Source organism: Clostridium sp. YIM B02506, from assembly GCF_022324845.1.
Taxonomy (GTDB): domain Bacteria; phylum Bacillota; class Clostridia; order Clostridiales; family Clostridiaceae; genus Clostridium_T; species Clostridium_T intestinale.
This window is the reverse complement of the sequence record NZ_JAKGTG010000027.1, coordinates 1-57,413: the sequence shown is the minus strand read 5'-3', so window position 1 is coordinate 57,413 and position 57,413 is coordinate 1. Positions and strand designations below refer to the sequence as shown.

Sequence of the window (57,413 nt, the reverse complement as noted above, 5' to 3'; positions counted from 1 at the left end):
GATATTTAAAGGAACCGAATACAATTGTTCTATGGAATTGACGCTTGATATTATAGGCGGAAAGTGGAAACCTATTATTATTTGGAATCTTGGTAAAGAAACCATGAGATTTAATGAGCTTAAGAGAAAGTTACCAAATATCACTCATAAGATGTTATCTCAACAGCTTAAAGCCCTAGAGGAAAATAATTTAATAGCCAGAAAAGTTTATTCAGAAGTGCCTCCTAAGGTAGAATATTCCTTAACTGATCAAGGGGAAAGTTTATTGCCTCTATTGATTACTTTATGTGAATGGGCAACAAATCATGTTGCTTCAATACAGGTTGAGGAAAGTGAAGATTGATATGAAAATATATATAATAGGCTCAGTAGCCAGTGGAAAGACAACCTTAGCAAAGAAGCTTTCAAAAAAGCTAGATATTTCATGGTACGAACTAGACAACATTGTACATATGAAAACAGCTGATGGCGAAGCTAGAAGAACACCAGAGCAAATAGATGAAGAGTTTAATAAAATTTTAGCTACTGAAAAATGGATAATTGAAGGAGTAGCTAGAAGATATTTTGATAAAGGTTTTAAGGAAGCGGACAAGATCATATTAGTTGATACACCTCCATTAAAAAGAAAATACAGGATATTAAAAAGATGGGTGCATCAAAATATGAAACTAGAAGAATGTCAGTACAAGCCAACCATCAAAATGCTCTTTTCAATGTACGGTTGGAGTAATGATTTCGAGAAATCTAAAGAAGATCTGATGGACAGACTTCATGGACATGAAGATAAGCTTATGATAGTACGTGATGGGAATGTTGATATTTGATAGAACAACTGAAATGAAACAAGTGAATATTAAGTTCAATTTACATTTTACAGAAAGGAGTTAAATACCTTGATAGTCTACAAAGAAATAGAAGTAAAACATGAAAAAGGACTTCATGCAAGAGTCTTAGCCATGGTAGTATATAAAGTTAGTGAGCTGCAAAAGAAATACAAGGTAGAGATTTTCATAAAGTATAAAGAAAAAAAGAAGGTATCAGCAGCAAGCCTTATGCCACTTGTTTTACTTAAGGTAAAGCAAAATGAAAAGATAATTGTAGAGGCCCAAGGGGAAGCCCCGCAAGAGGCCCTAGATAAAATATGTAGTTTTTTAGAAAGTGATTTTGATTTAGAGGACAAGAGTACAATAAATCAGGTTGATACTATTATAAATAACAACACAATGACCTTAGAGCAAGTGTTTAGCAACATTCCTAATGGAATTATTGCAACAGATGAGAACGATATAATAACTATATTTAATGAAGAAGCAGAGAGAATACTTGGGTTATCTTCAGGAGAAGTAATTGGAAAAGATGTAGATAAGGTTATATATCAAAGCAAGCTTAAGGAGATAAACAAATCTGGAAAATCAGAGCTTATGATAAGGGAAGTTATAAATGACAGGATACTTCTCATAAATAGAACGCCAATAATGATAGATAAGATATCAAAAGGTGCATTAGCTGTCTTTAGTGATATATCAAATTTAGAAAAAGTAAAAAATGAATTAAAAACAGTTAAGGAACTTAAGGAAAGATTGCAGCTTATATTAGAAACTGTACAAGATGGTATATGTGTTATGAGTTCAGATGGGGTCATCACCTATGTGAATAGGGCCTATCTAAGAATTTTAAGCGAAAAAGAAGAAAACATACTTAATAAAAACATCAGAGATATCTCTCCAGATGGAGTAAGAAGAAGGGTTTTAGAGACAGGAAAAAGTGTTGTAGGTGCATTAAGTTATAAGGAAAATGATGTTACTATTGTATGCAATGTTAATCCAATAATAGTTGATGGCGAGATAACAGGTGTTGTTTCTGTAATCAAAAACATCACAGAAGTTAAGCAGTTATCAGAGAAGTTAAAGAAGGCATCTGCAAAGGCTGAGTATTTAGAGGAAGAGTTGTTTAGAACTAAGAAACCAGATTTAGCCTTTTCAAAGTATATAGGTTACAGTGGAAAGGTACTAGATGCATTAGCTACAGCTTCAAAGGCTGCAAAAACTAATACCACAGTTTTAATAAGAGGTGAAAGTGGAACTGGTAAGGAACTTATTGCAGAAGGAATTCACTATGGAAGTAAAAATGCTAAAGGGCCATTTGTGAGGGTCAACTGTGCAGCAATTCCTCAGAATCTTTTAGAAAGTGAACTTTTTGGACATGAAAAAGGTTCTTTCACTGGTGCCATCAAAAGAAAGCTTGGAAAGTTTGAGTTAGCCCAAAGTGGAACCATATTTTTAGATGAAATTGGAGAAATGGATAAGAGCATGCAGGCAAAGATTCTAAGAGTAATTCAAGAAAAAGAGTTCCAAAGAGTTGGTGGAGAAGAAACCATCAAGGTTAATGTAAGAATAATAGGTGCAACCCATAGAAACTTAGAAGAGATGGTAAGGACAATGGAATTTAGAGAAGACCTATACTATAGACTTAATGTTATACCTATCTTTTTACCTCCGCTTAGAGAAAGAAGACAAGACATAGCACCACTACTTGAGCATTTTATTAATAAGATAAGTAAGAACATAGGCAAAAATATAAGTTTAGTCAAAAATGACGCTATGGAGGCCCTTCTTAATTATTCTTGGCCAGGAAATGTACGAGAGTTAGAAAACCTAGTTGAAAGATTAGTTGCTTTAAATGAAAATCAGGTGATAGACCTTGATGATTTACCTTCTTATATGAGACAAGAGAGGCCCATGAAACAAGAAAAGGCCCATGTAACATCAATAATTGAAGATGATATACTTCCTTTAAAAGAATATGAAAAAATTATAATTGAAAAAGCTCTAAAAAGGTATGGAAGTTACAATGCAGCGGGAAAAGTATTAGGATTAACTCACAAAACAGTGGCGGCTAAAGCAAGACAGTATGGAATAGAAAAAAAGATAAGTTGGGAATAAGTATCAGGGTAAAAAGGAGCAACTTGATATTTATTCCCAACCATAACTTAAACATATCTGTAAACATTTACTGAATAATAAGGATTTGTAGTTTTGGTTAATATTGGCTTGAGTTTTGCTATATATTATTTGGGCAATTAATTTATATATTTAAGGGAGGAAGAGGTTTATGAAAAAGATAATAAATAATCCAGAATTAGTAGTTGAGGATATGCTAGCAGGAATGGTAGCTGCTCATCCGGATTATGTGAGAAAGTTAGAGAATGCAACAGTATTAGTTAGAGCAAATTCACCAGTTCAAGGAAAAGTAGCTTTAGTTAGTGGTGGAGGAAGTGGACATGAACCATCTCATGGTGGATATGTTGGAAAAGGAATGCTTGATGGAGCAGTTGCAGGAGCAGTATTTACATCGCCAACTCCAGACCAAGTATATGAAGCTATAAAAGCTGTTGATTCAGGGAATGGTGTGCTTTTAGTTATCAAAAACTATACTGGAGATGTAATGAATTTTGAAATGGCAAAAGATATGGCTGAGATGGAAGGAATACAAGTAAGCACTGTAGTTGTAAATGATGATGTTGCAGTAGAAAATAGTACTTACACAGCAGGAAGAAGAGGAATTGCAGGCACAGTATTTATACACAAATTAGCAGGAGCAAAGGCTGAAACTGGAGCAAGTTTAGATGAAGTTACAAGAGTTGCTGAAAAGGTAATTGATAATGTAAGAAGTATGGGTATGTCTATATCCTCTTGTATAGTTCCAGCAGCAGGAAAACCAAACTTTACTTTAGCTGAAAATGAAATGGAAATAGGTATGGGTATTCACGGTGAACCAGGTACTCATAGAGAAGAAATAAAAACATCAGATGAAATCACAGAACATCTAGTTAATAAGATTTTAGATGACATGCACCTAGAAGAAGGTACAGAAGTTGCAGTAATGGTAAATGGACTATGCTCAACTCCTCTTATGGAACTTTATATAGTAAATAAAAAGGTTAATGAAATGCTAACTGAAAAAGGAATCAAGATTCATAAAACATTTGTAGGTGAATTTATGACTTCTCTTGAAATGGCAGGTTTCTCTGTAACCTTATTAAAACTTGATGATGAGTTAAAAGAATTATTAGATGCACCTGCTGATACTCCAGCTTTAAGGGTACTTTAATTACAATACAATCTATGGGGGAGATAACATGAGTATAAACGGCAAAAAAGTTATAGAAATATTAACACAAATAGCAGTAAAAATAGATGAAAATAAAGGGTATCTTTCAGAACTAGATGCAACCATAGGGGATGGAGATCATGGTATAAACATGAGCAAGGGCTTCAAGGCTGTAACAGAAAAATTAAAGGAGGATGATGGCGTAGATATAGCAGGAATCCTTAAGAAAACAGGTATGGCTTTAGTATCCACTGTTGGAGGTGCATCAGGCCCTTTATATGGAACAGCCTTTATGAAATCATCCATGAGTATAAATGGAAAAACAGAAATAGATATCAAAGATTTTTCAAATATGCTAAAGGATGCTCTTGACGGAATTAAGATGAGAGGTAAGGCTACGGCAGGGGAAAAGACAATGATGGATGCTCTAGAACCAGCGCTAGAAGCTATAAATAAAGGAATAGAGCAAGGATTAGGATCTAAAGAAATATTAAAACTTGCTAAAGAAGCTGCCTATAATGGAGTAGAATATACTAAAACTATAATAGCTACAAAAGGAAGAGCAAGCTATTTAGGAGAAAGAAGTATAGGACATCAAGATGCAGGAGCAACTTCATCTGCAATAATACTAGAAACAATATATGAAGCTATTGAATAATAAGGAGAGTAGTCATGGTAGGAATAGTAATAACTTCACACAGTAAAAACATAGCAGAAGGCGTAAAAGAACTAGCTCAGCAAATGGCACCAGAAGTTCCTATATCTGCATCTGGAGGAACTTCTGATGGAAGAATAGGCACAGATGTTATGAAAATAATGAATGCAATAGAAAGTGTTTACTCAGAAGATGGAGTAGTTCTCATATTTGATTTGGGAAGTGCCTTTATGAATGCAGAAATGGCAATCGAGATGATGGATGAAGAAAAAGCAAAGAAAATAAAAATAGTAGATTGCCCAATAGTTGAAGGAGCTGTAACTTCAGCTGTAGAAAGTAGTATAGGAAAGTCAATAGAAGAAATAGAAGAGGCATTAAAACCTATGAACCTAGGGAAAATGCCATAAAATAAACCGCAAATAGTTTAATACTGTTTGCGGTTTTATCTATTGAAGTTATTGCTTGTCAACTTTTATTAATAATTTCTTTATGTTTCTTAAGATTTATTTAGAAGCCTCTTAAGAATTTCCTGATAAGATTATCTACAGACAGTTAAATATTTAGGAGGAAAAATAATGGAAATTAGTAATAGAAAAGCTGGTATAAAGTTAACTAAGATATTGTTTATAATTTATTTAATTGCATTATTTTGGATTATAGTATTTAAATTTAATATACAATTACCTTCTTTGAGAAATATGAGAAGTATAAATTTAATTCCCTTCAGTGAACCTTTAATCTTAAATGGTAGACTTGCCTTTGGTGAAATGATTATGAATGTAGTAATTTTTATGCCACTTGGTGTATATGCAGGAATCCTATTTAAAAGATGGACTATTTGGAAAAGAATTATCTTATTTTTCTTAATTAGCTTAGTATGTGAAATATCCCAATATATTTTGAATATAGGGGCTTCTGACATTACTGATATAATTAATAATACTCTAGGCGGAATACTTGGATTAATCATATATATAATCATTGAAAAACTATTTAAAAATGGTGTTAAAGTTGAAAAATTTATAAATATAATTGCATCAATAGGAACTATTTTAATGATTTTATTTTTATCATTGTTAAAGATAAACAACATATGGCTATTTAGGCATTAGTGCAATACATACTTTTAGTGAACTATTTGTTTTATATATTTGGAATTTATGTTATTTTTAGGTATAATTATATAAGAAAATGAATTAGGAGAATAAATATGAATACAGAACAAAGACATAAAAAGATTATAGAAATAGTTAAAGATAAATTAACCTGTTCAGCGCATAACTTAGATCACGTATTTAGGGTTTATAACCTTTGTTTACTTATAGCTAAACATGAGGAAAATGTTGATTTAGAAGTACTGATTCCAGCTGCATTGTTACATGATATTGCTAGAGTTGAGGAAAGTAATGATAAAACAGGAACAGTAGATCATGCAGTTTTAGGTAGTGAACAAGCAGAGGAAATATTAAAACAATTAAGCTATGATGAAGAAAGAATTCAAAAGATAAAACATTGTATTAAGACTCATAGATTTAGAACAGGTAATGTACCTGAAACTATAGAGGCAAAGATATTATTTGATTCAGATAAATTAGATGCAATAGGAGCTACTGGAATTGCTAGAAGCTTTATGTTATCGGGACAGTTTGGACAAAGGTTAGCATTTGATAGTTCACTTGATAATTATTTAAAAGAAAATACAGCTGAAAATGGAAGAGTGAAGGACATGTCTAAGCATTCTCCACTAATTGAATATGAAGTAAAGCTTAAAAAGATTCCAAACAAACTATATACAGATAAAGCTATAGAAATAGGAAAAGAAAGAATTAAAATTATGGAAGCTTATTTTGATAATCTGAAATTAGAGTTAAAGGGACTTAAGTAGTATGATAGAATTTAAACTTAAATTTAAGGAAATAACTTTAGATGATATTGATGATTTAGCTAAAATGTATGTAGAAACATTTAATTCACCTCCTTGGAATGATAATTGGACATTAGAAACCTCGGCTAAAAGACTTAAACAGTTTATTAACTGTGAAGATTCTTATGGAATTACAGCATATCAAGAAGATAAACTATGTGGAATGATATTAGGAAGTCAGGAGCAATTTTATGATGGCATAATGTTTAATATTAAAGAGTTTTGTGTTAAAAATGATATACGTAATAATGGAATTGGAACCTTAATATTAAAAGAGTTTGAAAAATTATTAAAAATAAAAGGAGTTAAGGAGATTGTTCTTTTTACTTCGAGAGAAGATGGTACAGAAGGATTTTATAGTAAAAGAGGATTGAAGTCCTATAATAGTATGATTATGATGGGCAAAGAGTTATAGATTATAGGAGGAAATATGAATAAGGTTTATTTTGTGAGACATGCTAAACCAGATTTTTCAGTGAAAGATGATCTAATAAGACCACTTACGGAAGAGGGTATTAAAGATTCTAAAAAAGTAACTGAGTTTTTGATGGATAAGAATATAACAAAAATATATTCAAGTCCTTATAAAAGAGCAATTGATACAATAAAGGACTTTTCAGGAAAATTTAGTTTAGATATTAATATTATTGATGATTTTAGAGAACGAAAAATAGATAGTGTGTGGATTGAAGACTTTGTAAGTTTTTCTAAAAATCAATGGAAAGACTTTGATTATAAACTTGATAATGGCGAAAGTTTAGGAGAAACGCAAATAAGAAATATAAAAGCACTTATAAACATACTAAAAGAAAATCAAGAAGGAAATATTGTAGTAGGGTCCCACGGAACTGCATTAAGTACTGTAATAAACTACTTTAAAAAAGATTTTGGATACTACGAGTTTGAAAGAATAAGAGATATAATGCCTCTTATAGTTTGTTTCACCTTTGAGGGACAAGAGGTTGTTAGTATAGAAGAAATTATTTTATAAAAGAAGTCTTGAAAAATATGAGAGTTGAGAAATTAAAGTAAAAGTTTCTCAACTCTCAATAGCCAATTCACTAGTCCAATCAATTTCATCAACAATCATTTCAATACTAGTTAAATCTCCGCTTATAGGACTTGAACTTATGAGATAGTCGTAATTTACATTGTAAAGTTGACTTAATAGTTTAGCTTTAATAAGTTCAGGAACTGTTTAATCAGTTTCCCACTTGCTTACTGTTTGTCTAGATATGCCTAATTTTTCTCCCACTTCTTCTTGGGATAAACCAGCTTTTTTACGTAAAGATAATAGCTTTTCACCTAAGGACATGATTTCACCAACCTTTTATTTATTTCAAGTTAACTTATAAATACAGTATACTAGAGAAAAATAGACATTTCTATCAAGGAAAGCTGGAAGTTTGTCAACTGAACTTAACATTTTAAAGATATTTTACTGATAGATTATTTAATTCTGAGATTAGTTTTTCATTTTTTAACTTTGAGGCTATTGGTAAAAAGGTATCCAAAGTTTCCTTTGCTTTTTCTAGCCAGCGGGGTTTATCAATAAACTCAATAGTTCTCATATTATGAAGCCTGTCTGCAAGTTTGACCATTATCACATCTTCATCTTCAATACTATTGTTGAAGTTTGCAATCTTTTGAGCAATATCCGAAATCCTTTCAGAAAACTCTAGTTTTATTTGTTCAAAAGAAAAGGAAGTAATATCGTGGAGTAGCCCAGAGATAATAGCATCCTCACTTCCATTCATTTCTGATAATAAGATTGCGACATTCAAAGGGTGAGTCACATAATCATCACCAGAATATCTTTTTTCATCTTTATGAGCAATACAAGCAAAATCATAGGCTTTCTTTAAGAGTTTTAAATTATATTTTACCTTATTGTTATTCAAACTCTTTATTAATAAATCATAGAGTTCTTCCTTAGTAGAATGAAGTTCAGTGGTCTGCATAAATAATTGATTCATACAATAATTGCCTCCTTTTGAATAATTAATTTGAAAACTAAAAGCTCTTAAAAGAGAAGGTGAGAAGCCAAATCTTTTTTTGAATGCTTTAGCGAATCCATTGTGAGAATTATAGCCATAGTCTAATGAAACTTGAAGTATTTTGCAGCCATTTATTATTTCTTCTGAGGCTTTGATAAGCCTACGTTCAGTTACATATTCCATAACAGATAAACCTACATGGGCTTTAAAAAGTCTTGAGAAGTAATATAAAGAATATCCAGCATTTTTTGCTATATTCTCAGAAGATAGGGATTCAGTTAGATTTTCTTCAATGTATTTTAGACTACTAATTATATGATTGCTAGGTTTCATAGAAGCACCTCCTCAATTTCATGTGATAATTATACTATATATTCTTTACTTGGAAATTTCTGTTCCAATATTGCCTAAATTTAAAAAGTTAATAATACTGCGAAAATATGGGAAATGTTGTATAATAATATAAATTAGTTAAGTTTCAGGAGGCGATTTTAATGAGATTACTTGGTAGTTTGTTTTTTATATGTGGCGGGGTAGTACTTCTTATAATTAGTTTTAATACCTACAAAAACAGAAGAGAACATAATAAAAGCACAATTGAGTTAGATAAGAGAGAGAAATTTAGATTATTATTGTCTGTAGTTGAGGGGATGATAGTTATAATGATAGGATTAATTTCATTAGTAGTTAATATTAATTTTCAGTTAATTCTTCTAGTTTTTTGTGTAACTGGGCTTGTTGATACTATAATAAGTCGTAAGTTGGAAAAGAAGATAAGTGAAGAATAGATATAAACCAGCTTATATTTTGGTAATTATAATTATCTCAATTTCATGTATTTATAACTTCTATCAACATAGAAGAATAGAGAACTACAAAAAAGAATTGACTAATATAGTAAGAAAAAATATACAGAAGTTTGCTGGTATTTCAAATAATATAGGTGATGAGGACATCTATGCAGAAAAGTATGCAAGTATAGCTACAGCACAGGAAGCTTATATTGCTTTAAATAATAAGGGAATTCCTTCAGAAGAATGGGGTAATAGTCTTTCGTATTTATTTATTAATATAAAAAGAACTATGATTAATGATAAAGATAAGTTTAAAGAAGTATTTAAAGGAGCAGAGGCATCTAGATTAATGTTTAAAATATCAGATGACTTTGAAGACAAAGAATCTATTAGTAAGCTTCAAGAGTTATTAAATGAATAGATTATATTATATGTAAATGTTAAATTTATGTAGTATAATATAATTGAATAATAATATCATAAGGAGGTAGAGTTATGGTCAAAGAAAGTATTGAAAATCAATTAGAAAAAGCTGTTAAAATATTGAAGTTAGAAATAAACCCCTTTATTATCTACCTTCTAGGTTCAGCAAGCAGAAATGAATTAAGAGAAGATAGTGACATAGATATAGCATTTCTAAGTGAGAAATCCATTAGTGCTTATGAAGTGTTCATGTTAGCACAACGGTTATATGATGTTTTTAAGAGAGATGTAGATTTGATTGATTTAAAGGAATCATCCACAGTATTTAAGGCACAGGTTGTAGGAACTGGGAAAGTAATATTTTGTAGCGACGATTTAAAAAGACAGTATTTTGAGATGAGAGCTTTTAAAGAATATGCATTACTTAATGAAGAGAGAGCAGAGATACTTAAGAATATAAAAGAAAGAGGTAATGTTTATGGCTAAAGATGTACTTTTCAATAAAATACAAACGATAGAGAGATGTATTAGTAGAATAAGCGAAGTGTACGACGATAATCCGGATAATTTGAAGGATTATACTAAACAAGACTCTATTATACTAAATATTCAGAGAGCCTGTGAAGCAGCAATAGATTTAGCTATGCATATAGTATCTGAAAAAAAATTAGGAATACCTCAAAATAGTAGGGATGCATTTGAGGTTTTATATGCTAATAATCTAATTAATGAGAGTTTGATGTCAGATTTAAAGGCTATGGTTGGTTTTAGAAATATAGCTGTACATGATTATCAAAGTATAAATTTGAATATTGTAGAAATGATAATAAAAAATCACTTAGATGACTTTAAAAAGTTTACCTATGAAGTTAATAAATTAGTTTAATAATTTCTAAGATTCGAACACTATTACTTAAGTAACGGTGTTTTTTATTTCATCTATCTTAAAAGACACACAATCTAGGTGCCCTTTAAGATAGATATACTTCACCATTACCAACGATTACAAGCCTATATTCAGGGGTTAAAGGAGCTAAATTATATTTATCTGATCTTGGAGGTAGCTGAAAAGCCTGAATTCCAACTTGATTTTCATTAAAAACTATAACGTAGATATTTTCATTTGATATATTTTGGATAAAATACTTATTCTCAGGAGCTGGATTAAAGTCAGATAATTTATAAACCCCTTCCTTAAATGTATTAGGAGAGGCGTTAGATATAATAAAGTTTAAATTCATAAATATAAATAAAGTTATTAAAAATGAATAGATAAATTTTTTCATATGAGTGCACTCCTTTCAAGCTTAGTGTGATTAAATGAATAGTTAAATATACCTTTTAAAGCATTAAATAATTTAAAGGGAAGTTTTATGGATAATTACTGTTTTATTGCTTAAAATTAACAGGTAAATTGTGTATAATGTTTATAGGATAAAAAAAATATGCAAAAATAAGGAGATGATATATAGTGATAAATATATTATTAAGTGGCTATAATTTTGGGGAAGAATGGGCAAAAGACTCGATCAAAAAGTACATAGGCTCAGAAGATAAAATTGTAGTTATTCCTTTTGCATTTAGTGAAGCGTGGATAAATAATTCTAATGAATGGGACAAGGCTTATAGTAGAGAGTATGGTAAGTATTATAGAGAACTAATTAAACCATTTGGAGAGCTTGGAGTAAGTGAAGATAATATTACATGGATTAATTTTTTTAAAGATAAAAACGAGGATATGAAAAAAGCTATAGAGGAGAGTGATGTTGTATTTTTTACAGGAGGACTGCCTGATAGAGCTGTTGAGCGTGTATTAGATAAGGGACTACTTAATTATATTTCTAAAGCTAAAATAGTAATGGGTGCAAGTGCAGGCGCTTTAATGCAGCTAAAGGATTATCATATATCACCTGATGAAGATTATTCAGAATTTAGTTATCAATCTGGATTAGGTTTAATAAAGAGGAATTTTTATATTGAGGTGCATTATGAAGATACAGAAGTTCAATATAGTTGCATCAAGAAGGTTTTAAAAGAAAAGACTGACACAGTTTATGCTATTAAAGAACAAGGTGGAATTATTTTAGATGATGACAAGCTTATATTACTGGGAGATGTAACTACCTATCAAAACAATTAGGAGGTTAATTATGATTAAAGCAAAAAAAGTTATTATCACTTTTATTATTTCATTTATAGTTTCTTATTTGATAGTAGGATATGCTGCAAATAGTATGTTTGTAGGTATAAAGTGGGTAGAAAATATCACTATTTGGGGGAAGCTTAAAGAATATTATGTGAGAACTGCTTCTTTTAATATATTACCTACATTAATATTGTCTATAATAGCTACTTGTATTATTAATTATCCCTACAATAAAATTAACGAGAATATAATTTAAAACTGGATTTTGAATAACCTTTGAGGAAGAAAAGGAGTTAACTATGGAGTTAGATATTTTTACAAAGTTAGATGGGATTTCAGTAACTAAAGAAAATAAAACTAATGTAGACTATTTTATTTTTGATGAATTTGAGGTTCACTTGAATAAAATTCCTCCAAATACAAAACAAGAATGGCATAAACATAAGACCATAGAGGAAGTATTAGTTGTAACTAAGGGTGAACTTATAGTTAGATGGAAAGAAAATGAGTCAATAGAGACGACAACTGTATTTAAAGATAATATAGTAAGGGTAAAAAAATCTATTCATACTATTGAAAATCATACTGATGAATGGGCTGAGTTTACTGTATTTAGAATGGTACTATCAGGTGAAGACAAGAGAGAGATAATAAAGAGAGATAAAGTAATCATAGATATTTAGATTAAGGAGAAAGATAGTTGAAAAATCCTTGGGAAAAAATAGATTTAGAAGTTTATGAAAAGCATATGTCTCATGACAATGTGTATCAACTGCAAAAATTAAATGAAATTATGAAAGAGCAGTTTCAAGATAATAAACATGAAAATGTTGGAGTTCTTGGAGTAGCAGGGGGAAATGGACTTAATAATATAGATATTTCCAATGTCAGAAAAGTTTTCGCCATAGATGTTAATAGAGAATATCTTAATGTTTGCAGAGAAAGATATGATTATATGGGAGAGATACTGGAAACTATTTGTAGAGACATAAATGACAAAGGATTTAGCTTTCCAAAAACAGATTTGATTGTGTGTAATCTTATTATTGAATATATTGGGGAAGAACAGTTTGTAGCTACAGTTTACAGAAATAAGGAAAATATAAAATTGATATCTTGTGTCATACAAGATAATGAGAAAAATTCTTTTGTAAGCGACTCAGAATATTCTTCACATTTTACACCTATAACATCAATAAATCATGACATAAATGATAATAAACTTAAAAATTTGTTTTCTAAGATAGGTTTTAATTGTATTAAGACTAAAACCTACAATCTTCCTAATAATAAAAGTTTCATTAGATTGGATTTTAAGAAAGTATAGTGTTATACATTATTTTAGATATTAAACACCTCCCCTGTATAGATGTATTTAATAATACACAGTATACATGAGAGGTGTTTTTTATGAAAATTAATAATAAGAGGTAAGGTATTAAAAGGGTATTAAAGATGTTATAATTAAAAGGATTATAAGTAGATTTATAGTAATAATTCCATTTCGTGAGAGAGGTAGGAAAAGCAGTATGAAGAAAATGTCTATAAGATTTAAGCTTATGATATTAACATTAATACCATTAATACCCTTCACCATTCTTCAAACAATAGGGATAAAAAATAACTTCAATAGAAGCATAGAGCAGAAATTTGAAGAAAGTGAAGAGTTAGGCAGATCTATATCTAAATCATTTATTAATTACATAGAAGAATTATGGTTTCAAGAATTGATTATAAGTAATCATATAGTTGAATATGAAGATAACATAGATGATATCCAAGCCTATTTAGATAAAGTATTAGATACTGATGAAACTACTATGGAAAGATTATCTTTTATAAATACTAATGGGATTATAATTGCAAGTACTACTAAAGAGCTTATAGGAAAATCAGTAGTTAATCAAGATCACTATGAAAGAATAAAAGCTGGGGAAGATAGAATTTTAACTAATCTTGTTAAAGAATATAATGGTGTATCAGTTGTATTTCCTGTATCTAGAGCAGTTAAAAAGGATGGACAACTTATGGGGGTAATAGCAGGTGTTATAGATGTTAATAAATTTGTATCAAAAATGCCTGATTTCAAGAAAAATGAGGGTGATATTTTTTCATTGATTGATGGAAATGGCTATAGAGTGTATTATAGTGCAAATTTAAATATGTCTTTTGAGGAAAGATTAAGTCCAAAGGATGCTCCTACATGGGAGGCACTAAAGGGAGAGGAAGTAAGAATTTACAAAAGAAAATCTTCTTTTGATGGTAGTTATAGAATGGGCATAGATTATCCTATTAAAGAATTTGGATGGGATATTATGATAAATTCAAAACGTAGTGTAGTTTTGAAAGACGCCTATATACAAGTTATAGAATCTATAATTACTCTTATAATTATAATAATAACAGCACTAATAGCTTCTTATATATTTGGCAAAAGAATTGTTGATCCTTTAATGTTGTTAAAGAGAAAAACAGATGAATTAAAAAATGGTGATTATAGTGTTAGAACTAATATTAAGGGTGAAGATGAGATTTCATCTATGGCTGAAGCTTTTGATCACATGGCACAAAGCATACAAGAGTATGACAATATGAAAGGGCAGTTTTTTGCTAATCTGTCCCATGAACTTAAAACACCTATAAATGTTATATATTCAAGTACCCAGTTAATAGATAGTATCAAGAACTCAAATGATTTAAATAAATTTAAAGAAAAAACTATAAAATATATGATAGGAATAAAGCAAAATAGTTTTAGGCTTATGAAACTAGTAGATAATATGATTGATGCAACAAGATTTGAAAATGGATATATAAAAATGTCTTGTAGGAGTACAAATATAATAGGCGTAATAGAAGATATAAGTTTATCTGTTGTTAGATATGCAGAACAAAAAGGAATAAAGATTATTTTTGATACTGATATAGAGGAAAAAGAAACTTTCTGTGACCCATATATGATAGAGAGAATAATATTAAATATCATATCTAATGCTCTTAAGTTTACTGATGAGGGTGGATACATATATATAAATGTTGAGGACCATGAAAACAAGATAATAGTATCAATAAGAGATACAGGTATAGGTATACCAAAAGATAAGCTAGAAGTGATATTTGATAGATTTAGACAAGTAGATACATCTTTAAATAGAAATCATGAGGGTAGTGGATTAGGGTTATCAATAGTAAAATCATTAGTTGAAGCCCATGGCGGAAATATAAATGTAAAAAGTCAGTTAGATGTTGGTACAGAATTTATAATAGAATTACCAATAGTTAATGCTCCCAAAGATTATATTAAAAATAAACAAGAGGTTTTAAATAGTGAAAGCAACACAATTCATAAGATAGAAATTGAGTTTTCAGATATTTATTCAATACAATTTGATGATTTTAAAGATGATAATTGATGGTACATCAAATGAAAAAGATTAGGTCACATAATAATGATGGGCCTAATCTTTTTTTTGTTACTCAGTTTTATGAACAGGTAATAAAAGTGCTGGGAATAATGCAATAATTGCGAAACCTACAGACCATAAAAATGCTACGTGATAGGCATCTAATAAACCTTGAATACTTGTTGCATTATTCACTAAAATTTGATGTTGAACAATTGTTGCAAGAACAGCTGAACCAAAGGCTCCACCTATGGTTTGAAGTATTCTTGTAGCAATACTAGCATCAGATATTTTGCTTCTATCTAGCCCTTCATAAGCAGAAGCCAATATAGGTATTGTTACGCCTCCTAAACCAGCACCGCGTATAAGTAAGGCAATGAATAAAGTAAAACTTTTTGTATCTTGATTAGCAAAAGCAAAAGGCACAGTCCCTAATATAGTTACAACTAAGCTAACAAGTACTATTACCCTAGAGCCTATTTTATCAGTTAATTTACCAACTTGACTTCGGGTTAATAGCATACCTACCCCTTGAGGGATAAGAGCTACTCCAGTTAAAAAAACACTTTGACCTCGAACTTGCTGATAATATAAAGGTAAAAGCAGCATTGCTCCATTTACAGCTATTCCTGATAAAAATAACAAAAAGGAGGAGGCAGAAAAGTTAACTATCTTAAATAGACGAATATCTATTAAAGCTTTTTCTTTATTTAGTGAATACACTGTAAATATAATAAGGAGAATTAAGCCAATTATAGAGGGGAAGATAACTTCTTTATTATTAAAGCCTCCATTAGAACTTACCTTTGATATTCCGTAAATAAGTACAGCAAAGCCAGAAGATAATAGAGAGATACCTATAACATCTAGCTTTTGTTTTAATTCTTTGCTTTTATCTTTAGGTAATCCAAACCATGATAGAAAAAGTGAGATAACGGTTATAGGGATATTAACATAGAAAATCCATCTCCAGTTTAAACTATCTACAATTATTCCTCCAAGCATAGGACCAAGTATAGGTCCAAGAACTGCTGGAATACCAACTAGAGACATTAAACTTCCAAGGCTTTTTCCACCAGAAGCTTGTACAAGAAGTGTTTGAAGAGTTGGTATTAATAGACCAGCTCCAGCTCCTTGAATGATTCTAAAAGCTATAAGGCTTTCTATGTTCCAAGAAACAGCTGATAAAACTGAACCTACTAGAAATAAAAAAAAGTGAAAACATATAAACATACTTTCCGCTAAATCTTTGTATAGCCCATCCTGATATAGGAACAACAACTGCCATAGCAAGTACATATCCAGTTGTTACCCACTGAATAACTGATACAGTACTGTTTAAATCAACAGCAATTGTTTTAATTGCTATATTTACCATGGTGGAGTCAAGTAGTGGAGCTAAAGAGCCAAATATCATTATTAGTGAGATTTTAACTAATAAAGGATCAAGTTTTTCTTTTTCCTGAGATGAAATTTTTTCTGCATTATTTTCCATGATTAAACTTCCTTTCGTAAAATAAGATACGATTAGTTTCTTATTTTATGTTATAATAAATTTATAAGTAATGCAATGTAAAAAAGTTTTTGAGGTAATTTAGGCATGGATAAAAATGATATAGATAAAAAAATACTAACAAGGCGTCGTGGAGATGAACTTGTTGATGCAATACTTAAGGCTGCTTGGGATGAACTTTCAGAGATGGGATATACCAGCTTAACCATAGAAGGAGTTGCAGCAAGAGCAAAAACTAATAAGGCCGTAATATATAGACGATGGGAAAATAAAAGTAGGCTTGTCATTGAAACATTAAAAAAATATATCCCTAGATCTGAAAAAGTAACTCCTAATACAGGAAATCTAAGAGATGATGTATTTCAACTATTAAAAAGAATTGCAGTGCCGCTACAGATGATAGGGGGAGAAACTATTCATGGACTTATGGTGGAATATTTCAGTAAACATATAATGAATTCATTTCCTCAGATTATGAGCGGAATTGAAGGTAGATTTGAGAATTATATGAGAGATATTTTAAAAAATGCTGAATTAAGAGGAGAGGTTGACTTAGAAAAAATAACTTCGAGGATTATTTCCTTGCCTTTAGATTTAGTAAGATATGAAATTCTTACTACTCATAAACCAATAACAGATAATGTACTTAATGAAATTGTGGATGATATTTTTATGCCATTAATTAAATAAGTGGCTTTTTATTAGTTTGTAAACAATTTCTGCACCATATTAAAGTATACTGGTCTTAAATTGTTGACATAAATTATTAAAATATAGGGGGAGAATTAGTATGTTAGAAGAATTAAAGAAAGAAGTTGTAAAAATAGCTAAGGAAGCAGATCAATCAGGGTTATGTAAGCATAAGTCAGGAAATTTTAGTATAAGGGATAAAGAAACAGGATATGTTGTAGTTACACCAGCTGCTGTAGATAGAGCAGAATTAACTTATCATGATATTTGTGTAGTAGATTTAGATGCAAACGTTATAGAAGCAGTAACTGATTTGAAGCCTACAAGTGAACTTTTAATGCATTTAGAAATTTATAAAACAAGAGAAGATGTAGGGGCTGTTGTACATACACACTCACGTATTGCAACCTCATTTGCTGTAGTAAATAAACCAATACCTGCAATAATATATGAATGTGCAACTTTAGGACTTAAAGATGCCATGATTCCTGTTGCACCTTATGGAAGACCAGGTACAAGAGAACTATCAAACAGTGTTATAGAACCTATAAAAAGATCTGATTGTATTCTTTTAGAGGCCCATGGTACAGTAGCTGTAGATAGTGTACCTAAAAATGCATTATTAAAAGCTCATTATATAGAGGAGTTAGCTGAGGTGTATTATAGAGCTTTGGTTATAGGTGGAGGAAAAGAACCTAGAGCTTTTGCTCCTGAGGAACTTGAGAGATGGGAATATCCTACAGAGATAAAATTAAAATAAATAATATCAAAATATCAGCATTAATTTTTAAATTGATGATGATATTTTTGTTTAAGAAAGCTTATATAGTTGTAGATAATCATTTGGAAATAATTGTCTAAAGGTGTTGATATTAGTCAAAATATTTTTTGTTTTGTGGAACAAGTATAAACATAAAAGCGTATTATAAACAGAGTGCACTCACATCAAATCATTTTAGAGGAGTGGTATTTTGTGAAAAATGTAGATTTTAATAAGATCAGAGAAGAAGTTTTAGAAACACTAGGAACTAAAAATGGATCAAGCTGGGATTATAATGATTTTGCATTAGCTTTTTCAGCTGCATTTGCATTAGCTTTTGCAAAAGCTGAAGCAGAAGCAAAGGCAGAGGCAGAAGCTAAGGCAGCTGCTGAGAACAAGGTCTTTGATTATGAAAAGGAAATAGAAGAAGAATATCATAAACAAAAACAATACAACAAACAAATTAACTATAACTATATCTCACAGAAGCAATATCAAGGGCAAAAAGCTGAGAGCGATGCAGATAATGATGCAGATAACTATGCAGGAAGTTATTCAGACAGTGATGCCAAAGCAGAAGCAGAAGCAGAAATCAAAATCGAAGAAGAAGAAGGCAAAAAGAAGTGCTAAAAAGTAATTTATATTAAAAAGAGTATAGTGGAGATTTTCTCCGCTATACTTTTAAGCTAAGAACACCTTAATTTTAGGAGGTGCAAAATGTATACAAGCAATAGAGGAAATGAAAAAGTTCCTATGGTAAAGGTTCCTCAAAATAGAGAAGTAGATAATAATATTCAAAAAAGTTCACAAGAGAACATCCAAGATCTTGATCAAGAGCAAACTGTAAATCCAGTTCAATTTAGTTCACAAAATATACAATTTGTTGTTGGAGATAATAAAATTAATTATTCAGCAAAAATCTCAGGAACAACTTATATAGAGAAATATAATAAAATAGTTGAAAATGTAATTATATGGCTGTTTTTTGGTAATGACACTAAAGTTCCAGTATATAAAACTAGATCTGATAAGAATGGAAAATTTTATATAGATGATATTCCGCCTGGATACTATACTATAAAGGCATATCTTGAAGAAGATTATATATACTCATCTCACTATATTAGGGTTTTGCCATGTGAAAGTATAGATCACTCTATATTCTTGAAACTTGCTAGAAAAAGAAGAGACTACGAGTAATAATAAGTAAGGGATTAAGCGTATTTAAAGATAACTTCTAAAAAATATATAGGAGTTATCTTTTTATTTTTGTAATAAAATATGAATAATTGGGAAAAATACCAAAGTCGCGTTAATTATGGATAGGAGGTGCATTATGATAGGTGTATCTAAACTGCTATGTGGGACAGAAAGTTTTGGAGATAAACTTAGATATACTCATGGTGCAAATGAAGCAAAACATGGAGTTAATTTAGATAGAGGGCCAGTAGTTGTTTGGAACTGTACTAGAACCTGTAATTTAAAGTGTAAGCACTGTTATGCAGACTCAGATAACAAGAAATATGAAGGTGAACTTACTACTTATGAAGGGAAAAAACTAATAGAGGATTTATACCATTTTAATGTACCTGTAATACTGTTTTCAGGAGGGGAACCTCTTATTAGAGAAGATATTTTGGATTTAGTTGATTATGCTGGGAGCTACAATATAAGAAGTACCATATCAACTAATGGAACACTTATTGATAAGGAAATGGCAAGAAAACTTAAAGAAAGAAAAGTTGGGTATGTTGGAGTCAGCTTAGATGGAATAGGAAAAAGACATGATGATTTTAGAGGAAGTAGAGGGGCCTTTGATAGTGCGCTTCTAGGTATAAGAAACTGTCAGGAGGCCCATCAAAAAGTTGGATTAAGATTTACTATTAACAGTAATAATTATGATGAACTTGAAGAGATTTTTTACCTCGTTAAAGAAGAGAAGATTAAGAGAGTATGTTTTTATCATTTAGTTTATTCAGGCAGAGGTAGTGAGATGATGAAAGAAGATATATCTCATGAAGAAACAAGAAGAGCTATGAATATAATAATTAATAATGCAATGAAACTAGGAAGTGAAGTTGAGATTTTAACGGTAGATAATCATGCTGATACAGTATATCTATATCTAGAGGCAGAGAAAAAATACCCTCATCTATCTCAAAATATATTAAACTTAATGAAAATGAATGGGGGAAATCGCTCAGGGATAGCGATAGCTAATATAGATTATAAAGGTGATGTACATAGTGATCAATTCACTACGCAGTATACATTTGGAAATGTTAAAGAAAGAAATTTTAAGGATATATGGACAGATATATCAAATCCAATTTTAGCAGGATTAAAAGATAGAAAGAGGCTTCTTAAGGGAAGGTGCAGTAAATGTAACTGGCTTAATGTGTGTAATGGCAATTTTAGATCTAGAGCAGAGGCTGTGACAGGAGATTTTTGGGCATCTGATCCTGCATGTTATTTGACTGATGAAGAAATAGGGGTAGGGGAGAAACTTGGATTAGTTTAGGAGGATATCAATGATTATATCATGGAACACAACTAATAAGTGTAATATGCATTGCAAACATTGCTACAGAAACTCTGGAATTAAAGCTGAGAAAGAATTAAACACCTTAGAAGGAAAAAAACTTATAGATGAAGTTAAAAAAGCTGGCTTTAAAATAATGATTTTTTCAGGTGGGGAACCTTTAATACGTGAAGATATTTATGAGCTTATTGAGTATGCTTCAAATAGTGGACTTAGGCCTGTTATTGGAAGTAATGGAACACTTATAACTGAAGAAATCGCAAAAAAATTAAAAGATTCAGGTGCCATGGGAATAGGAATAAGTTTAGACAGTCTTAATTCCAAAAAACATGATGAGTTTAGAGGATTTAAAAGTGCTTGGGTGGAAGCTGTTAAAGGTATGAAAAACTGCAAAGCCGTAGGATTACCTTTTCAAATACATTCAACTGTGATGAAGTGGAATAAGGATGAGATACTTAATATAACTAATTTTGGTATGGGACTTGGGGCTGTTGCTCATCATATCTTCTTCTTAGTTCCTACAGGAAGAGGAGAAAATATAGAAGATCAATCTTTAACCCCATTTCAATATGAAAAACTTCTTAAAGATATTATGATAAAGCAAAAACAAGTAGACATAGAATTAAAACCAACCTGTGCACCACAATTCATGAGGATTGCAAATGAACTTAATATGAGACCAAGGTTTAGAAGAGGATGTTTAGCAGGGGTTAGTTATTGCATTGTAAGTCCAGTTGGTGATGTGCAGCCTTGTGCATATCTGGATAAACCTATAGGAAATGTGAGAGAGGTTCCTTTCAGTGAATTATGGAGAGATAGTCCTGTATTTAAGGAACTTAGGACTTTAGAATATGAAGGAAAATGTGGAGAATGTGAATATAAAAAGAGCTGTGGAGGGTGTCGTGCTCGTGCAGCCTTTTATAATGATGGAGATTATATGTCATCAGATGAGGTCTGTCTATACTCAGCTAATGAAGAAGTTGAGGTTATTAATGGATAAGATATGTGTTGATTTACTTAATTTAATTCAAAATGAATTTCCATTAGAATCAAGACCTTATTTAAAGATATCAGAGAAACTAGGAGTAAGTGAAAATCAGGTTATAGAACTTCTAAAAGATCTTAAAAAAGATGGTTATATAAGGCGGTTAGGAGGAATAGTTAATTCTAAAAAGGTAGGTTATTATAGCACTTTATGTGCAGCTAAAGTTCCAAAGGAAAAAATTAAAGAAGTTTCAAAAATCATAAATAGCTATGAGGGAGTCACCCACAATTATATTAGAGAGCATAGCTTTAACATGTGGTTTACTTTAACAGCATCATCTAGAGAAAGTGTTAAAAGAATACTTGAGGAAATTAAAAGTAATACAGGAATAGAAGAGATAATGGAGTTACCTTCTATAAATTTATTTAAGATAAATGTGAGTTTTAATCTTAAGGAGAAAAGCTATGTTTAGTTATTTGGATAAAGCTATAATTAGAAAACTTCAAGAAGATTTACCACTAGTTCCTAAGCCATATGAAGAGATTGCCTGTGAACTTGGAATCACAGAAGAAGAACTCTTAGATAAGATAAAAGAACTTAAGGATAAAGGAGTTATAAGAAGATTTGGTGCTTCTTTAAACCACAGAAATGTTGGAATCAAAGGGAATGGAATGGTAGTATGGATTGTTCCAGAAAAAGAGCTTAAGAGAGTGAGTAGGATTATGGTTTCTTTTTCAGAAGTTACCCACTGTTATGAAAGACCAACCTATCCTAATTGGCCTTATAATGTATTTACTATGATTCATGGAGAAGATAAAAAAACTTGCGAGAAAATAGTTGAAAGAATTTCAGAAGCATCTGGGATTAAAACTTACAGCATATTATATAGCACTGAAGAACTTAAAAAAAGTAGCATGAAATATTTTGCAGAAGAACATATATAACAAAACCTACTCTAAAGTTTAATAATAAGTAAAGGATTATTGAATTGATACCGTATGTAATGTAAACTATTTATATAGGAAAAAGGAGGTAGCAAAATGGTAAGATTTGCGGTAATAGGTACTAATAAGATAACAGATGGGTTTTTGAATGCGGCTATGTTATGTGAAGATTTTAAGTTAGCAGCTGTTTATTCAAGAAGTAAAGAGAAAGCGTTAGAGTTTGGAAGTAAATATGGAGTTACCTTAGTTTATGATGATTTAGATGAACTTGCAGCAAGCAATGAAATAGATGCAGTGTATGTAGCTAGTCCTAATAGTCTACATGCTAGTCAATCAATAAAAATGTTAAATGGTAAAAAACATGTTTTATGTGAAAAAACCATAGCATCTAATATTAAGGAGTTAGAAGCTATGTTAAAAGCTGCAGATGATAATGGAGTTATTTTATTAGAAGCAATGCGTCCAGTTTTTGATCCTGGATTTAAGGCAATACAAGATAATCTTCATAAGATAGGAAAAGTAAGAAGACTTACATTCCAGTACTGCCAATACTCTTCAAGATATGATAATTTTAAAAATGGTGTTATAGAAAATGCTTTTAATCCTAAGTTTTCAAACGGAGCACTTATGGATATAGGTGTTTACTGTATCCACCCAATGGTAAAACTTTTTGGAATGCCTAAAAAGATTGTAGCAAGTGCTGTAAAATTAGAAAATGGAATTGATGGAGCAGGAACTATTTTAGTTGAATATGATGGTATGCAAGGTGAGTTATTATATTCAAAAATAACTAATTCAAAGCTACCTAGCCAAATTCAAGGGGAAAAAGGCTGTATGATAATAAAAGAAATACCAGATACAAGAGAACTTTCAATCATCTACAATAACGGAGAAACAGAAGAGATTGAAATAAGTAAACATCCTAACAACATGTATTATGAAGTTGAAGAAATAGTAAGATTAATAAATTCAAAGGAAAATGCACATAAACATAATAAGTATTCAGTTATGGAAGTAAAAATAATGGACGAGGTTAGAAGTCAGTTAGATATTAAGTTCCCTGCTGACCTTTAAAAATACTATAGAAGCTGGAGTTATGGATAAGCTATAACTCCAGCTTTATTATTATAGATTAAACCTAATTCTTCACAAGTGATAAAGAATGTTTTGGGCAAGTTCTTACACATCTTTTGCATCTAACGCAAACCTCATTGTCAATTACCCATGTACGTTCATTTGGAGTTACTTTTATAGCATTAGCTGGGCAAATTTTTTCGCATTTTCCACAATATACGCAGGAGCTTGTATCATTTTTTATATTTCCTTTTGATTTTAAAATAGAATGCATGAACTTAAACACAATGTATTTCTCCCTTCAAGTTAAGAAAATCTTATTTTTATAAGTAACTTTCCTCAATGTTTATATAGATGCTTTTATCTAGAAAATATTGAGGTGTCAATATGGTTTCCTGAGAAACTAAAACAATATTAACACAACATGGTTTCCTTGTAAACAATAAATTTCACCTTGTTGATATAAAAATATTAAAATGATATAATTACATTGTTTCTTAGGAAAGTATATATTTAGGAGAAGAATTATGGATAATAATAAAGTTCAAGATATAACAAAAAAGATGAGTATGTTGATAAATAGATTAAGTAGCTTTGATGATGAACATGAAAAAGCTTTAGAAGAGATGTTAGATAAATATGAAATAGCAGAACTACTAAATAAAAATTTAACTTTGTCAGAAGTTCATGTTATTGATTGTATAGGAAAAAATAAATTTTCTAATACAACATTTATATCAAAAGAATTGAATATGACGAAGGGAGCTATATCTAAAATAACAACTAAACTCCTTGACAAGGATTTAATAAAGTCAGATAAACTTGAAAGCAATAAAAAAGAAGTTTATTACATACTAACAAAGTTAGGTAGAGAAATATTTTTTATACATGAAAAAATTCATAAGGCTCAGAATGAAAAATTTGAAGATATGATTTCAAAATATAACTCAGAAGAATTAGTTGCTATAAATAAATTTTTAGGTGACTTAACTAATAATATCTAAAGGAAAAGGTAGTTGTATGAAAAATTATTATAAAATTGGAGAGGTAGTAAAAAAGTTAAATATAAACAGGGAAACTATAAGATATTATGAGAATGTAGGATTATTAACGGAAAACAAAAGGGATAAAAATGGCTATAGACTTTATTCAGAAGATGAGGTTGAGAAAATTGAATTTATTCTAATGGTTAAAAGTTATGGTTTTTCTTTAAAAGAAATAAAAGTGATTTTCGATGAGGTATATGAAGATATATTAGGTGGACATGTTGAAGGTATAAAGATAATAGTTGAAGAAAAAATCAAGGAATTACAGGTTAAAATAGATGCTTTAAGTGAAACAAAAAAGCTTTTAGAAAAAGTTAATGATAATGTACTATCAGAGAACAGAGAATGTTATAGAAAAGAAAATAAATGATAATAATTATTGTTTAATAACGTATATTATGGTATAATAAAACAAAAATAGACAATACAAACTATTTAGAAGCTAGGCAGAAAGGAGAGATTATAATGAAATTTTTAAGATGGTTAGGTGGAATTGTAGTTTTCTTTTGGTTATTAGGTCTTCTATTTAGAATAGGAGGAGGGCTTATACATATATTATTGGTAGTTGCGGCTATTGTATTTTTGTATGATAAGTTTTTAGGTAGCAGAAGAGAATAAATAGTATATCAAAAGCTTTCTTGAGGTATTTCAAGAAAGCTTTTATTTTGCTCTTGACTCTGTAGTATGGTACAAGGTGTATACTTTCTGTAAAAGAAGAAGGGGGCATTTATAATGATTATTAATGAAGATACCATACTTTACTTTTCAGGTACAGGAAACAGTTATCAAGTAGCAAAAGATATACAAAATAGATTATCTACTCTTAATTTATGTAAGATAGCTTCTATGAGAAATGAGGAAAAGATAGAGGTTAAATCAAAAATTCTTGGAATAATATTTCCTGTTTATTATGCACGTTTGCCTTTAATTGTTGATAAGGTAATAAAAAGCTTAAACTTAAGTGAGGATACCTATGTTTTTAGTATAGTAACTCATGGAGGTGCACCTGCTAAGGTGTTATTTAAACTCAAAGATTTATTAGAAAAAAATCATGGACATCTAAACTCAGGATTTTTAGTTAAAATGCCTGCAAATAATATCTTAAAATATGATACTAAAGACATGAACTCTTATAATGATATTTTTAAGCAAGAAAAGAAAAAGATAGAAATGATATCAAAAACAATTAAGGAAAGAAAAAATTACCCGTGTGAGGTGACAAGTTTAGTTCTGGATAGATTAGTTGATAAGATCTTTATTAAACAAACTAATAAAATAGTTGAAGGCTTTCATGAAAGTGATAAAAATTTTTGGGTAACTGATGAATGTAATGGTTGCAAGCTTTGTGAAAAAGTTTGTCCAGTAGAAAATATAGAATTTAATGGAGAAAAACCATCATGGAAACACAAGTGTGAACAATGTACAGCATGTATTCAGTATTGTCCTAAAGAAGCTATTCAATGGGATAAGAAAACCATGAAAAGAAAAAGATATAGAAATCCTAATGTTAAGATATTTTAACTAGGCCCATCAAGAGGTGCATCAGGGATATGAAGATAAAAATTAGGTATAAGAAAAGGTACATGAAGAAAATATTTACAAAACGTGGTATAATTTAATCATAGTTATGGTAAGAGATAGAGAAATAGTAAATTAAAAGAAATATGGAGTATAAAATGGAGCTTAAAGTAAATAAATTTGAAGAGAAATATTTAGAAGAGTGTGTTGATTTATTTATAGATACATTTTCGAAAGAACCTTGGAATGACGAATATGATTCAAGAGAGCAGGTAAAGGAGTTTTTCATAAATCATATGAAAAACAATTATTTTTTAGGTTATATAGGTTTAGTAAATAATAAAATTGTAGCATTAAGTATAGGTATGAAAAAGCCTTGGATATGTGGCATGGAATATTATATAGATGAGTTTTGTATAAGTTATGATTATCAAGGGGAAGGTATCGGAAGTTTATTCCTAAATCATATAGAAAAATTATTATTGGATGAAAATGTTCAAGGAATGATACTTAATACAGAAAAAGACTATCCATCTTGTAAGTTTTATGAGAAAAACGGATTTCGTCCTTTAGGAAATCTTATTGTTTTAGGAAAATAGATTTAGAATATTGAAAATTTGAAATAAAGTGTAAGGTATTGTATTTTAATTAATAATCTGAATAAGAGATATGAACTATGCAAATTAACTTTAAAGGGGAAAGATATGAATCAGATATTTATGTTTTTTGGTGTACAATGGCTTTTTTATTTACTAGGTCTATGGACAATTATGGATAACTTTATAATCAGTATGCTAATAATCATCTTAAATATATTAATACTGTATTTTTTAAAGGTAAAATATATAAAAAGATATTCATTGGCATTAATAATAATGTTACCTTGGGTTCAAGTAATTTCTATTTTTATAAATAATGAGATATCAAGGATTTCAAAAGGAATAACATTAAATTCTGAAACCTTATTCTGGAACTACTTGTTTATTATAGTACAACTTATAATCCTATTGATTAGCATAGTTGTATCAGCACGAAATTATAGAGAAAAAAGAAATGACTTTAAAGAAATAAAATTTTTAATGTTAAGTTATTCTATAAACATAGTAATAATAACATCATTAATATACCTTAGTTTCATTCAGGTTCCCAAACTAAATTTGTTGTAAATATGCTGAATTTATCTTTATTTATATATTTAAAAAATGAGAGGCATTGAGTTTTAGAGGAGAGGATTTTATGATAATAAGAGATATTTTAGATAAGGAATGGAATTGTGAATGTTTAGGTTGCTCCATAGGAAACGGTGAGTTTACTCCGCCTGGTGATATAATAAAAAGCACTAAAAATTTCGTTCTTCATCAAGATCCAGAAGTTCCAATTAAGGCATTTTTAATAATTGATTCAAAAAAACATATTAAGTCAATTTCAGAATTAACTTATGAGGAATCACAAGAACTATTTGAGTTAGCTTATAAGGCGAGAGAAGCATTAAAAATCATAAGTGATATTAAAGAAGTAACAATTATTCAAGAAGAAAGGTCAAGGCACTTTCATTTATGGTTGTTGCCAAGATATGAGTGGATGGATGAGAAGTTTGCAAATTCTTTATCTTCAGTTCGCGATATTTTTCTTTATGCCAAAGAGAACAACAAAACTAAAGAAAACATCAATGATATATTAGCAACTGTAGACACAATAAGAAATTATATGAAATAAATCATAGATTGGAAGTAATTTAAGAATTAGGCTTTGTAAGGGAGGAGAATTAAAACATGTGTGCTGAATTTATAAACCTAACAAAAGAAAACCTTGCCAATGAGCATGTATGCTGCATTATACGTAGTAAAAAGCCACATAAAGGTATTGATGCAAAAAAAGAATGGCTGTCAGAACGGTTAAATGAAGGTCATGTCTTTAGAAAATTAAATGAAAAAGCTACTGTTTTTATTGAGTATGCTCCTCTTGAAACAGCTTGGGTTCCAATAATCGGAGACAACTATTATTATGTGTATTGTTTATGGGTTTCAGGCAATTACAAGGGAAAAGGTTATGGAAATTTGTTGATGGAGTATTGTTTAGCTGATGCTAAAGCAAAGGGGAAATCAGGAATTTGCATGCTTGGAGCAAAAAAGCAGAAGGCTTGGCTTTCAGACCAATCATTTGTTAAGAAGTTCGGCTTTGAGGTTGTTGATAATACAGATGACGATTATGAATTACTTGCGCTTTCTTTTGATGGTACAATGCCAAAATTTTCACCCAGTGTTAAAAATCATAAAATTGAAAGCGAAGAATTAACAATTTATTATGATATGCAATGTCCATATGTTTATCAAAGTATTGAGATGATAAAACAGTATTGTGAAATGAATGAAGTTCCTGTATCTTTAATTCAAGTGGATACACTACAAAGGGCAAAGGAATTGCCTTGTGTTTTCAATAACTGGGCTGTTTTTTACAAAGGGAATTTTGAAACTATAAATTTGTTAGATATAGCTTATTTAAAGAGGATACTTAAAAAATAAATCGTTATCTTGATTACTAAAGTAATCTTATTTAACTAGGCCCATCAAAATAATAGAGGAGTGATTTCATGATATTTAAGAAACCATGGTTTTATATAATTCTATATGCTGTTATTTTTCTACTATTTAGGTATTTAGATTACTCAATAATTAAACAACCAAGGCTTTCATATTATAACTTTATAACATCAATGATTGCAATGATAGTAATATCAATTATTGCTATTATATCATCACTTAAGGAAATGAAAATAAACAAAAGAGCTGGTCGTGGTTATCTTATTTTTTCAATTTGCTTAAATATTTTTGCTTCAGGATGGTTATGTTTAATTTTATTAATTCAGTCATATTACAATTAATACTTAGTTTCATTGAAAGGATTTTCTTTGTTAATTGGGGTGATTATATTTATTTTAGGTAAGGGTTATCAAGATTCAAAGAGGAAATCATCATCTTGATTATTAAAACAAAGTTGATTTTACTAGGGCAAATAAGAGGCCCATCAAAAGGTACATCAGACTATTAAGTTCAAGAAAAGGTATATGAAGAAATATAAGAGGCCCATGATAAAATATGATAAACGAGAGGTTCATCATATTTAAGTAATATGAAATAAGTTGAGGTGATTAATCATAAAAGTAATAGAAACAAAACGATTATATCTAAGAGAACTTGTACCAGAAGATAAGAATGAGCTATCAAAGGTTCTATCTGATTTTGAGTCTATGAAATATTATCCTAAGGTATTTGATGAAGAGAAAGTAGAGAAGTGGATTCAATGGAATATCGAAAACTATAGTAAGTATAATCATGGTTTATGGGCAGTTATATTAAAAGAAGGAGAAGTTTTTCTTGGGGATTGTGGAATAACAATGCAGAGAATTGAAGATGAAGTTGTGCCGGAGATTGGGTTCCATATTATTAAGGATTATTGCAATAAAGGTTATGCAACGGAGGCTGCTTTGGCATGCAAGAAATATGCCTTTGAAATATTAAATTATTCTAGAGTTTTTTCAATTACAAGTGAAAGAAATATTCCTTCACAAAGGGTTGCTGAGAAGATAGGCATGAAGTTTTATAAGTATTTTGATAGTCATGGCGAAAAGCATGTCTCCAAGTTAGCAATAAAAGAATAAAGAGAACTTAAGACAAGTTCCCTTTAAGATCTTATTGTTTTTTTACTACGGGTACCCATATCTCACTTTTGTAGGTTGGAGATGAGGTATCTTTACTTTCATTCCATAGAATTTCAGGCCCTTCAGCTACTTCATAGTTAGATGATGGGAACCACTCAGAGTAAATACGTCCCCATATATTTTGAAGAGTTTCTGGAAAAGACCCAACAGCTTCAAATACGGCCCAAGTTGATGTTTTAACTTCAAGTTTTTCAAAATTATCTGGACATTCTTTAGTTGAAGCAACTCCTATATAGTGATCAAGTTCACCTTTTTCCTCCATTCTTCCTTCAGAGAAGTTTACAGAAGCGCTTATAAGTCCTGATGGCTCAATGTTTGAAAGTGCCTTAAGTTCAGTTATGATTTGCATGTTTAGACTTTGCCACATCTTAGAAATCTCAGGATTAACCCCTTCAAAAACTATAGGAACCCTCTTTTTTAATCCAATAATATTAAATTTTTCTTTTTCTACAATACGATAATTCATTTCGTTTCCTCCCTTAATAGATAATTGGAAGGTCATAGGTGGATAAGCTTTTAATGAATGACTATTATCTCTAGCTTCTGATGGAGTAACTCCATGTAAACTTTGAAAGGCCCTTGAAAAAGCATCAGGAGAATTATATCCATACTTAACAGCAAGGTCTATCACTTTTATATCACTGTTCGTAAGTTCAAAAGCAGCAACTGTGAGCCTTCTCCTTCTGATATATTCTGATAGTGGAATTCCAGCTAAAAAAGAAAACATTCTTTTGAAATGATATTCAGAACATAAAGCTAGTCTAGCTATCTCCTTATAATCTATTTCATATTCAAGATTTTTTTCAATATACTTTAGAGCATCATTCATATTTTTAAGTGAATCCATTAAAATCCCTTCCTTTCATATACAGGATAACAGAAGCAAAAATAGAGAATCCGACATTTTAGGTATAACTATTGTAGGATGTATTATTTTATATGAACATCAAGCTTTAATTATCTTCTGCACCAATTTTTATATAAGACTCTCCCCATTTTTCCATAAGATCAAGTACTGGAATAAAGCTCTTGCCTACCTTTGTTAGACTGTATTCAACCTTAGGAGGAACTTCATTGTAGATTTTTCTTTCAACAATATTATCATCTTCAAGTTCTCTTAAATGCTGAGTGAGCATTTTTTGAGTAAGAGAGGAATCATCAAAGGCTCTTTTCAATTCTGAGTGCCTCATGACTTCATTTCTGGCTAAAAACCATATTATAGATAACTTCCATTTACCCAAGATTATTCTCTGGGTTAACAATAAAGGACATCCTTCTTCCCATTCATTTACTATCATAATTATCTCCTTAGGTACTTTTTTGTAACTATAGCACAATAAAGTACCTAATTTCAATATTTTAGAACCTAAAATATAATATTTTTAGGAGGTGTTTTAGATGGAAAAAATATTATTAGGAAGTTCATCATTAAGAGTATCTAATATTGGACTTGGAGCAATAAATTTTGGAACAAAGACAAGTGAAGAGGATTCATTTAAGTTAATGGATGATTATATTAATGAAGGAGGGAACCTTATAGATACAGCAAACAACTATGCGGTTTGGAATGGTGGAAATGGTGGTGAGAGCGAGAGAGTTATAGGAAAGTGGTTAAATAAAAATAATAACAGAAAAGAAACTATAATAGCAACAAAGCTTGGTGCACTACCTAAAAACATTGAAAATAGAGATTTTTCTAATATGCAAGGATTGGGACGAAAAGTTATCTTAGAATCTGTACAAAAGTCTTTAGAAAATTTAAATACAGATTATATTGATTTATTATATTTACATGTAGATGATTATAACACTCCACAGGAAGAAACTTTAGAAACACTAAACGAACTTGTAGAAAAGGGCTTGATTAAAGAGATTGGATGTAGCAATTTTAGAACTTGGCGCATTGAACGAGCAAGGAATATTTGTATTAAAAATGGTTATAAATTCTTTTCTGCAATTCAACAGAGATATAGTTATTTAACCCCAACTATTGATGCTGATTTTTATCCACAAGTTGCAGTTGATGGAGATCTTAGTGATTACTTAAAATATCATAATGATTTAACTTTAGTTGCTTTCTCTCCATTACTTAAAGGTCAATATAATAAAAGAGAGATAGAAAAAGATGAATATAATACATTGTATAATCAAAGGAAGCTACAAAACTTATTAGATAAAGAATCAGATCCTAACTCATGGGTAATAAAATATATAACTGAACAATTTGGAGGGAGTGTAGCCCTAGTTACAACTTCGAATAGAAAGCATCTAATAGATATAATGAAATTTTAATGTATAAGTTTCCCCTAGAGAAGTTGAGTGAGTTATTATTTGAAATGGGCTATTTCTACTTTTAGACTTGTTCATAGTACCATTAAAGAAATAACACAAATTCTTACCCATATGTGTTATAGTAAATTTAGTAATGCAGGAAAGGATATTAATGATATATAATTTCCTTTGAGGTAAGAGATAAATTTGTTTAGGGGGATACAAATGAAAACAAAAAAGAAACCGCTGATTTTTGATGGAGCAATGGGTACTTATTACAGTGTACTAAGTAAAAATCCATCAACTAAGTGTGAACTTGGAAATCTTTATGATAGGCAAACTGTTTTAGATATACACAAGGAATATATAGATGCAGGTTGTGGGGCTATAAGAACTAATACCTTTGGTGCCAATAAAGAGGCATTAGAAAGTGATTTTGATGTAGTTAGGAGGGTCATCAAAGAGGGCTATGAAATTGCAAAAGAGGCAACTAAGGGTACATCAGTTTCAGTTTTTGCTGATATTGGGCCCATCAAAGAACTAGAAGGACATGAATTATTTAAAGAGTACCAAGAAATAGTAGATGTATTTCTTGATTTAGGTGCAGATAACTTCATATTTGAAACCTTTAGCCAAGAGGAATGTTTAGTTGATATCTGCAAATATATAAAAAGTAAAAATCACAAAGCTTTTATTCTTGTGGAGTTTGCTGTTTCTCCAGAAGGGTACACAAGGCTTGGAAATTCAGGAAAGAAGCTTATAGATAAACTTTCAAAGATTACTGAAATTGATGCTTTAGGTTTTAACTGTTTTTCAGGTCCCTACCATCTTCTTCAGTATATAAAAGAGTTTAATATTGAAGATAAAACTATATCTATAATGCCAAACTCAGGTTATCCAACTATAATAAATAACCGTACTTTTTTTGATAACAGTAAAGAGTATTTTGCAAGTCAGATGTTTGAAATAGCGAAATTAGGAGTTAGCATTTTAGGTGGGTGTTGTGGGACAACTCCAGAGTATATAAAAGCAATGGTTTTAAAACTGAAAGAACTTAGTTTAGATGATATTGTTTATGACAAGATATCAAAACCATCAGAAATCAAAAAATCAGAGGTGAAAAATAAACTTATCGAAAAGTTAGATAAAGGAGAGAAGATAATTGCAGTTGAATTAGATCCTCCTATAGATACAGAAATAGACTTTTTTATGAGTAGTGCAAAGAAACTAAAAGATCAGGGAGTAGATGCTATAACTATAGCTGATTGTCCTATTGCAAGGGCTAGAGTTGATAGCAGTATACTTGCTTGTAAACTTAAGAGAGAACTAGATATAACACCAATTCCTCATATGACTTGTAGGGACAGAAATATAAATGCTACAAAAGCTCTTCTTTTAGGTCTTAATATAGAAGGTGTGAACAATGTTTTAGTTGTAACTGGAGACCCTATACCTTCTGCCGAAAGAGATGAAGTTAAGGGAGTATTTAGTTTTAATTCATCAATACTTGCAAACTATATAACAAACTTAAATGAAACAACCTTTAAAAGTCCATTTAATGTTTGTGGGGCCTTAAATATCAATGCAAGAAATTTTAATGCTCAGATGGTACAAGCAAAGAAAAAGATAGAAAATGGAATAACCATGTTTTTAACTCAACCTGTTTTAACTAAAGAGGCCCTAGAAAATCTAAAACTTGCAAGAAAAGAACTAGATGTAAAAATACTAGGTGGAATCATTCCAGTTGTTAGTTATAGAAATGCCTGCTTTATGAACAATGAAATATCAGGAATCAACGTTTCAGAAGAGATAATTGAGATGTATAAAGATGTTTCAAAGGAAGAGGCTACAGAGCTTGCAGTGAAGTTATCCACCCAAATAGCAAAAGAGATTTCTGAATATGTAGATGGGTATTATTTAATAACTCCATTTAAGAGGATAGATATAATTACTAGAATAATTGAGAATATAAAAAACAAATAAATCTTCATGAAAAAGAAACCTAGTGAGGTTTCTTTTTTTGTACATGGATATACTAGTAAATATAGTATATAGTGAGGATGATGTCTAAAGTGTTTAAGAAGATGATAAACCCCATACTTTTTCAAGGGGATTTAAAAAAGAAAAACTATTTTGAAGGTTGGTACTATAAACAGGTATCAGAAAATCAAAAAAATGTCATAAGTTTTATACCTGGAATAAGTTTATTTCATGGTGATTATCATAGTTTTATTCAATATATATTTGTAAGTGTAGATAAGGATGATAAAAGGACAACCAAGACAGGGTATGTACGATTTAATTTAGAAGATTTTAAGTTTCATCAAAATCCCTTTAGGATAAGTATAGGAGAAAATACATTTTCTGAATCAAAAATTTCTATTAATATAAAAGATAAAGATTATGATATAAAAGCTGATATAAATCTAGGTACATTAACTCCTCTAAAAAAGTCTATAATATGTCCTAACATAATGGGCTTTTTTGCATACATACCTAATATGGAATGTTATCATGGGGTCATCAGCATGAATCATGAGATTTCTGGAAAAATCAAAATAAATAATGAAGAAATAGATTTTAATGGGGGAAAGGGATATATAGAAAAAGATTGGGGAACATCATTCCCTAAGGAGTATCTATGGATTCAATGCAATAATTTTGAGGAGAAAGGAACTAGCATTTTTTTATCTGTTGCAGATATACCTTTCGGAAAAAAATCTTTTAGAGGTTATATAGTGAATTTATTAGTTCATGGTAAGCAATATAGATTTGCTACCTACAATAATAGCAAGCTAGAAATAGAAGAAATAAACGATAAAAAAATAAAAATATCTATAGAAAATAAAGAGAGTATTCTAAGACTAGAAGGTAGATTAACTCAACCAGGTGGACTAATGGCTCCTAAAAAAGGAGAAATGAACATACCAGTAAAAGAAGAATTATCTGGAGAAGTGAAGCTTTATTTTTTAAATAAAAGAAGTAAGCAAACATATGAAGGTAAAGGAAGTATAGCAGGTATTGAAGTCGTAGGATTTAATTCTTGACAACAATATACTTCTAGAGTAGAATTAAAATATACTTCGAGGATAGAACTAATTTTAGGAGAAAAGTGTATGCACAATAATGAAACCTTTAATTTGGAATCAATAATTTTTAATTATATAGATGAATTTAAGTTTTTATTTTTTCCGGATCAGTGGAGTAATGTATTTTTAGATTACTCAAAAAATGAGATATTATCTCTTTTGTTTCTTTATAGATATAAAAAAGCTAATATGACAGAAATTGCAGAATATATAAATGCTCCTTTAAATACAGCTACAGGGGTAATCAGTAGATTAGAAAAAAAAGAAATGGCAGCAAGAATAAGAGATGAAAAAGATAGAAGAGTTGTAAATATAGTTCTAACTAAAAAGGCAGAGGATTTTATAAAAGAAGAAAAAAAACTTATAGAGCATTATTTTAAAGAGATACATAGCTCTTTAACTCAAGAAGAAAAGCAGAGTTTTATAAGTATAGTAAATAAAGTTATGGCTGTATTTAGATCTGAAAAAGATAAAGCAAATAATCTAGATAAAAAATCTAAAAAAATTAAAAGAATAGAAATAGAATAGCTTAGGAAACTAAGTTATTTTTAAAATAAATACTTCGAGAAAAGAACTATTCTAAATAAGAATTATAGGAGGATATTATGGGAAGGATATTAATTTTTACAGGAAAAGGTGGAGTGGGAAAAACCAGTATAGCAGCAGCTCATGCAGTAAAAGCAGCTAAAGAAGGTAAAAAAACATTAATAGTAAGCACTGATATGGCTCATAACCTAAGTGATTTATTTATGAAAAAAGTAAACTTTGAACCAGAAGAGGTTATAGATAATCTTGATGGTTTAGAGATAGATTCAAATCATGAGATGGAAAAGTATTATGGGAATATATCAGATGCATTTAAAAACATGATTTCTTTTAAAGGAAAAGAAGACGCAGAAATATATGAAGATATCGTAGTTTTTCCAGGTATAGAGGAATTGTTTTCTCTTCTTAAAATAAAAGAACTATATGATAAAAATATTTATGACTTGATTATAGTAGATTGTGCACCTACTGGTGAAACACTTTCTCTTCTTAAGTTTCCAGAACTATTTTCATGGTACATGGAAAAACTTTTCCCAGTAGGGAAGGTTGCTATGAAGGTACTAAGACCAATATCAAAGGTTGCATTTAAAATAGATATGCCTAATGAAGCTGCCATGAGTGACATCGAAAAGTTGTATGTTAGGCTTTTTGAATTACAGAGTCTTTTAAAGGACAGAAAAATATGCAGTATAAGATTAGTTACTATTCCAGAAAAGATGGTTGTAGAAGAAAGTAAAAGAAGTTATATGTATTTAAATTTATACAACTTTAATGTAGATGGCGTATATATAAACAGACTTATACCACAAGAAATAGAAAATAATTTCTTTAATGAATGGAAAGAGATTCAAAGTAAATATCTAGAAGAGCTTAACTCCTCCTTTTCTAATATACCTATATATAAAGTCAAATGGTATGAAGAAGATATAAATGGGGTGGAGGCACTAGATAGAATAGTTAATGATTCATTAAAAGAAGAAAATATATTTGATATTCTTGAAACTACACTAAATGAAGTTTTTGAAAAAACTGAAAATGGATATAAACTTGAGGTTTATGTTCCTTTTACGGATAAAAAGGATTTTGATTTATTTGAATCAGGAAGCGATGTAATAATAAAAATAGGCAATTTTAAGAGGAATATTCCTATACCTAATTCCATAAGGAAATATTCTATTGCATCAGCAAAACTTAATTCTGAAAAATTAAGCATTTATTTTGAATAGAGGTGATTTTATGAATAAGGAATTTATTAAAAAAATTATAAAAGCAGAAACTTTAAGATATGAAGCCATAAAGGAGATACTTCCAGATAAGGTAAGAAAAAGAGTGGATGATATTGAAAAAGAAGCATTAAGTTTAATAAAAGATATAGCAATATATATGATACAAGAAGAAAAAGATGAGAAAGAAGATAAAAAAATAACAAAAAAAGTAGAGGTTGATTTTTCATAAAGGTGGAGGGAAAGTTATGAGAGTAATATTATATACTGGTAAAGGTGGAGTAGGAAAGACAAGTATAGCATCAGCTACTGCTTGCAAAATAGCAGAGGAAGGGAAGAAGGTACTTATCATGAGTACAGACCAAGCTCATAGTTTAGGTGATTCTTTTGATGTTAAGCTTTCTAATGAGCCTATAAAGGTAAGTGAAAATCTTTATGCTATGGAGATTGACTCGATTATAGAAAATGAAAGAGTTTGGGGAAATATAAAAGGTTATATTGAAAAATTAATGATGTTAAAATCAGATAAGACTATAGAAACAGAGGAATTATTAGTATTTCCAGGTTTTGAGGAACTTTTATCTTTAATAAAAATTAAGGAAGTATACGATGAAGGAGTATATGATGTTTTAATTGTTGACTGTGCGCCAACAGGGGAAACCATGTCCTTATTAAAGTTTCCAGACTTATTTAAATGGTGGATGGAAAAGTTTTTCCCCATAAAAAGAAAAGCAGCTAAGTTTGTTAGACCTGTAGTGGAGGCAACGGTTAAAATTCCTTTGCCAGATGATAAGGTGTTTGACGATATAGATAAACTTTATCAGAAGATTGATGAACTTCATAAACTTATGCTTAACAAAGATGTAGTAGGTATTAGAATAGTTACAACTCCAGAAAAGATAGTGGTTAAAGAAGCAAAAAGGAGTTTTTCATATCTTCATTTGTTTGATTACAACGTAGATGGAATATTTATAAACAGGATTTTTTCAAAGGAATCTCTTGAAGGTTATTTTGAGAAATGGGCTAATATACAAAAAAATACCATTAAAGATATCGAAGAGAGTTTTAAAGGAATACCAATATTTAAGCTTGAACTTATGAATCATGAGCTGAGAAAATATACACATTTAAAAGAAGCTGGAGATAAGCTTTATGGAGATTTAGATCCAAGCAAGGTTTTATTTAATGAAAAGATATTTGATGTAAAAAGTGAAGACGGAAACTATATTCTTGAAATAAAAATGCCTTTTATAGATAAAAATGAAATTAAACTATCTCAAAATGAGGATGAAATCATAATATCTATAAAAAATGAAAGAAGAGGTTTTGTACTTCCAACTAAACTTCAATCTAAAGAAATCAGCACAGCTAGATATGATGATGGAAAACTTAATATATATTTTTCTTAAAATAAAGCCTCGCAGTAATTTGCGAGGCTTTTTATGAGTTTAATTCATTTCTATTTGAATTCCTCTATGATCAACTGGGGTAGAGAATACTATTTGAGTTTCAGTATTTCCAAATCTCTGTATTTCATTAATAAAACCGTCAAGTTCTTCAGTAGTGTGAAAGGAAACCTTTATAAGCATAGAGAACTTTCCTGTAACACAATTACATTCAAGAACATTAGGACAGGCGGCTATAAAAGGATAAAACTCAGGTTTTTGCTTTGGGCTAACTTCAAGATTTATAAAAGCTTTAATATTGTAGCCAAGTTTAGGTAGATTAACTTGAGCGGAATAGCCCTTAATTATTCCAGCTTCCTCAAGTTTTAGTATACGAGAAGAGACTGCGGGCGTTGATAAGAACACTTCTTTAGCCAAATATTTAAGGGAATATCGAGCATTTTCTTGAAGAAGTTTAATAAGTTTTAAATCTATTTCATCCATAATAATAGGCACCTCTTTTTAGATTTATTTAAAAATTCCTCTATAGTTAATATAATAAAGTTTAAGGGGTAATGATACAAGCTTTTTGAATATTTTAGATTAAAAATATTAAGTTTAAGAGCTAATCTTAAAAAAATCCCCTTAATAAAATTAATTAAAGTATGATAAAAAATATTTTTAATTAAGTTAGCTATGCATTTTTTCACCTTTTTTAAGTAAATGCTTTTTAAAGATTTACATGAGTAGAAAATAATGATAATCTCGCTATTGTATTAATAAATAAAATAAAAGCGAGGGTATTTATATGGAGACTAGAATAGAATTTGATTCAATAGGAGATATGCATGTACCGATAGAAGCTTATTATGGTGTACAAACTTTAAGAGCAAAAAACAATTTTCATATTACAAATAGAACAATCCATCCAGAGCTTATAATAAGCCTAGCTGAAATAAAAAAGGCGGCGGCTATTACAAATATAGATATAAATAAATTAAATAGAAAAGTTGGAGCAGCTATTATACAAGCTTGCAATGAAATTATTTCAGGAAGACTTCATGATGAGTTTATAGTAGATCCAATACAAGGAGGAGCAGGAACCTCTGCAAATATGAATGCAAATGAAGTTATAGCTAATAGAGCTATTGAAATACTAGGCGGAAAAAAGGGAGACTATAGTTTAGTTCATCCTAATGACCATGTAAATATGGCTCAATCAACTAACGACGTGTTTCCAACAGCAGGTAAACTAGTAATTATAAAAATGTTAGTTAATGCAGTTTATGAACTTGAACGTTTATATGAAGTTTTAGAAGAAAAATCTATAGAATTTAATGATGTTATTAAGATGGGACGTACTCAACTTCAAGATGCAGTTCCCATAAGACTTGGGCAATCTTTTCATGCTTTTGCATCTGTTATTAAAAGAGATATAAACAGATTAAGTAGAGTTCAAGAAGAGATGTTAACTGTAAATATGGGTGCAACAGCTATAGGAACTTCAATTAATGTAAGTTTAGATTATTTAAAAAATATCACTTTAAATCTTAAAAAGGTTACAGGGTTAAATCTAACTCAAGCAGAGGACTTAATAGATGGAACTCAAAATCTTGATGGTTTTGTAAGTGTATCTGGAGTATTAAAAACCTGTGCAGTTAATTTATCTAAAATGGCAAATGATTTAAGACTTTTATCAAGTGGCCCTAAAACAGGACTAGGAGAAATTAATCTTCCATCAATGCAAAATGGATCATCTATAATGCCAGGAAAGATAAATCCAGTTATTCCAGAAGTAGTTTCTCAAGTAGCCTTTAATATTATGGGAAATGATTTTACTATAACCATGGCAGCAGAAGCAGGACAATTAGAACTAAATGCTTTTGAACCAGTATTATTTTATAATTTATTCGAATCAATAGAAACTTTGAGAAATGCAACAAAAACTTTTGTTGATAATTGTATCCTAGGAATTACAGCTAATAAAGAAAGATGTGCACAACTTGTAAATGATAGTGTAGGAATAGTCACTGTACTTTGTCCTTATATAGGTTATAAAAAATCAGCAGATATAGCTAAAGAAGCTTTAAAAACAGGAATATCTGTAAAAGAAATTATATTAAGAGAAGGTATTTTAAGTATAAGAGAATTAAATGAAATATTAGATCCAGTTTCAATGACAGAGATTGATAGGAAAGATCCTGTTAAGATAAACAGCCTTGCAATATAGTTTTTTATAAGGTATAGATACGTCTATGCCTTATTTTTTCGTTTATATTAAAGATTTTTAGGAATACTAAGATATAAACAAACTTAAATGGAGGGCAAAATATGGAGAGTAAACATAAAGGATTGTCTGCTTGGCAGTTAACTATGATGGCATTAGGAACAGTAATAGGAGGATCTTTTTTTCTTGGGTCTTCTGTAGCTATTCATGCAGCTGGGCCATCTATATTAATAGCGTATATATTAGGAGGAATATTAGTTTATTTTATATTGTTTGCAATGTCAGAAATGACTGTAGCAAATCCAGATTCAGGCTCATTTAGAACTTTTGCAGCTAATATTTTTGGAGAAGGTGTGGGGTTTGTTGTAGGATGGGTATATTGGACGGGAATGGTTTTAGCTATATCCAGTGAGGCAACAGCAGTATCTATTTTGGTTAGGGAATGGTTTCCTAATGTTTCTATTTCTTTGCTTGGAGGAATCATAATAGTTGGAGTTACATTACTTAATTTATTAGGTGCAGATAAACTAAGTAAGCTAGAAAGTGGATTAGCAGCTATAAAAGTATTAGCTATAATTTCTTTTATATTTGTAGCTTTTTTATTAATAGTAGGAATAATATCAGGAGGCGGAGCGGTTGGAGTTGGCGAATTAAGTAGAGAGGAATTTATGCCGGGAGGAATAAAAGGTCTTGCAGGAAGTATGCTTATAGTTATGTTTTCTTATGCAGGTTTTGAAATAATAGGATTAGCTGCATCAGAAGCTAGAGATCCAAGGAAAACAATACCTAGAGCAATAACTTATACAGTGTTGTGCCTTGTAGGATTTTATGTAATTTCAATAGGAGTTCTTCTTCCATTAGTTCCAACTGCGGAGTTAAGTGAAAGTATAAGTCCTATGGTTGTAGCACTAAATAGATGGGGAATAAGCTGGGCTGGAACTGTTCTTAACTTGGTTTTAATTACAGCTATATTATCAACTATGCTTGCAGCTATGTTTGGACTTGGAAGAATGATAAGATCTTTAGCAGATGAGGGTCATGCACCTAAATGGCTAAAGGATAATAAGGATGTGCCTCATAGAGGAATTCTGTTTTCAGGTCTTGGGATGTTGATAGGATTAGGTTTAGGTATGTTACTTCCTAGAGTTTATTTATTTCTAATAAGTGCTGGAGGATTTGCACTTCTATTTACTTATGCTGTAATAATGGCTACTCATATAAGATTTCGTAAGAAAAATGGATGTCCCCCAGAAGGGAAATGTCAGATGCCAGGCTATCCATATACATCATGGATAGGACTTATAAGCATGATTATAATTATCCTAAGTATGCCATTTATATCAGGGCAAGGATTGGGTCTTATAGCAGGACTTTTTATGGTAGGAGTATACTCAGTTGCCTATATGGTATTAAGATATAGCAGAGCAAGGGGAAGCGTTCATAAACTTATAAAAAACAATTATAAAACTAATCTATCAACTGAGTTTTCAGATGAAATATCAGAAAAAGAAGTAGGGACAAATGAGGAGGAAAATTGAGCAAAAACTATTCTGAATCATTAATGATGTTGATTAAACTCACTTAAAATATTTATAATTTAAGTAAATAGATTTAAGGAGAAAAAAGATGTTAAATATGAGAAATTTTTTAGAGTTAAATGGAAATATAGTTTATCTAAAAAAATTAGATAAAGAATATATAGAAGAATATTGGGACAATTTTAAAAATACTAGTATTGAAACAATGATTTTTACTGGAAGTGCTCAAGCTTTTAATAAAACAGAAATAGAGAATTACATTAATAGAGTAGCAGCTGATAGTGATAGAGTAGATTTTTTGATATTCTCAAAGCAAGATAATAAGATAGTAGGGGAAGTAGTAATTAATGAAGTTGATAGAAATAATAGATGTGGGAATATAAGAGTCCTTATAAATAGGAAAGAAGATTTTAGTAAAGGTTATGGTACAGAAGCTATGATTTTAGCTTTAAACTATGGATTTGGAATGTTTAATCTTCATAGAATTGAACTTGAAGCTTATCCTTTTAATAATAGAGCTATTCATGTTTATGAAAAGATAGGATTTAAAAGAGAAGGTTTAAGAAGAGATGGGGCGTATTATAATCATAAATATTATGATATGATCACAATGAGTTTTCTTGAAAATGAATTTAGAGAAAGATATTTAAAAACTTTAGATTTAGAAGACTTTATTTAAAACTATCTATAAAAATGGACTAAAAACTAGATTAATAGCTAGTTTTTAGTCCATTTGTTTTTAGTTAAAAACTATTTCTTTATTTCAAACTCATCTATCTGTTTGCCTTTTGATGTTATTGCAGAAACTTTGATAGAGTATTCATCAATATCAACAACTAAAAAATGATATACTGCTACAGGAGCTACGACTATTCCTTTTTTACTTTTATATTTATTACGTAACTTCTCACCACCACCACCTGAGATTATCTGTGGTACTTTATTTTGATAAGTAAAACCACCTTCACTAAAAGAGCTGTCTATGACTCTTCTAGAATAGTTATGCTCATGACCTGAAAATACTATGTCTATATTACATTTATCAACTATATCCCAAAACTCATTTCTATCTTCAGGATATAAATCAAGTGAGTGACCTAGATGGGCCCCAGTAGGAAAGGCTGGGGAATGAATAAAAACAAGTTTATTTTTACTTGGTACAGAGGCCATGGATTTAAACCAATTAAGTTGTACCTTATCTATTTTATGAAGAGCAGAGGGGTGGAAGGAATTTAGAATTATTAATCTTGTATCATCAAAATCGACACAATAAACAGTATTGTTGTATCCATTTAAAGCATAAGTTGGAGTCAAATTTCTATAAAATTGATCGAGAACTTGTTCAAATCTATCATCCTCTGGTTCAATATTAACTTCATGATTACCTATAACGGGGAATAAAGATTTGTTTGGATGATATTTTGATATTATATCTCTAAAATCCATAAGTTGAATGGCTAGTGTTTCCTCTTTACTACCTCCAGCCACACTATCTCCGCATACTAGTATAAACTCAGGAGAGGGATACAATTTAGAACTTTCTTTCATAAGTGAATGTAGAACTTTTTTGTTTATACCATTTTCTTTACCTTTAGAATCTCCAAAAACTATGAATCTCATATTTTCTCCTCTTTTACTTAATTACTTATGATGGTTAATCCAATCATTATAGAGTTTAGGATTAAAAACTTTAACATGATTTAAGAATTCATCTCTGTAGCCCAAATCATTTAAACCACTTAGAATCAATTTAGGATAGGTACTTTCTTTAACCATAGCCCTAGCAGTATCAATAAGCCGAATATCTTCAGAAGGAGTTAGAAAAATATGAAATAATGCAGAGTCTAAGCGTGAATAGCCAACTTTTTCCATGGCCTCATATAATTCAATAAGTTTATTTGAAATGTCAGGAGTAAGGGGGTTAGAACTTAGATATTTATCGAGTTCTATGCCATCTATATATTCTCTTATTATATATCTATTGCCGTACTCATAAAGTATTGGAAAATGTTCGTCCTTTTGTCCCATTACTAAAGTATATAGTTCAGCAGTGCAGATTTTCTTGCTTTTAAAGATCTTTATACATTTTTTAGAATCTATTTTATATACCTTACCTTGAGTGCCTTCGCCTAAAAAAATAAGTTCATTTATGTTTAATCCAGAATAAATTTTAATAACAATCACCTAATTAATGTATTAGTATTACTACCAATATATGTATTGTTGCTATTTTTGACTTACCAAATTCTATATAAAAACCAGTATTTTTTTATTTAAGGTTGACAAACTAAGGAATAAAACATATTATGAAAGTGGAAATTAAATAAGCCTCGGTAGGTGAGGTTACTACAAGGATACGGATTGCTGCCGTAAAAGGATGGAAACATTCTGAACTGGTTAGCAGGTTTTACCGAACAAAGAAGGTTTAATCTAACGCAATTTCATTGCCTTGCAGAGCCAAAACTTGAACGAGAAAGTTATTATGGTAGCTTCGTCACGTTTAAGTTTGGCGAGGTTTTTTTATTTTTACTAAATTAAATTTTCGGAGGTGAAGAAGAATGGATATTTATAGTAGTAGTGACAGTGATGGCGGGGGTGCTTATTATAGAAAAAAACGGACAACTTCAGAATTAAATTTAAATTATTCGTTTCTTAACTTCGATTTAAAAAAGATTGTGAAAATATCCTAAGGATTTCTATAAAAACATTTCTATAAAGCTAATCGCTGCTTCTCAGGCTAATATAAATTTCAAAAATCGTAATACTAAATAAATACAGACAGTTAGGTTAAAAATAATATTGTTTTAACCTGTATTAAGTGCTGTCATTTTTAAGGAGGAGGAGTGAATTATGCTAAAAAGAAAGAATTTTGATATAAATAAAAATGAAAAAGAAATAAAAAATAGAGTTTATGAAAATAGTGCTATAAGCATAAAAGAACTATATGATAAACTACAAACAAATATTTCTGGATTAGAAGAGCAGGAAGTATTAAATAGAAGAGAAGAGTACGGTCTTAATAAAATTTCCAAAGATAAACCTAAAGCTTGGTATAAACATTTATTTGAGGCGATTATAAATCCATTTATTTTGGTTCTTATTTCTTTAGCTGTAGTATCATTTATAACTGATATAGTAATGGCACCAAAGGAAGAAAAAAGCTATATAACAATAGTAATAATTACAACTATGATAACTATCAGTGTACTTTTGCAGTTTTTTCAAGAACTTAAATCCTCAAATGATGTAGAAAAACTAAAAGGTTTAGTTACAACTACAACTGCTGTAAAAAGAAAGGAAAAGGGAGTAAATGAATTAAATATAATAGACCTTGTTCCAGGTGATATAGTTCATCTAGCTGCCGGAGATATGATACCTGCGGATTTAAGGATAATAAGTTGTAAAGACTTATTTATAAGTCAATCTTCACTTACAGGTGAATCTGAACCTATAGAAAAATTTCAAGAATTAAAGAAAGATATAAGAGATGTTAATATATTTGATTTAGATAATATTTGTTTGCTTGGAACTAATATAATTAGTGGAAGTGCGGTAGCTGTAGTAATTGCTACTGGTGATGAAACTTATTTTGGATCTATGGCATCATCTTTTACAGAGGATAAAAAGATAACAAGCTTTGAAAAAGGTGTAAAAAGCGTAAGTTCTCTTCTTATAAAGTTTATGTTTGTTATGGTTCCTATAGTATTTGTTGTTAATGGTGTAACAAAAGGAGATTGGCTTGAGGCCCTTCTTTTTGCAATATCAATTGCTGTTGGTTTAACTCCTGAAATGCTTCCAATGATAGTAACTACAAATCTTGCAAAAGGTGCTGTAGTTATGGCAAAAAGAAAAACTGTTGTTAAAAAACTTGATGCAATCCAAAACTTTGGGGCAATGGATATTCTTTGTACAGATAAGACAGGTACATTAACACTTGATAAAATAATTGTTGAAAAACATTTAAATATTCATGGGGAAGAAGATATAAGAGTTTTAAAACATGCATATTTAAATAGTTTCTATCAAACAGGATTAAGAAACTTGATGGATATTGCAATACTTGAACATGGAGAAGAGAATGGGTTAATAGCTTTTAAAGAAAATTATGAGAGAGTAGATGAAATTCCTTTTGATTTTGTAAGAAGGAGAATGTCAGTAGTTTTAAAAGATAAAGAAGAAAAAAGACAGCTTATAACAAAAGGAGCTGTGGAGGAAATGCTTTCAATCTGTAGCTTTGCAGAGTATAAGGGTGAGGTTGTAAATCTTACGGATGAGATTAAGAAAAAGATATTAAAAACAGTAGAAAATCTAAACAAAGAAGGTATGAGAGTAATTGGGGTTGCTCAAAAAAACAATATACCTGATGAAAACAACTTTAGTGTAAAAGATGAATCTAACATGGTTTTAATGGGATATATAGCATTTTTAGATCCTCCTAAGGAATCTGCAAAAGATGCAATAAAAGCCCTTCATGAAAATGGAGTAGAGGTAAAAGTGTTAACTGGTGATAATGATGCAGTTACAGTGAAAGTATGTAAAGAAGTTGGTATTGATGTTAGTAATGTTCTTCTTGGAAATGAAATAGATGATATGGAGGATGATGAACTAACAAAAGATATAGAAACTACAAATGTTTTAGCGAAGTTATCTCCTATACAAAAATCAAGAATAATAAGATTGCTTCAAGAAAAGGGTCATGTTGTTGGATTTATGGGTGATGGTATAAATGATTCCCCAGCTCTTCGTCAATCAGATGTTGGTATATCTGTTGATACAGCAGTAGATATAGCTAAAGAATCAGCTGATATTATCTTACTTGAAAAAAGTTTGATGGTACTAGAAGAAGGAGTAATTGAAGGAAGAAAAGTTTTTGGAAATATAATGAAATATATAAAGATTACTGCAAGTTCTAATTTTGGAAATGTATTTAGTGTACTTGCTGCAAGTATATTTTTACCTTTCCTTCCTATGCTTCCAATACAACTTTTAATTCAAAACTTACTTTATGATGTTTCACAGATATTCATTCCATGGGATAATATGGACAAAGAATATTTAATGAAACCTAAGAAGTGGAATGCAGATGATATAGGTAAATTCATGGTTTATATAGGACCTATAAGTTCAATATTTGATATAATAACATTTTTATTGATGTGGTATGTGTTTAAAGCTAATAGTGATGCTACACAAGGTTTATTCCAATCTGGATGGTTTATTGTTGGATTGATATCTCAGATATTGATTGTTCATATTATAAGAACCAAGAAAGTTCCTTTTATAGAGAGCAGAGCATCTATGCCAGTTGTAGTTTTAAGTTTAGTTATCGTGATATTAGGAATAAGTGTACCATTTATAGGTTTTGGAGAAGCCATAGGTTTAGAGGCATTACCTATGAATTACTTCTTTTGGATAACATTTATATTATTGATGTATTGTGTTGTTGTTCAGATGGCCAAAAAGATGTATATCAAAAAGTTTAATAAATGGATTTAAGTAAGATAGACAAGTCAAATGAGGCTTGTCTATTCTCATTTACCAAAGAAAAAATGCATTAGGAAAATCTCTGTGATATAATTAAGAAAAAAAGCAGAAGAAGAGGAATTATGAAATTACAAAATAAGATAACTACCATGGTTATGATAATAATTATTTCTGTTGTATCTTTAGCTACCTTTATATCAGTACTTGAGATTAATAGAAAAATAAGAGAAAAAGTTGAAAATGGACTCATGGACATGGCGATAACGTTGTCAAAAAGTCCTGTACTAATTGATAATGTTGGAGAGCTAGGTGGAGAGTTAATAATAAATCCCTACGTAAATAATATCAGAGAAGAAGCGGGGGTTACTTTTATAACTGTCACTGATATGAATAGAGTGAGGTATTCTCATCCACATATTGAAAAAGTAGGTGGGCAGTTTTCAAATAGCACTATAGATAGAGCAATAAAGTATGGTGAAGTTTATGCTGATGAAGGAATTGGAACAATGGGAGCAACAGTTAAGGCTTTTTCGCCAATATTTAGAGAAGGTAGGCAAGTAGGAGTTGTTTGTGTAGGTACATTAAAGGTAAATATATTTGATGAATACATACAATTTTCAAAAAACCTTCTTCCATTTATAATACTTGTTGCTTTATTTGGGTTGTTTCTTGCTGAGTTTGTTGCTGTAAGTATAAAGAAAACAATATTTGGTTTAGAACCAGAAGAAATATCTCTGTTATTAAAGGAAAGAGAAGTAACTTTAAATAATATAACTGATGGAATCATCGCAGTAAATAAAGATGGTACAATATCATTAATCAATAATAAGGCTATGAAAATATTAGAGGTTCATCAAGATATCAAAAATATGAGTGTAGATAATTTAGATAATAATATAGGAAATACTTTGAGAAAGTTATTAGATAAGGAAGAATCCATATTAAATCTAGAACAAACACTAAATAATAACACGAAAATTATAAGTAACTATTCAATAGTTAAAGACAACGAAACAACTGTAGGCGCAATTGTTTCATTTAAAAATATGATAGATGTAGAGGAGCTTGTTGAAGAACTTCAAGTTATTAAAAAGCTTAATTGGGATTTAAGAGCTCAAAATCATGAGTTTATGAATAAACTTCATACTATTTTAGGGTTAATACACTTAGAAGCCTATGATGATGCAAAAGAATATATACTTAAAACCAGCAAAAAGCGAAATGAGGTAATGCTTGTTTTAGATAACATAAAAGATAAATCCATATCAGCCTTATTATTAGCAAAGTATAATAGAGCTGCTGAGGCGAAAATTGATATGGCGATTGATAAAGAAAGTAATTATGAAAATGTTGATAATCCTATAGGTCAAGATAAAATAGGATGTATAATAGGAAATCTAGTAGAAAACTCAATTGAGGCTCTTAAAGGAATAAAGAATGGTAAAATATACTTTTCAATAATTCAAAAGGATAAGTTAAAGATAACGGTTAAAAATAACGGGCCTAAGATTGAGGATGAGGATTTTGAAAAGATATTTAAAGCTGGGTTTAGTACGAAAGGTGAAAATAGAGGATTAGGTTTATTTAACGTAATCAATATAATAGAAAATGCTAATGGGAAAATATATGTTGAATCAGATGAAGAAGAAACTGTGTGGCATGTAGAGTTATGAAGGGAGAAATGTTAATATGATAAAAATAATGATTGTTGAAGATGACCCTATGGTTAGAAAGATAAACGAAAATTATTCAAATCAATTTGAAAGTATGAATATTGTTTCTTCAGTTTCAGATATAGAGGAAGCAAAAGAATATCTCTTGAAAAACGAAGTGGATTTAATACTTTTAGATGTTTTTCTACCTTCAGGAAATGGACTAGATTTTCTAAAGTGGATTAGAGGAAATGAAATTTCTTCAGATGTAATATTAATAACGGCAGAAAACAAAATAAATTCTATAAACGAGGCCTTTAGGTATGGGGTTATGGATTATTTAGTTAAACCCTTTACTTTTGAAAGATTTGAAGAAGCAATGAAAAAATACCTTGTAAGATATAAGGATATAGGCTGTTCTGATAGAATAGGACAAGAGTATATAGATAAATACATAACAGGAATAAATCTTAATAAAGATAAAAAAGAATCAAAAGAAAAGGTACTTATAAGAGGATTAAATATAGATACCTATAACCAAATTAAAGATCATATTGATAGTTTAGATGACAGCAATACAGCGGAAGTAATTGCAGATGGAGTTGGCCTCGCAAGGGTTACAGTTAGAAGATATTTAGACTACATGGTTAAAGAGGGAGAACTAAAACTTATTAGGGTTTATGGAAAAGTTGGAAGACCAATACATCTTTATAAAAAGAAATAATAGAAGAAACTGTAATATCAATAATTATTTAAAGTTAATATTACAGTTTTTTTATATCCCAGTATTAACTTTCATAGTACTTTTGATAAAACATAAAAGGCCCATCATAATGTGCATCAAAAAGTATATCAAAGAGGCCCATCAGAAGGTATATCAAGAGGCCCAACATAAACATAAAGAAGAAATTGATATTTGATGGTTCAAGTAAAAATATCAGACCAAAAAGATTAAAAAGATTAAAAAGACCTTAAGATTGAGTTTTTTTTAACAATCAAATAGTATGTATTTGGTGGTAAAAATAATGCGGAGGTAATGAATATGAATAAGAAAAAAATAGTTATCGCGTTAAGTCTTGTAGTAATGTCTATGGCTACAATGATGGGATGTGGAGCAAAAACAAAATCAAAATCAGAAAGTGCTGACCTTGTAATAATAGGTGCAGGTGGAGCAGGACTAGCAGCAGCAGTACAGGCAAAGGAAGAGGGCGTAGAAAAAATAGTCGTTCTTGAAAAAATGCCTATGGTTGGAGGAAACACAAATAAAGCAACTGGTGGTATGAATGCAGCAGAGTCTACACCTCAAAAAGCAGCTGGTATAAAAGATAGCATACAAACTATGATAGATGACACAATGAAGGGTGGAAAGAACCTTAATGACCCTGAATTGGTTAAAAAGTTAGCAAATGAAGCTAAAGACGGAGTAGACTGGCTAATTGGGTTAGGCGCAGACTTAAACGAAGTTGCAAGAGCAGGTGGAGCTACTAATGACAGAATACATAGACCAGTAGGTGGAGCTGCTGTTGGAGCAACAATAGTTAAAACTTTAAAAACTGAAGCTGAAAAACAAGGAGTAGATATAAGAACTCTTAATGAAGCAACTGAAATAGTTAAAGATTCAGAAGGAAACATTTCAGGAGTTAAGGCTAAGGACAAAGAAGGAAAAGCGTATACAATAAACACTAAAGTTGTAGTAGTTGCAGCTGGTGGTTTTGGAGCTAACATGGAAATGATTACTGGGTACAAAGCTGAGTTAGAAGGTTTTGCTACTACAAATCATCCAGGAGCTACAGGTGATGGTATAAAATTAGTTGAGAGTCTTGGCGGTGCATTAAGAGATATGGAACAAATCCAAACTCACCCAACAGGAGTAGCTTCACAAGGGCTTCTTATTAGTGAAGGTGTTAGAGGTGATGGTGCAATATTAGTAAACAAAAGTGCAAAGAGATTCTATAATGAGTTAGATACAAGAGATAAAGTATCTAAAGCAGTTTTAGGACAAGAAGGTAAAGAAGCGTTTTTAGTTTTTGATGATAATGTTAAAGATGGATTACATGCAATTGAAGAGTATGTTGGAGCTGGAGTTGTAGTTGAAGGAAATTCTGTAGAAGATTTAGCTAGCAAAATAGGAGTAGATGGAGCTACATTAAAATCAACTATAGACGAATACAATACTTCAGTAGATACTCAAAATGATCCATTGGGAAGAACAAGTCTTTTAAAGAAATTAAATAAAGGTAAGTTCTATGCAATACAAATTACTCCAATAATACATCACACTATGGGTGGAGTTGTTATAAATACAAAGGCAGAAGTTCTAGATAGTAACGGAAAAGCAATAAAAGGATTATTTGCAGCTGGAGAAGTTACTGGAGGAGTACATGGAGCAAATAGACTTGGTGGAAACGCAGTAGCAGATATAATAGTATATGGTAGACAAGCTGGAAAAAGCGCAGCAGAATTAATTAAATAATAAGAATGTGGATTTAGGAGGAATAGATTATTATGAAAATAAAAGCATTGATACCAGTAGCAGTTTTAGCAGCAACTTTATTAGTAGGTTGTGGTGGATCAGATAAATATAAAGATGGAACATACAAGGGGACAAGTGATGGACTTAAAGGACCTATAGAAGTTGAAGTTAAAGTTGCAGATGGAAAGTTATCTGATATTGTTATCCTTGATAATAAAGAAACTGAAACAATATTTGAATCAATCAAAGAATATTTAATTCCAGATATGATTAAGAAAAATACATCAGATGTTGAGACAGTAAGTGGAGCAACAACATCTAGTAAAGCAGTTATTAAAGCTGTTGGAAGTGCTTTGGAAGAAGCAAAATAGTAGTTTTCATTTGAGTAATTCCCCGATTATTCAATAGATTTAAGGGCAAGTTTAGAAGTAGCAGCTAAACTTGCCCTAATTTTATAAAAAATTATTGTGGTAGAACATTAATTTGCTTGTTCATATAATATCAGTGGAATATATTGTAGTAAATTATATGGAGGAAAAAATTTATGGGTACAGATATAAATACAAGTTTTCCGGATAGATATATGTTATATGGAAGAGTTCATATGGGATTTGGAACCTATGGAACACCAATAGTTAGAACATGGGGAGAAAACACAACACTTGATATAGGGAAGTTTTCTTCTATAGCAGATGCAGTAACAATATTCTTAGGGGGAGAACACAGGAGTGATTGGGTTACAACTTATCCATTTAATGCGTTTTTAGATGAATATGCTTATATAACTGGGCATCCAAAAACAAAAGGAAATGTGATAATTGGAAATGATGTTTGGTTATGTCATGGTGCAACAATACTTTCTGGAGTTACTATAGGTGATGGAGCTGTTATAGGATGTAATTCTCTTGTAACAAGAGATGTACCTCCATATGGAGTAGTTGCAGGAAATCCAGGGAAGGTAGTTAAATATAGATTTGATGAGGCTACTATTAAAGAGTTACTTGAAATTAAATGGTGGGATTGGGATTTAGAAATAATAAAAAAATCAGTTCCATTACTAATGAATGAGGATATTAAAGCCTTTATAGAATATGCTAAGAAAATAGAATGTCCATAGTCGCCTTGAGTATCTTTTTATTATATAATTAAGTATAAATATGTATCAGGAGGCAGTTTCGTGAAAAATGTTGCAAACATTATATCTATAAGCAGAATAATATTGTTATTTGGATTATTTTTTACTTTCAATAATATTATAGTATTTATAAGCATTTACCTTATATGTGGATTTACTGATATTTTAGATGGGTATATCGCAAGGAAAACTAATACCCAAAGTGTATTAGGATCTAAATTAGATTCATTTGCAGATCTGATTCTTTTTTTAGTAATAACAACTTCTATAATCATATACTTAGGAGAAAAAATATTGGTTTTTATTCCAGGAGTTATTGTAACTTTTATAATTCGTATAATTAACATGGGGATAGTGGCATATAAATATCACTGTTTTGGAATTTTGCACACTTGGGGAAATAAACTTACAGGCCTCCTTCTTTTTGTAGCTCCATTATTTATTATGTTTAATAAAATTCAATTATTATGGATCATAGTTTTAGTTGCAGCTTTATCATCTATAGAGGAACTAATTATACACCTTACTTCTTCAAAACTTGAATTGGATAGAAAGAGTATATTTAAATAATAATTGCAACTAGAAGTTGTCAACTTTGTAAGCTTTATTTGGTAGAGGTTTGTATAAGACACTTATATAATTAAATAGAGGTGATTTTATATGAGTTTTAAAAATAAATTGCAAAATATTAGAAAAGAAAAAGGGTTATCACAAGAGAGTATAGCTGAAAGAATAGGTGTATCTAGACAAGCTGTTGCTAAGTGGGAAACAGGAGATTCCTATAGTAAAGGATATGAAGAAACCAACTCATGTTTACCTTGCTTGCAATAAGGTATAAACAGCTAAATAGCTTATAATACAGGCGTTTACTAATTTCATTAGGAAGATAGAAACGCTTTTTTCTGTCCCATGAAAGGAGTGATAATTACAATCAAATACCAAGAATATACTAATTTTTATTCAAATGGACGTTTCTGTAAAAGGAAGCGTCTTTTTTGTACCCAAAATTAAAAAAGAAAATAATGAAAGGAAACGAGTATGAAAACAAAATCAAAAATATCTCAAAAGGTAGTAAGTTTCGTTATGGTCTTAGTAACCTTATGCGGAACACTATTCTCAAATGCGATACCTGTTCATGCCAGTTCATTGAATTTAGATGAACTAACGCAATATTATTATACAGGTGTCAGTCCTAATACTGGTTATGCCATTACCCATAACGTATATGTACTAAAAATGGATGGCAAGAAAGTTTTCTGTATTGAATCAGGAATTATGGCTAATGCTGGCGAGGGTTTTGTTCCAGAATCCTATGTCAATGCAAAAAAAGATTTACTATCAAAAATTGCCTACTATGGTTACACCACTACAGGTCAAACCCATTATGATTATGTCGTAACCCAAGTCATGATATGGGAACAATTAGGCGACCAGTATGTTTCGTCTACAATTCCAAATTACCATCAGCGTAAAGCTGAAATCATGGCATTGGTAAATAGACATGATACCTTACCCTCATTTAACGGTCAGTCAGTATCTGTAACAGTTGGCGATAGTATCACATTGACCGATTCAAATGGTGTACTAAGTGATATGACTATGGAATCCAACAATACCAATGCAACAGCGAACCACAATGGAAACAGCTTGAAGATTACACCAAATGCCAATTCTAATGACGGTACTATCACATTCCGTAAAGCACCTCAAAATGAAGTCGGTACGTCGATTGTCTACAAGAAACCGCATGAACAGTCTATGGTTGAGTTCCACTTGGAAAGCTCAAAACAAGCTACAGTCAAGGTTGATGTGATTCATCTTGGTAATATCCAAGCCACAAAGATTGATGAAGAAACTGGCAAACTTTTACCAAATGCCAAATTGAAGTTTGAATACAACGGCACATCTAAAGAGATTGTAACGGATTCAAACGGCTTGGCTACTATCAATGATATTCCAGAGGGAACGACTGTGACTGTAACCGAAGTGACCGCTCCGAATGGCTATTTCAATAAAGGCGAAATCAAGAAAGTAGTTATCAAACCAAATACTACCGTGTCCGTGACCTTGAACAATAAAGAACAGCTTGGACAGGTGCTATTGACTAAGACTGGTAAAGAGTTCGGTTCTTCTATGTTAAACAAATACTACTCTTTACAGGGTGCGATTTATGACATTTACAAAGAAGATGGCACAAAGGTGTCTTCCATGACTACTGATGTCTATGGGAAAGCGACTTCTTCCCCATTAAAACTTGGTAAATACTATGCTTTGGAATCCAAAGCTCCAAGCGGTTATCTGCTAAACAAAAACAAGATTCCATTTGAATTAAAGTATGCAGGTCAAACCGTAGAAATCACGTCTGCTACGATTGCACAAGAAGAACAGGAACAAAAAGGAAATGCTACTTTAATCAAAGAGGATTCCAAAACCGGCTCAAAACCACAAGGCGGTGCGAAGTTAGATGGTGCAGTCTATGAATTACGTCGTACTTCTGATGATAAAGTGATGAAAGAAGTCACTATCAAAGATGGCAAAGCGACCGTCCAAGGTCTGTACCTTGATGATTACTACTGGATTGAAACCAAAGCTCCAGAGGGCTATTTGATTGATAAAGACAAACACTCCTTTACACTGAAATACGCAGGTCAAACCGTCGAAACAGCGGTTCATACTATTACCGTGAAAGAAACTGTGATTACTGGTGGCTTTGACCTTGTGAAGTTTGGAAACTACGACTGGAAAGGAAAATTAGGCAACCTATTAAATAAGAAAGAAATCAAACCACTGGAAAATGTAGAGTTTTCTGTGTCCAGTGATACCACTGGAAAGCTGGTTCAAAAAGGATTGACTGACAAAGAGGGGTATTTGAAATTTACAGATTTACCTTACGATACTTACACGGTCAAAGAAACCAAAACCCCAGAGGGATACGAACCTGCCAAAGATTTCAAAGTAACCATTCGTGAACAGAATGAAACCCATCACTATGCCATTGAAAATAAGGTTATTGAAGAAAAGCTGAAAGTCGTTAAGGTGGACGCTGAAACTGGTAAAACCATTCCACGAAGTGACGCTGGCTTCCAGATTAAGAGTATGCAAACTGGTAAATTAGTATCTATGCCAAAATTTAACGAAGATGGCGAAACAGATACATTCTTTACCAATGATGAGGGTTACTTAATTACTCCAGAAGCCTTGTCTTATGGCGATTATGAATTAATAGAAGTCCAAGCACCAGAGGGATATGTTTTAGCCAAAGAACCAGCTAAATTCAAAGTTGACGGTTCAAATAATGGGTTAATTGAAATCCGCTTTGAGGATAAATCCCAAAAAGGAATCGTGACCCTTGAAAAGACTGGACAGACACCGATTGATGTAACTGTGAAAGAATCCGATTACGGAAAAGTCCACGAGTTTGTCTATGAGTATAAACCAATCGCTGATGTTACCTATCGTATTGAAGCCGTTGAAGATATCAAAACCAATGATGGTACGGTTCGAGTGAAAAAAGGCGAAACAGTCGCTACCATTACCACTGATGAAAACGGCAAATGGCAATCGCCAGAATTATATCTTGGAAAATACCAAGCGATTGAAGTATCAGCTCCAAACGGTTTTATCTTAGATGATAGACCGATTCCATTTGAGTTGAAATATGCTGGACAATTAGTAGAGCTGACTTCTACTTCTATTACGGCAACCAATGATTTCCAATCTTTAGACATTCAGCTATTTAAAAATGAAGAATCTATTTCTAGCTGGAACAATAACCAGCCAGAAATTGAAGCTATCAAAGGAAATAACAAGGTCTTCGGTATTTTTACTCGTGAAGCTCAAAACGTATCCGAAACTATCCAAGTACCAGAAAATGCTTTGATTGCTTACCAAGCTGTTAAAGATGGGCAAGCAACCTTTGACTTGCAGTTACCACAAGGAAAATACTACTTAAAAGAGATTGACGCTGGTTCTTCCCATGTGGCTGATGATACCGAATATGACTTTGAATTTACAGCGGAAAACAAACCATGCGACGTTCCCTATCCATATCTATCAAGATACCGTAGCGTATGGTCAATGTCGTCAACTTAGCATAGTATAAATAATAAAATCACGCATAAATAAAAAAAATTAAGCTATTTACATT

At 30.6% G+C, this 57,413-nt stretch carries 67 protein-coding genes, 2 pseudogenes and 1 riboswitch (1 of these 70 running past the window's edge); of the genes and pseudogenes, 58 read left to right on the top strand and 11 right to left on the bottom strand.

The genetic code is table 11. The features are described from left to right. The 10 genes from L1S49_RS17690 to L1S49_RS17645 form a co-directional block, all read left to right on the top strand. Window positions 1–343: the 3' portion of a helix-turn-helix domain-containing protein gene (locus tag L1S49_RS17690; protein ID WP_238906727.1), read on the top strand. Its footprint begins 2 nt before the window's first position; only the last 343 of its 345 coding nucleotides appear in the window; its start codon straddles the left edge of the window (only 1 of its three bases is visible, at window position 1); its stop codon occupies window positions 341–343. Window position 344: 1 nt separating this feature from the next. After that, the gene (locus L1S49_RS17685) at window positions 345–824 is read left to right on the top strand and encodes an AAA family ATPase (protein WP_238906726.1); all 480 of its coding nucleotides are present in this window, start codon (window positions 345–347) and stop codon (window positions 822–824) included. A gap of 69 nt (window positions 825–893) precedes the next feature. After that, window positions 894–2,942 carry an HPr family phosphocarrier protein gene (locus tag L1S49_RS17680; RefSeq protein WP_238906725.1) on the top strand — a complete coding sequence of 683 codons (2,049 nt, stop codon included), beginning with the start codon at window positions 894–896 and terminating at the stop codon, window positions 2,940–2,942. A gap of 169 nt (window positions 2,943–3,111) precedes the next feature. Further along, window positions 3,112–4,110, top strand: coding sequence for a dihydroxyacetone kinase subunit DhaK (gene dhaK / locus L1S49_RS17675; protein ID WP_238906724.1), 999 nt, complete (start codon window positions 3,112–3,114; stop codon window positions 4,108–4,110). Window positions 4,111–4,138: 28 nt separating this feature from the next. Continuing rightward, a complete protein-coding gene (gene dhaL, locus L1S49_RS17670) occupies window positions 4,139–4,768 on the top strand; it encodes a dihydroxyacetone kinase subunit DhaL (RefSeq protein WP_238906723.1) in 630 nt (209 codons plus the stop codon). Between the two features lie 14 nt (window positions 4,769–4,782). After that, window positions 4,783–5,172, top strand: coding sequence for a dihydroxyacetone kinase phosphoryl donor subunit DhaM (gene dhaM, locus L1S49_RS17665; RefSeq protein ID WP_238906722.1), 390 nt, complete (start codon window positions 4,783–4,785; stop codon window positions 5,170–5,172). A 168-nt stretch (window positions 5,173–5,340) separates the two neighbouring features. Continuing rightward, entirely contained in the window at window positions 5,341–5,877 is a 537-nt protein-coding gene (locus tag L1S49_RS17660; protein ID WP_238906721.1) for a VanZ family protein, read from the top strand. A gap of 98 nt (window positions 5,878–5,975) precedes the next feature. Further along, window positions 5,976–6,650, top strand: coding sequence for an HD domain-containing protein (locus L1S49_RS17655; protein WP_238906720.1), 675 nt, complete (start codon window positions 5,976–5,978; stop codon window positions 6,648–6,650). Between the two features lies 1 nt (window position 6,651). Further along, window positions 6,652–7,104: a GNAT family N-acetyltransferase gene (locus tag L1S49_RS17650; protein WP_238906719.1), complete on the top strand. Its 453-nt coding sequence runs from the start codon at window positions 6,652–6,654 to the stop codon at window positions 7,102–7,104. A gap of 15 nt (window positions 7,105–7,119) precedes the next feature. After that, window positions 7,120–7,680 (top strand): histidine phosphatase family protein, encoded by a 561-nt coding sequence (locus tag L1S49_RS17645; RefSeq protein WP_238906718.1) that lies wholly within the window; start codon window positions 7,120–7,122, stop codon window positions 7,678–7,680. Between the two features lie 72 nt (window positions 7,681–7,752). Here L1S49_RS17645 and L1S49_RS17640 read toward each other — a convergent pair. Next, window positions 7,753–8,004: pseudogene (locus L1S49_RS17640) on the bottom strand (helix-turn-helix transcriptional regulator); the annotation flags it as partial. Between the two features lie 112 nt (window positions 8,005–8,116). Continuing rightward, window positions 8,117–9,019 carry a helix-turn-helix transcriptional regulator gene (locus L1S49_RS17635; RefSeq protein WP_238906717.1) on the bottom strand — a complete coding sequence of 301 codons (903 nt, stop codon included), beginning with the start codon at window positions 9,017–9,019 and terminating at the stop codon, window positions 8,117–8,119. 161 nt (window positions 9,020–9,180) lie between these two features. Here L1S49_RS17635 and L1S49_RS17630 point away from each other — a divergent pair, with 161 nt between their 5' ends. The 4 genes from L1S49_RS17630 to L1S49_RS17615 all read left to right on the top strand — a co-directional run bounded on the left by L1S49_RS17630 (window position 9,181) and on the right by L1S49_RS17615 (window position 10,789). Further along, entirely contained in the window at window positions 9,181–9,474 is a 294-nt protein-coding gene (locus L1S49_RS17630) for a hypothetical protein (RefSeq protein WP_238906716.1), read from the top strand. Next, the gene (locus tag L1S49_RS17625; protein WP_238906715.1) at window positions 9,464–9,901 is read left to right on the top strand and encodes a hypothetical protein; all 438 of its coding nucleotides are present in this window, start codon (window positions 9,464–9,466) and stop codon (window positions 9,899–9,901) included. The genes L1S49_RS17630 and L1S49_RS17625 overlap by 11 nt, the downstream gene beginning before the upstream one ends. Before the next feature lie 74 nt (window positions 9,902–9,975). Further along, window positions 9,976–10,389 carry a nucleotidyltransferase domain-containing protein gene (locus L1S49_RS17620; protein WP_073017095.1) on the top strand — a complete coding sequence of 138 codons (414 nt, stop codon included), beginning with the start codon at window positions 9,976–9,978 and terminating at the stop codon, window positions 10,387–10,389. Then, complete coding sequence (locus L1S49_RS17615) at window positions 10,382–10,789, top strand: DUF86 domain-containing protein (RefSeq protein WP_238906714.1); 408 nt, start codon at window positions 10,382–10,384, stop codon at window positions 10,787–10,789. The genes L1S49_RS17620 and L1S49_RS17615 overlap by 8 nt, the downstream gene beginning before the upstream one ends. 85 nt (window positions 10,790–10,874) lie before the next feature. Here L1S49_RS17615 and L1S49_RS17610 read toward each other — a convergent pair whose 3' ends face one another. Further along, window positions 10,875–11,189: a hypothetical protein gene (locus L1S49_RS17610; protein ID WP_238906713.1), complete on the bottom strand. Its 315-nt coding sequence runs from the start codon at window positions 11,187–11,189 to the stop codon at window positions 10,875–10,877. A 185-nt stretch (window positions 11,190–11,374) separates the two neighbouring features. Here L1S49_RS17610 and L1S49_RS17605 point away from each other — a divergent pair, with 185 nt between their 5' ends. The 5 genes from L1S49_RS17605 to L1S49_RS17585 all read left to right on the top strand — a co-directional run bounded on the left by L1S49_RS17605 (window position 11,375) and on the right by L1S49_RS17585 (window position 15,462). Further along, the gene (locus L1S49_RS17605) at window positions 11,375–12,043 is read left to right on the top strand and encodes a Type 1 glutamine amidotransferase-like domain-containing protein (protein WP_238906712.1); all 669 of its coding nucleotides are present in this window, start codon (window positions 11,375–11,377) and stop codon (window positions 12,041–12,043) included. A gap of 10 nt (window positions 12,044–12,053) precedes the next feature. Then, the gene (locus L1S49_RS17600; protein ID WP_238906711.1) at window positions 12,054–12,305 is read left to right on the top strand and encodes a hypothetical protein; all 252 of its coding nucleotides are present in this window, start codon (window positions 12,054–12,056) and stop codon (window positions 12,303–12,305) included. Between the two features lie 43 nt (window positions 12,306–12,348). Then, window positions 12,349–12,732, top strand: a complete 384-nt coding sequence (locus L1S49_RS17595) for a cupin domain-containing protein (RefSeq protein ID WP_238906710.1) — start codon at window positions 12,349–12,351, stop codon at window positions 12,730–12,732. A 17-nt stretch (window positions 12,733–12,749) separates the two neighbouring features. After that, window positions 12,750–13,376 (top strand): class I SAM-dependent methyltransferase, encoded by a 627-nt coding sequence (locus L1S49_RS17590; protein ID WP_238906709.1) that lies wholly within the window; start codon window positions 12,750–12,752, stop codon window positions 13,374–13,376. A gap of 202 nt (window positions 13,377–13,578) precedes the next feature. Continuing rightward, on the top strand, window positions 13,579–15,462 hold the full coding sequence (locus L1S49_RS17585; protein ID WP_238906708.1) for a sensor histidine kinase: 1,884 nt from the start codon (window positions 13,579–13,581) through the stop codon (window positions 15,460–15,462). 60 nt (window positions 15,463–15,522) lie between these two features. Here L1S49_RS17585 and L1S49_RS17580 read toward each other — a convergent pair whose 3' ends face one another. After that, window positions 15,523–16,686: a DHA2 family efflux MFS transporter permease subunit gene (locus tag L1S49_RS17580; RefSeq protein WP_238906707.1), complete on the bottom strand. Its 1,164-nt coding sequence runs from the start codon at window positions 16,684–16,686 to the stop codon at window positions 15,523–15,525. Continuing rightward, complete coding sequence (locus L1S49_RS17575; protein WP_238906706.1) at window positions 16,598–16,948, bottom strand: MFS transporter; 351 nt, start codon at window positions 16,946–16,948, stop codon at window positions 16,598–16,600. The genes L1S49_RS17580 and L1S49_RS17575 overlap by 89 nt, the downstream gene beginning before the upstream one ends. A gap of 105 nt (window positions 16,949–17,053) precedes the next feature. On the opposite strand from L1S49_RS17575, the gene L1S49_RS17570 reads away from it, so the two are divergent. The 9 genes from L1S49_RS17570 (at window position 17,054) to L1S49_RS17530 (ending at window position 23,961) form a co-directional block, all read left to right on the top strand. Next, on the top strand, window positions 17,054–17,656 hold the full coding sequence (locus L1S49_RS17570) for a TetR/AcrR family transcriptional regulator (RefSeq protein ID WP_238906705.1): 603 nt from the start codon (window positions 17,054–17,056) through the stop codon (window positions 17,654–17,656). A 100-nt stretch (window positions 17,657–17,756) separates the two neighbouring features. Continuing rightward, a complete protein-coding gene (locus L1S49_RS17565) occupies window positions 17,757–18,416 on the top strand; it encodes a class II aldolase/adducin family protein (protein WP_238906704.1) in 660 nt (219 codons plus the stop codon). A 213-nt stretch (window positions 18,417–18,629) separates the two neighbouring features. Then, window positions 18,630–19,046, top strand: a complete 417-nt coding sequence (locus tag L1S49_RS17560; protein WP_238906703.1) for a hypothetical protein — start codon at window positions 18,630–18,632, stop codon at window positions 19,044–19,046. A gap of 87 nt (window positions 19,047–19,133) precedes the next feature. Further along, on the top strand, window positions 19,134–19,616 hold the full coding sequence (locus L1S49_RS17555) for a carboxypeptidase-like regulatory domain-containing protein (RefSeq protein WP_238906702.1): 483 nt from the start codon (window positions 19,134–19,136) through the stop codon (window positions 19,614–19,616). Between the two features lie 136 nt (window positions 19,617–19,752). Further along, window positions 19,753–20,937 (top strand): putative heme d1 biosynthesis radical SAM protein NirJ1, encoded by a 1,185-nt coding sequence (gene nirJ1 / locus L1S49_RS17550; RefSeq protein ID WP_238906701.1) that lies wholly within the window; start codon window positions 19,753–19,755, stop codon window positions 20,935–20,937. Window positions 20,938–20,947: 10 nt separating this feature from the next. Then, on the top strand, window positions 20,948–21,958 hold the full coding sequence (gene nirJ2 / locus L1S49_RS17545) for a putative heme d1 biosynthesis radical SAM protein NirJ2 (protein ID WP_238906700.1): 1,011 nt from the start codon (window positions 20,948–20,950) through the stop codon (window positions 21,956–21,958). Beyond that, entirely contained in the window at window positions 21,951–22,415 is a 465-nt protein-coding gene (locus tag L1S49_RS17540; RefSeq protein ID WP_238906699.1) for an Lrp/AsnC family transcriptional regulator, read from the top strand. The genes nirJ2 and L1S49_RS17540 overlap by 8 nt, the downstream gene beginning before the upstream one ends. After that, window positions 22,408–22,887 (top strand): AsnC family transcriptional regulator, encoded by a 480-nt coding sequence (locus L1S49_RS17535; RefSeq protein WP_238906698.1) that lies wholly within the window; start codon window positions 22,408–22,410, stop codon window positions 22,885–22,887. Before L1S49_RS17540 ends, L1S49_RS17535 begins: the two co-directional genes overlap by 8 nt. 96 nt (window positions 22,888–22,983) lie before the next feature. Further along, window positions 22,984–23,961 carry a Gfo/Idh/MocA family oxidoreductase gene (locus L1S49_RS17530; protein ID WP_238906697.1) on the top strand — a complete coding sequence of 326 codons (978 nt, stop codon included), beginning with the start codon at window positions 22,984–22,986 and terminating at the stop codon, window positions 23,959–23,961. A 64-nt stretch (window positions 23,962–24,025) separates the two neighbouring features. On the opposite strand, the gene L1S49_RS17525 is transcribed toward L1S49_RS17530, so the two are convergent. Then, window positions 24,026–24,247, bottom strand: a complete 222-nt coding sequence (locus L1S49_RS17525; RefSeq protein ID WP_181603164.1) for a 4Fe-4S binding protein — start codon at window positions 24,245–24,247, stop codon at window positions 24,026–24,028. Window positions 24,248–24,488: 241 nt separating this feature from the next. Between L1S49_RS17525 and L1S49_RS17520 the strand changes: the two genes are divergently transcribed. The 10 genes from L1S49_RS17520 (at window position 24,489) to L1S49_RS17475 (ending at window position 30,183) form a co-directional block, all read left to right on the top strand. Beyond that, window positions 24,489–24,965 (top strand): MarR family transcriptional regulator, encoded by a 477-nt coding sequence (locus L1S49_RS17520; protein ID WP_238906696.1) that lies wholly within the window; start codon window positions 24,489–24,491, stop codon window positions 24,963–24,965. A gap of 16 nt (window positions 24,966–24,981) precedes the next feature. Further along, the gene (locus tag L1S49_RS17515; protein ID WP_238906695.1) at window positions 24,982–25,377 is read left to right on the top strand and encodes a MerR family transcriptional regulator; all 396 of its coding nucleotides are present in this window, start codon (window positions 24,982–24,984) and stop codon (window positions 25,375–25,377) included. 95 nt (window positions 25,378–25,472) lie between these two features. After that, the gene (locus tag L1S49_RS17510; protein WP_139259296.1) at window positions 25,473–25,625 is read left to right on the top strand and encodes a lmo0937 family membrane protein; all 153 of its coding nucleotides are present in this window, start codon (window positions 25,473–25,475) and stop codon (window positions 25,623–25,625) included. Window positions 25,626–25,739: 114 nt separating this feature from the next. Then, window positions 25,740–26,528 carry an EFR1 family ferrodoxin gene (locus L1S49_RS17505; RefSeq protein ID WP_238906694.1) on the top strand — a complete coding sequence of 263 codons (789 nt, stop codon included), beginning with the start codon at window positions 25,740–25,742 and terminating at the stop codon, window positions 26,526–26,528. Window positions 26,529–26,683: 155 nt separating this feature from the next. Beyond that, on the top strand, window positions 26,684–27,124 hold the full coding sequence (locus tag L1S49_RS17500; RefSeq protein ID WP_238906693.1) for a GNAT family N-acetyltransferase: 441 nt from the start codon (window positions 26,684–26,686) through the stop codon (window positions 27,122–27,124). Between the two features lie 105 nt (window positions 27,125–27,229). Further along, complete coding sequence (locus L1S49_RS17495) at window positions 27,230–27,691, top strand: hypothetical protein (RefSeq protein WP_238906692.1); 462 nt, start codon at window positions 27,230–27,232, stop codon at window positions 27,689–27,691. A gap of 70 nt (window positions 27,692–27,761) precedes the next feature. Then, complete coding sequence (locus L1S49_RS17490; RefSeq protein WP_238906691.1) at window positions 27,762–28,241, top strand: HIT family hydrolase; 480 nt, start codon at window positions 27,762–27,764, stop codon at window positions 28,239–28,241. Window positions 28,242–28,297: 56 nt separating this feature from the next. After that, window positions 28,298–29,047, top strand: coding sequence for a GNAT family N-acetyltransferase (locus L1S49_RS17485; RefSeq protein ID WP_238906690.1), 750 nt, complete (start codon window positions 28,298–28,300; stop codon window positions 29,045–29,047). Window positions 29,048–29,115: 68 nt separating this feature from the next. Continuing rightward, window positions 29,116–29,406 (top strand): hypothetical protein, encoded by a 291-nt coding sequence (locus L1S49_RS17480; RefSeq protein WP_238906689.1) that lies wholly within the window; start codon window positions 29,116–29,118, stop codon window positions 29,404–29,406. A 270-nt stretch (window positions 29,407–29,676) separates the two neighbouring features. Beyond that, window positions 29,677–30,183 (top strand): GNAT family N-acetyltransferase, encoded by a 507-nt coding sequence (locus L1S49_RS17475; RefSeq protein WP_343073988.1) that lies wholly within the window; start codon window positions 29,677–29,679, stop codon window positions 30,181–30,183. Between the two features lie 31 nt (window positions 30,184–30,214). Here the strand turns inward: L1S49_RS17475 and L1S49_RS17470 are convergent, their stop codons facing one another. Beyond that, window positions 30,215–31,090 (bottom strand): GyrI-like domain-containing protein, encoded by an 876-nt coding sequence (locus L1S49_RS17470; RefSeq protein WP_238906688.1) that lies wholly within the window; start codon window positions 31,088–31,090, stop codon window positions 30,215–30,217. A gap of 106 nt (window positions 31,091–31,196) precedes the next feature. Then, a complete protein-coding gene (locus L1S49_RS17465) occupies window positions 31,197–31,541 on the bottom strand; it encodes a helix-turn-helix domain-containing protein (protein WP_238906687.1) in 345 nt (114 codons plus the stop codon). Between the two features lie 100 nt (window positions 31,542–31,641). Between L1S49_RS17465 and L1S49_RS17460 the strand changes: the two genes are divergently transcribed. The 8 genes from L1S49_RS17460 (at window position 31,642) to L1S49_RS17430 (ending at window position 38,781) form a co-directional block, all read left to right on the top strand. Further along, window positions 31,642–32,535, top strand: coding sequence for an aldo/keto reductase (locus tag L1S49_RS17460; RefSeq protein WP_238906686.1), 894 nt, complete (start codon window positions 31,642–31,644; stop codon window positions 32,533–32,535). A 27-nt stretch (window positions 32,536–32,562) separates the two neighbouring features. Then, window positions 32,563–32,697: a hypothetical protein gene (locus L1S49_RS23295; RefSeq protein WP_343073987.1), complete on the top strand. Its 135-nt coding sequence runs from the start codon at window positions 32,563–32,565 to the stop codon at window positions 32,695–32,697. Between the two features lie 42 nt (window positions 32,698–32,739). Continuing rightward, window positions 32,740–34,497, top strand: coding sequence for a bifunctional homocysteine S-methyltransferase/methylenetetrahydrofolate reductase (locus tag L1S49_RS17455; RefSeq protein ID WP_238906685.1), 1,758 nt, complete (start codon window positions 32,740–32,742; stop codon window positions 34,495–34,497). Window positions 34,498–34,586: 89 nt separating this feature from the next. After that, window positions 34,587–35,561 carry a tocopherol cyclase family protein gene (locus tag L1S49_RS17450; protein ID WP_238906684.1) on the top strand — a complete coding sequence of 325 codons (975 nt, stop codon included), beginning with the start codon at window positions 34,587–34,589 and terminating at the stop codon, window positions 35,559–35,561. A gap of 69 nt (window positions 35,562–35,630) precedes the next feature. Continuing rightward, a complete protein-coding gene (locus L1S49_RS17445; RefSeq protein WP_238906683.1) occupies window positions 35,631–36,131 on the top strand; it encodes a MarR family transcriptional regulator in 501 nt (166 codons plus the stop codon). A 77-nt stretch (window positions 36,132–36,208) separates the two neighbouring features. After that, complete coding sequence (locus L1S49_RS17440) at window positions 36,209–37,375, top strand: ArsA family ATPase (RefSeq protein ID WP_238906682.1); 1,167 nt, start codon at window positions 36,209–36,211, stop codon at window positions 37,373–37,375. Between the two features lie 10 nt (window positions 37,376–37,385). Next, on the top strand, window positions 37,386–37,604 hold the full coding sequence (locus L1S49_RS17435; protein WP_238906681.1) for a hypothetical protein: 219 nt from the start codon (window positions 37,386–37,388) through the stop codon (window positions 37,602–37,604). A 16-nt stretch (window positions 37,605–37,620) separates the two neighbouring features. Then, the gene (locus L1S49_RS17430) at window positions 37,621–38,781 is read left to right on the top strand and encodes an ArsA family ATPase (RefSeq protein ID WP_238906680.1); all 1,161 of its coding nucleotides are present in this window, start codon (window positions 37,621–37,623) and stop codon (window positions 38,779–38,781) included. 39 nt (window positions 38,782–38,820) lie between these two features. Here L1S49_RS17430 and L1S49_RS17425 read toward each other — a convergent pair whose 3' ends face one another. Beyond that, window positions 38,821–39,261: an Lrp/AsnC family transcriptional regulator gene (locus L1S49_RS17425; protein WP_073017019.1), complete on the bottom strand. Its 441-nt coding sequence runs from the start codon at window positions 39,259–39,261 to the stop codon at window positions 38,821–38,823. A 304-nt stretch (window positions 39,262–39,565) separates the two neighbouring features. Here L1S49_RS17425 and L1S49_RS17420 point away from each other — a divergent pair, with 304 nt between their 5' ends. The 3 genes from L1S49_RS17420 to L1S49_RS17410 all read left to right on the top strand — a co-directional run bounded on the left by L1S49_RS17420 (window position 39,566) and on the right by L1S49_RS17410 (window position 43,201). After that, window positions 39,566–40,987, top strand: coding sequence for an aspartate ammonia-lyase (locus tag L1S49_RS17420; RefSeq protein ID WP_238906679.1), 1,422 nt, complete (start codon window positions 39,566–39,568; stop codon window positions 40,985–40,987). A 101-nt stretch (window positions 40,988–41,088) separates the two neighbouring features. After that, a complete protein-coding gene (locus L1S49_RS17415; protein WP_238906678.1) occupies window positions 41,089–42,522 on the top strand; it encodes an amino acid permease in 1,434 nt (477 codons plus the stop codon). An 88-nt stretch (window positions 42,523–42,610) separates the two neighbouring features. Further along, on the top strand, window positions 42,611–43,201 hold the full coding sequence (locus tag L1S49_RS17410) for a GNAT family protein (RefSeq protein WP_238906677.1): 591 nt from the start codon (window positions 42,611–42,613) through the stop codon (window positions 43,199–43,201). Window positions 43,202–43,272: 71 nt separating this feature from the next. Here the strand turns inward: L1S49_RS17410 and L1S49_RS17405 are convergent, their stop codons facing one another. Together L1S49_RS17405 and L1S49_RS17400 are read right to left on the bottom strand one after the other, a co-directional pair. Then, window positions 43,273–44,142, bottom strand: coding sequence for a metallophosphoesterase (locus L1S49_RS17405; RefSeq protein WP_238906676.1), 870 nt, complete (start codon window positions 44,140–44,142; stop codon window positions 43,273–43,275). A 21-nt stretch (window positions 44,143–44,163) separates the two neighbouring features. After that, a complete protein-coding gene (locus L1S49_RS17400; RefSeq protein WP_175550850.1) occupies window positions 44,164–44,706 on the bottom strand; it encodes a hypothetical protein in 543 nt (180 codons plus the stop codon). A 138-nt stretch (window positions 44,707–44,844) separates the two neighbouring features. After that, window positions 44,845–45,005, top strand: a riboswitch (M-box (ykoK) riboswitch). A gap of 367 nt (window positions 45,006–45,372) precedes the next feature. On the opposite strand from L1S49_RS17400, the gene mgtA reads away from it, so the two are divergent. The 9 genes and pseudogenes from mgtA (at window position 45,373) to L1S49_RS17355 (ending at window position 57,358) form a co-directional block, all read left to right on the top strand. After that, a complete protein-coding gene (mgtA, locus tag L1S49_RS17395; RefSeq protein WP_238906675.1) occupies window positions 45,373–48,018 on the top strand; it encodes a magnesium-translocating P-type ATPase in 2,646 nt (881 codons plus the stop codon). A gap of 110 nt (window positions 48,019–48,128) precedes the next feature. Then, window positions 48,129–49,679: a sensor histidine kinase gene (locus tag L1S49_RS17390; protein WP_238906674.1), complete on the top strand. Its 1,551-nt coding sequence runs from the start codon at window positions 48,129–48,131 to the stop codon at window positions 49,677–49,679. 16 nt (window positions 49,680–49,695) lie between these two features. Beyond that, a complete protein-coding gene (locus L1S49_RS17385) occupies window positions 49,696–50,382 on the top strand; it encodes a response regulator (protein ID WP_181603189.1) in 687 nt (228 codons plus the stop codon). A gap of 318 nt (window positions 50,383–50,700) precedes the next feature. Next, window positions 50,701–52,131, top strand: coding sequence for a flavocytochrome c (locus L1S49_RS17380; RefSeq protein ID WP_238906673.1), 1,431 nt, complete (start codon window positions 50,701–50,703; stop codon window positions 52,129–52,131). A 32-nt stretch (window positions 52,132–52,163) separates the two neighbouring features. Continuing rightward, window positions 52,164–52,502: an FMN-binding protein gene (locus L1S49_RS17375; RefSeq protein WP_238906672.1), complete on the top strand. Its 339-nt coding sequence runs from the start codon at window positions 52,164–52,166 to the stop codon at window positions 52,500–52,502. Window positions 52,503–52,675: 173 nt separating this feature from the next. Continuing rightward, entirely contained in the window at window positions 52,676–53,248 is a 573-nt protein-coding gene (locus L1S49_RS23290) for a CatB-related O-acetyltransferase (RefSeq protein WP_275299625.1), read from the top strand. A gap of 60 nt (window positions 53,249–53,308) precedes the next feature. Continuing rightward, window positions 53,309–53,836, top strand: coding sequence for a CDP-alcohol phosphatidyltransferase family protein (locus L1S49_RS17365; protein WP_238906671.1), 528 nt, complete (start codon window positions 53,309–53,311; stop codon window positions 53,834–53,836). Between the two features lie 90 nt (window positions 53,837–53,926). Further along, a pseudogene (locus tag L1S49_RS17360) lies at window positions 53,927–54,049 on the top strand (helix-turn-helix transcriptional regulator); the annotation flags it as partial. Between the two features lie 255 nt (window positions 54,050–54,304). Beyond that, the gene (locus L1S49_RS17355) at window positions 54,305–57,358 is read left to right on the top strand and encodes a SpaA isopeptide-forming pilin-related protein (protein WP_238906670.1); all 3,054 of its coding nucleotides are present in this window, start codon (window positions 54,305–54,307) and stop codon (window positions 57,356–57,358) included. Window positions 57,359–57,413: the final 55 nt, after the last annotated feature.

Coding starts and splice junctions, on each gene's coding strand:
- dhaL (WP_238906723.1), top strand. CDS start 4,139: ATGAGTATAAACGGCAAAAAAGTTATAGAAATATTAACACAAATAGCA.
- L1S49_RS17390 (WP_238906674.1), top strand. CDS start 48,129: ATGAAATTACAAAATAAGATAACTACCATGGTTATGATAATAATTATT.
- L1S49_RS17435 (WP_238906681.1), top strand. CDS start 37,386: ATGAATAAGGAATTTATTAAAAAAATTATAAAAGCAGAAACTTTAAGA.
- L1S49_RS17655 (WP_238906720.1), top strand. CDS start 5,976: ATGAATACAGAACAAAGACATAAAAAGATTATAGAAATAGTTAAAGAT.
- L1S49_RS17565 (WP_238906704.1), top strand. CDS start 17,757: ATGTTAGAAGAATTAAAGAAAGAAGTTGTAAAAATAGCTAAGGAAGCA.
- L1S49_RS17375 (WP_238906672.1), top strand. CDS start 52,164: ATGAAAATAAAAGCATTGATACCAGTAGCAGTTTTAGCAGCAACTTTA.
- L1S49_RS17600 (WP_238906711.1), top strand. CDS start 12,054: ATGATTAAAGCAAAAAAAGTTATTATCACTTTTATTATTTCATTTATA.
- L1S49_RS17385 (WP_181603189.1), top strand. CDS start 49,696: ATGATAAAAATAATGATTGTTGAAGATGACCCTATGGTTAGAAAGATA.
- dhaK (WP_238906724.1), top strand. CDS start 3,112: ATGAAAAAGATAATAAATAATCCAGAATTAGTAGTTGAGGATATGCTA.
- L1S49_RS17570 (WP_238906705.1), top strand. CDS start 17,054: ATGGATAAAAATGATATAGATAAAAAAATACTAACAAGGCGTCGTGGA.
- L1S49_RS17430 (WP_238906680.1), top strand. CDS start 37,621: ATGAGAGTAATATTATATACTGGTAAAGGTGGAGTAGGAAAGACAAGT.
- nirJ1 (WP_238906701.1), top strand. CDS start 19,753: ATGATAGGTGTATCTAAACTGCTATGTGGGACAGAAAGTTTTGGAGAT.
- L1S49_RS17460 (WP_238906686.1), top strand. CDS start 31,642: ATGGAAAAAATATTATTAGGAAGTTCATCATTAAGAGTATCTAATATT.
- L1S49_RS17580 (WP_238906707.1), bottom strand. CDS start 16,686: ATGTTTATATGTTTTCACTTTTTTTTATTTCTAGTAGGTTCAGTTTTA.
- L1S49_RS17510 (WP_139259296.1), top strand. CDS start 25,473: ATGAAATTTTTAAGATGGTTAGGTGGAATTGTAGTTTTCTTTTGGTTA.
- L1S49_RS17630 (WP_238906716.1), top strand. CDS start 9,181: ATGAGATTACTTGGTAGTTTGTTTTTTATATGTGGCGGGGTAGTACTT.
- L1S49_RS17380 (WP_238906673.1), top strand. CDS start 50,701: ATGAATAAGAAAAAAATAGTTATCGCGTTAAGTCTTGTAGTAATGTCT.
- nirJ2 (WP_238906700.1), top strand. CDS start 20,948: ATGATTATATCATGGAACACAACTAATAAGTGTAATATGCATTGCAAA.
- L1S49_RS17645 (WP_238906718.1), top strand. CDS start 7,120: ATGAATAAGGTTTATTTTGTGAGACATGCTAAACCAGATTTTTCAGTG.
- L1S49_RS17480 (WP_238906689.1), top strand. CDS start 29,116: ATGATATTTAAGAAACCATGGTTTTATATAATTCTATATGCTGTTATT.
- L1S49_RS17520 (WP_238906696.1), top strand. CDS start 24,489: ATGGATAATAATAAAGTTCAAGATATAACAAAAAAGATGAGTATGTTG.
- L1S49_RS17500 (WP_238906693.1), top strand. CDS start 26,684: ATGGAGCTTAAAGTAAATAAATTTGAAGAGAAATATTTAGAAGAGTGT.
- dhaM (WP_238906722.1), top strand. CDS start 4,783: ATGGTAGGAATAGTAATAACTTCACACAGTAAAAACATAGCAGAAGGC.
- L1S49_RS17620 (WP_073017095.1), top strand. CDS start 9,976: ATGGTCAAAGAAAGTATTGAAAATCAATTAGAAAAAGCTGTTAAAATA.
- L1S49_RS17595 (WP_238906710.1), top strand. CDS start 12,349: ATGGAGTTAGATATTTTTACAAAGTTAGATGGGATTTCAGTAACTAAA.
- L1S49_RS17615 (WP_238906714.1), top strand. CDS start 10,382: ATGGCTAAAGATGTACTTTTCAATAAAATACAAACGATAGAGAGATGT.
- L1S49_RS17535 (WP_238906698.1), top strand. CDS start 22,408: ATGTTTAGTTATTTGGATAAAGCTATAATTAGAAAACTTCAAGAAGAT.
- L1S49_RS17455 (WP_238906685.1), top strand. CDS start 32,740: ATGAAAACAAAAAAGAAACCGCTGATTTTTGATGGAGCAATGGGTACT.
- L1S49_RS17485 (WP_238906690.1), top strand. CDS start 28,298: ATGTGTGCTGAATTTATAAACCTAACAAAAGAAAACCTTGCCAATGAG.
- L1S49_RS17660 (WP_238906721.1), top strand. CDS start 5,341: ATGGAAATTAGTAATAGAAAAGCTGGTATAAAGTTAACTAAGATATTG.
- L1S49_RS17470 (WP_238906688.1), bottom strand. CDS start 31,090: ATGGATTCACTTAAAAATATGAATGATGCTCTAAAGTATATTGAAAAA.
- L1S49_RS17355 (WP_238906670.1), top strand. CDS start 54,305: ATGAAAACAAAATCAAAAATATCTCAAAAGGTAGTAAGTTTCGTTATG.
- L1S49_RS17445 (WP_238906683.1), top strand. CDS start 35,631: ATGCACAATAATGAAACCTTTAATTTGGAATCAATAATTTTTAATTAT.
- L1S49_RS17405 (WP_238906676.1), bottom strand. CDS start 44,142: ATGAGATTCATAGTTTTTGGAGATTCTAAAGGTAAAGAAAATGGTATA.
- L1S49_RS17490 (WP_238906691.1), top strand. CDS start 27,762: ATGATAATAAGAGATATTTTAGATAAGGAATGGAATTGTGAATGTTTA.
- L1S49_RS17495 (WP_238906692.1), top strand. CDS start 27,230: ATGAATCAGATATTTATGTTTTTTGGTGTACAATGGCTTTTTTATTTA.
- L1S49_RS17635 (WP_238906717.1), bottom strand. CDS start 9,019: ATGAAACCTAGCAATCATATAATTAGTAGTCTAAAATACATTGAAGAA.
- L1S49_RS17530 (WP_238906697.1), top strand. CDS start 22,984: ATGGTAAGATTTGCGGTAATAGGTACTAATAAGATAACAGATGGGTTT.
- L1S49_RS17515 (WP_238906695.1), top strand. CDS start 24,982: ATGAAAAATTATTATAAAATTGGAGAGGTAGTAAAAAAGTTAAATATA.
- L1S49_RS17505 (WP_238906694.1), top strand. CDS start 25,740: ATGATTATTAATGAAGATACCATACTTTACTTTTCAGGTACAGGAAAC.
- L1S49_RS17610 (WP_238906713.1), bottom strand. CDS start 11,189: ATGAAAAAATTTATCTATTCATTTTTAATAACTTTATTTATATTTATG.
- L1S49_RS17555 (WP_238906702.1), top strand. CDS start 19,134: ATGTATACAAGCAATAGAGGAAATGAAAAAGTTCCTATGGTAAAGGTT.
- L1S49_RS17415 (WP_238906678.1), top strand. CDS start 41,089: ATGGAGAGTAAACATAAAGGATTGTCTGCTTGGCAGTTAACTATGATG.
- L1S49_RS17650 (WP_238906719.1), top strand. CDS start 6,652: ATGATAGAATTTAAACTTAAATTTAAGGAAATAACTTTAGATGATATT.
- L1S49_RS17540 (WP_238906699.1), top strand. CDS start 21,951: ATGGATAAGATATGTGTTGATTTACTTAATTTAATTCAAAATGAATTT.
- mgtA (WP_238906675.1), top strand. CDS start 45,373: ATGCTAAAAAGAAAGAATTTTGATATAAATAAAAATGAAAAAGAAATA.
- L1S49_RS23290 (WP_275299625.1), top strand. CDS start 52,676: ATGGGTACAGATATAAATACAAGTTTTCCGGATAGATATATGTTATAT.
- L1S49_RS17575 (WP_238906706.1), bottom strand. CDS start 16,948: ATGGAAAATAATGCAGAAAAAATTTCATCTCAGGAAAAAGAAAAACTT.
- L1S49_RS17425 (WP_073017019.1), bottom strand. CDS start 39,261: ATGGATGAAATAGATTTAAAACTTATTAAACTTCTTCAAGAAAATGCT.
- L1S49_RS17410 (WP_238906677.1), top strand. CDS start 42,611: ATGTTAAATATGAGAAATTTTTTAGAGTTAAATGGAAATATAGTTTAT.
- L1S49_RS17440 (WP_238906682.1), top strand. CDS start 36,209: ATGGGAAGGATATTAATTTTTACAGGAAAAGGTGGAGTGGGAAAAACC.
- L1S49_RS17465 (WP_238906687.1), bottom strand. CDS start 31,541: ATGATAGTAAATGAATGGGAAGAAGGATGTCCTTTATTGTTAACCCAG.
- L1S49_RS17585 (WP_238906708.1), top strand. CDS start 13,579: ATGAAGAAAATGTCTATAAGATTTAAGCTTATGATATTAACATTAATA.
- L1S49_RS17420 (WP_238906679.1), top strand. CDS start 39,566: ATGGAGACTAGAATAGAATTTGATTCAATAGGAGATATGCATGTACCG.
- L1S49_RS17685 (WP_238906726.1), top strand. CDS start 345: ATGAAAATATATATAATAGGCTCAGTAGCCAGTGGAAAGACAACCTTA.